Origin of the sequence: Rhodoblastus acidophilus, from assembly GCF_025961575.1 — a bacterium.
Classification (GTDB): Bacteria; Pseudomonadota; Alphaproteobacteria; order Rhizobiales; family Beijerinckiaceae; genus Rhodoblastus; species Rhodoblastus acidophilus_C.
This window is the reverse complement of the sequence record NZ_JAOQNX010000016.1, coordinates 1-56,706: the sequence shown is the minus strand read 5'-3', so window position 1 is coordinate 56,706 and position 56,706 is coordinate 1. Positions and strand designations below refer to the sequence as shown.

The window sequence follows — 56,706 nt, the reverse complement described above, 5'->3', positions numbered from 1 at the left end:
GCTGGCCGAACGCAAAACCTTGTGCATATTCGCAGCCGATCTGCGAGAGTTCGATCACGTCGGATTCGTTCTCGGCGCCCTCCGCGATCACCTCCATGCCGAAATCATGGGCGAGCGACACGATCGAGCGCAGCATGGCGGCGCGGTCGCCGTTCCCCTCCTGGCGCACGAAGGCGCGGTCGATCTTGATGGAATCGAAGGGGAAGCGCTGCAGATAGGCGAGCGAGGAATAGCCGGAGCCGAAATCGTCCAGCGACAGGCCCGCGCCGACGTCCTTCAGCCGTCCCAGAAGCTGCGAGGTGAACTCAGGATTTTCCATCGCCAGGGTTTCGCTCATTTCCAGGCGGAACGAGCCTGGGGCGAGATGCGCGCGGGTCAGCACATTTTTCACGTCGGTGACGAGATCGTTGCGCAGCAGCTGGCGTGACGAAACATTGACGGTGACGAAGATCGGCGGGTCGACCACCAAAGCCTTCTGCCAGGCGGCGAGTTCGCGGGCCGCGCGCTGCAGCACGAACAGGCTGAGGTCGATGCTGAGCCCGGTGTCGTCGGCGAGCGGCAAAAAGTCGCCCTGCTCGATCTTGCCGATGCGCGGGTGCTGCCAGCGCAAAAGGGTTTCGAACCCGGCGACGGTGCGGTCCTGCAGACGCACCACCGGCAGGAACAAAAGCTTGATTTCGTCGCGGTCGAGGGCGCGGCGCAATTCGCTCTCCAGCGCCTGCTGGTTCGACGTCTGCGAGCGCATCGAGGGGCGGAACACTTCGATGCGGCCGCCGCCGTCGCGCTTGGCGTAGCGCATGGCGATTTCGGCGTCCTTGAGCATGTCCTCGCGCTTGGGATGCCATTGCGGATCGTAAAGCGCGATGCCGATGGAGACGCTGAGGCCGATTTCCCTATTGGCGAAGGTGACGGGCGTCGAGAGCGTGCGGCGGATGCGGTCGGCGAGGGCGACGATGGCCTCGGTCTGGTCCTGCGACACCAGAATGATGGCGAACAGGTCGTTGGAGATGCGCGCCAGCGTGTCGCGCGGCTGCAGGATGCGGCCCAGGCGTCGCGCCACCGTCAGCAGAATCGAATCGCCGGCGGACACTCCGACCGAATCATTGATCCGCTTGAACCGGTCGATGTCGATGCAGATCACCGTGGGGCGGTGTGCCTCGTGCGTCTCGGCGAGCGTCAGCGACATGTCGAGACGGTCGAAAAAGATTTCGCGGTTGGGCAGGCCGGTCAGATTGTCGTGCACGGCGTCGTGCAGCAACCGCTCCAGCGCGTTCTTCTGGTCGGTGACATCGGCGAGCGTGCCCACCAGTCGCACCACCTGCCCATCCGGGCCGACCACGGGGCGGGCGCGCAGCCGGAACCAGAAATAATGGCCATCGGCGGCGTGGAGCCGGAAATCCTGGGCGATGCGGCCGCGGCGCTGCTCAATCACCGTGTCGAGGCAGGCGCGGTAGCGATCGCGCTCCTGGGGATGCAGGATGTTGATCCAGGAGGAGGCCGGTCCCTCCAGGGCGCCGCGCGAAAGCCCCAGATGCTCCTCGATCTCGGGGCTGACATAGATCTGGTCGGAAATCACGTCCCAGTCGAAGATGATCTCATTGGCGCCGGTCAGGGCGAGCGCTTTGCGCTCGACATCGGTGATCGCGCCATGGGCGACGCCCCCGGTGGCGAAGGCGCTCTGCATGATGGTGAACCCAATCAGCATCACCAGAAGCACCAGACCGCCAAGCAAAGCGGGGGAGGCGAGATCGTTGTTGATCGAGCCGTTGACGGTGAAGCCGGCCGCCGCCACCCAGACCATCAGCAGCAGCCAGGTGGGGATCAGCATCACCGCGCGCTCGATGCCATGGGTGGCGAGATAGACGATGAGGATGAAGCCGACGCCGGCGATGGTCGCCAGCGAAATGCGCGCGACGCCCGAGGCGACCGGCGCGTCATAGACGGCGAGCCCGGCCAGCGCCAGCAGGAAGACGATCCAGACCACGGCGAGCTGCGAGGCGCGGACGTGCCATCGGCTGAGATTGAGATAGGCGAACAGGAAGACCACCAGCGTCGCCGCGAGCACGGTTTCGGCGCCGGCGCGCCAGATGCGGTCGGCATTGGCTTCGGTGCCGAAGATTTTGGACCAGAAACCGAAGTCGATGCTGACATAGGCCAGCACCGCCCAGGCCAGCGCCGCCGCCGCCGGAAAAATCACCGCGCCCTTGACGACGAAGACGATGGTGAGGAACAAAGCGAGTAGCCCGGCGATGCCGATGACGATGCCCTTGTAGAGCGTGAGGCTGGTGGTCTTGTCCTTGTAGGCCTCGGGCTCCCACAGATAGAGCTGCGGCAGTTTCGGCGTCTTCAGCTCGGCGACATAAGTGACGGTGGCGCCGGGGTCGAGCGTCAGCTTGAACACGTCGGCGTCGGCGATGTCCTGCTTTTCCGGCGCTTCGCCCTGGGAGGCGGTGATTTCCGTGATGCGCTCGGAGCCGAGGTCGGGCCAGATCACGCCGGAATTCACCATGCGGAAATGCGGCGCGACGACCAGACGCTCCATCTGCTCGTCAGTGTCGTTGGTCAGCGCGAACACGATCCAGGAGGGATGCGCGCCCTGTTCGCGCGCATGGACCTCGATGCGGCGCACGATGCCGTCCGAGCCCGGCGCGGTCGAGACCTGGATGCGGTCGCCCTGGTTGGAATAGGTTTCGACCCAGCGGGTCAGGTCGATCGCCGAGGCGTCTGGCGGCACGCGGACGGATTCCACCGCTCCAGCCGGAAGCCCGATGGCCAGCCATGTGAAAATCGACAGGAGAAGCGGGAGAACAAGACGAAACGGGCGCACGTGACCTTGAGCAGAGAGTTTACCGCGGAGAGGTTTAGCCGTTGGGCGACAAGGCGGAACGCCTGCGCCTTGTTCGTGTCGAATGTGTGTCTGCCTAGCCATAGAAGCGGCGAGGCCCCGCGTCCAGAGGCGCGGCGCATCTGCATGAGGTTTCAATGCATTTTTAGTGGATTTCAGGAGTCGGCGGCGCCGAGAAACTCGCTTTCGAGCAGCCCGAACAGCAGATGGTCCTGCCAGGCGCCGTCGATCAGCAGATAGGCGCGGGCGAACCCTTCATGCTGGAAGCCGAGTCGCTCCAGCAGGCGGCGGGAGCGCTCGTTGTGCGGGGCGCAGGCGGCCTCCACCCTGTGCAGCCGCAGATCGACGAAGGCGTGGCGCAGGGCCGCCCGGACCCCCTTGGACATATAGCCCTGGCCGGCGAAGGGCTCGCCCATCCAATAGCCGAGCGTGCCGCACTGAGCGACGCCGCGCCGCACATTGCCGAGCGTCAGGCCGCCCAGCAGCGCATTGTCGTGTTCGCGAAACAGCAGGAAGGCGTAGGCCTGGTCGTCCTGGCGGTCGCGGTCCTGACGCAGCAGGCGGCGCCGATAGCCGGCGCGGCTGAGATCGTCTGCGGGCCAGCGGGGCTCCCAGGGTTTCAGGAACGCCCGGCTGTCCGCCCGCAGCGCGCGCCATTGTTCGAAATCTCGCTGCAGCGCGGGGCGCAAATAAACGCCCTCGCCGGCGATGATCTGCTCGGCGGGTCTTTTGCGGGTGAGCGAGAAGAAACTCATGGCGGGCGGCGACAAAGGTTTTTCGCTGGGGCGCGAACCGTAGGAGTTTACACCCCCGCGAGCCGCGCGGCTATGTCGGCCGCGGATACGGCTTTCTTGACGGCGCCCAAAATGGCGACCGTCGGCGGCGTGCGCAACAGGGCGGCGCCGGCTTTGCGCACATCTTCGAGGGTCAGCGCGTCGATTTTCGCGATGACCTCGCCCTGTCCGAGGACGCGGTCGAAAATCATCGTCTGCCGCGCGATCTGTTCCGCGCGGGATGACGAACTTTCCAGCGCGGTCAAAAGCGCCACCTTGGTCTGCGCCTTGGCGCGGGCCATGTCGGTTTCGTCGAGATTTTGCGAGGCCTGGGCCAGCACGTCGACGCCGACCGCAATCAGTTCGCGCACGTCGCTCGCCTGGGCGCCCGCCTCGAAGCCGAACAGGCCGGCGTCGAGGAAGGACCAGTGGAAGGCGGAGACGCCATAGGCGAGGCCGCGCTTTTCCCGCACCTCCTGGAACAGCGGCGAGGCCATGCCGCCGCCGACCGCATTGGCGAAAATATGCGCCGCATAATTGCCAGGGTCGGAATAGGACAGGCCGGCGAAACCGATGACGATTTGCGTCTGTTCCAAGCGTTTGGAAACCAGCGTTTCGCCGCCGAGATAGCGCGCCGGCGCGAGCGCGGCGGGGTCGTGACCCGGCAGGTCCTTGAACAGGGTTTCGGCCTGCGCGCAGATCGCGGCGTGATCGACCGCCCCTGCGGCGGCGATCACGCAATTCTGCGCGGTATAGTGCCGGTCGAGATAAGTCTTGATCGCGCCGCGCGAAAACCCTTTGACGCCCTGCGACGTTCCCAGGATCGGGCGGCCGACCGGCTGGTCCGGAAAGGCGGCGGCGTTGAACAGGTCGAACACCAGATCTTCCGGCGAGTCCTGCAAGGCCGCGATTTCCTGCAGGATCACCTGCTTTTCCCGCTCCAGCTCCTGCGGGTCGAACAGGCTCTGCGTGAGGATGTCGGCCAGCACCTCCATCGCCAGACCGCAGTCCTCGCGCAACACCTTTGCGTAATAGGCGGTGTTTTCGACCGAGGTGGCGGCGTTCAGGTCGCCGCCGACATTTTCGATGGCCTCGGCGATGGCGCGGGCGTCGCGGCGCGCCGAGCCCTTGAACGCCATATGCTCGAGCAGATGCGACAGGCCATGCTCCGCCGCGCTCTCGTGACGGGAGCCGGCGGCGAAATAGACGCCGAGCGACGCGGTCTCGAGGCCCGGCATGGCGTCGGTGACGACGCGCAGGCCGCTGGAAAGTCTGGTCGACTCAACCGCCATGTTTGAGCGTCACGGCGCGGGCGCGGGATTTGATAAACGCGGCGATGGCGGCGGCGTCGTTCGGCAGGACGTCGAATTTTTCCTTGCGATCGAACAGGTCGGCGAGATGCGCCGGCAGCGGCGCCGAAACGTCGATGGCCGCCTTGACCGCGTCGGGGAATTTGGCGGGGTGGGCGGTGCCGAGCGCCACCATCGGGGTTTTGGGGTCTCTCGAAAGATGTTTGCGGGCGACATTGACCGCGACCGCCGTGTGGGGGTCGAGGATATATTCGCATTCCCGGTAGGTGCGGGCGATTTCCGCCGCCGTGTCGGCTTCGTTCGCGGAGCCCGCGGCGAATTTTTCGCGGATGGCCGCCAGCGCCGGGGCGGGAATGTCAAACGCGCCGGATTGCTCCAGACTCGCCATCAAGCCGCGAATCACCGCGGCGTCGCGGCCGACGGCGTCGAACAGCAGCCGCTCGAAATTGGAGGACACCTGGATGTCCATGGACGGCGACGAGGTGGCGTGGACGCCGCGCACCTCGTAGCGTCCGGTTTCCAGCGCGCGGGCCAAAATGTCGTTGGAATTGGTGGCGACCACGAGCTTTTCGATCGGCAGCCCCATTTGCTGGGCCATGTAGCCGGCGAGGATGTCGCCGAAATTGCCCGTCGGCACCGTGAACGAAATTTTTCGAGACGGCCCGCCCAGCACGGTGGCGGCGGTGAAATAATAGACCATCTGCGCGACGACGCGGGCGAAATTGATGGAGTTGACGCCGGAAAGGCCCAGCTCCTCACGCAGCGGCGCGTTGCGGAAAAACGCCTTCAGGATCGCCTGGGCGTCATCAAACGTGCCTTCCAAAGCGATGGCGTGGATGTTCGAATCCGCCACCGTGGTCATCTGCTTGCGCTGCACGTCGGAGACGCGGCCATGCGGATAGAGGATGAACACGTCGACCTGGTCGAGGCCCCGGAACGCCTCGATGGCGGCCGCGCCGGTGTCGCCGGACGTGGCGCCGACGATGGTGGCGCGACGCCCCTGCGCCTTCAAGGCCTTGTCCATCAGGCGGCCGAGCAGCTGCATGGCGACGTCCTTGAACGCCAGCGTCGGGCCGTGGAACAGCTCCAGCACGAACAGATTGTCGTCGATCTGCGCCAGCGGCGTCACCGCCTTGTGGCGAAACGTTTTGTAGGCGCCTTCCAGCATGGCGCGGAATTCCGCCGGGGACAGCACGCCGTCGAGGAAGGGCGAAATCACCGCGTGCGCCACATCCACATAAGATGCGCCGGCGAAACCGCGCAGCGCGTCGGTCGACAGGCTGGGCATTTTTTCGGGGACATAGAGGCCGCCATCGGGGGCGAGGCCGGCGAGCAGGGCTTCGGTAAAGGTTTTGTGGGGCGCCTGTCCGCGCGTGGAGAGATAGGTCAAGGGTCGGTTCCGCTGGGTTTTGGGCCTTTTAGCCCCTTGCAGGGCCGCTGTCATGCCCGCCCGGACGCCGCCCAACGGAAATTCTGGGCCGCTCACCGCGAAAGTTTCCTAAAACCCGCCCGTTCAGCGCGTCGCGGCGGCGAACCCCGGCGGCGCGTGCAGCCAGGAATAGCCCTTGACCGCCTTGTCGTGGCCGTAGCTGAACAGCGCCCGCATGTAAGCGGTGTCGAACTCTTCCTTGTGCTCCGCATGGAAGTCGGCGCCGATATAGGCGAGATTGAAGCTGGCGTTGCTGCGGCGCGTCTCCATGTAAATGCGATAGAAATCGCTGATGCCGCTGAAATTGATCAGGGTGGAGACCGCCTTGCCGCCGACCGACAGGGTCTGTCGCTCCACATCGCTCCACTCGGTGCTCAGTTTCGAATTGCGGATGACATAGGCGGCGATCTGGCGGGGGCGGTGGCCGGCCTGGGCCTGCGCGATGCGCGGGTCGAGCGAGGGCGGCACCAGGAAGGCCTGGCTCGAGGCGCCGCCGTCGACATGCATTTCCTGCCAGGCCTCGCCGCCCGCCTCGACGTTGAACATCACCGGCGGGAAGGCTGCGGGGATCGAAGCGGAAGCCAGCATGATGCGGCGGATCAGGTTCAGGGCTTCCGGCCGGCCGGAGGCGGCGATGGCGCCGATGTTCCAGACCACGGGATAGCCCGCGTCGAGATCGGTGGTCTGGATCAGCAGGATACGGCCCTTGCCATATTCCTCGGCGATCCGCGCCATCATGCTCTCGTTCACATATTTGGAGATGGTCGCAAACAGCGGCGCAGTGTCGGACAAGGCGTCCTCGGTGAGCGCCGCGGTGACGATGAACCGCCGGGTGAAAATCTGCTCCGGCCCGGTGTTGGTGTAGACGTCGGTGAGCTGCGCGTCATAGTCGGAGCCGAGGAAGGCGAAGGGCGCGATCAGGGCGCCGGTGCTCACGCCGGTGACGAGCTTGAATTGCGGACGGTCGCCATGCGCCGTCCAGCCGACCATCACGCCCGCGCCAAAGGCGCCGCCGTCGCCGCCGCCGGACAGCGACAGCAGATAGGCTTTGGGCAGCTCGCCGCCGGGGGCGACGCCGAGCGCTCGGCTCTCGCGGATCAGCGCGCGTCGCTGTTCTTCGATCATCGGCCCCGGCTGGTCCGGGAAGAAGCGGGCGTTGTCGATGCCGTAGACGCTCGTGTGGCGACGGAGATCGGGCGGAACCGCCGCCTTGCGCTCGAGCGAGGCGCAGCCCGCCAGCGCCAGGGCGAACAGCACGAGCAAAGGCTTAGAAGGCCACGATCTCTTCATCCTGAACAGCCTTTGCGCTCCTCGCCGCCGATCTGCGGCCGAACTTCTTGCCGCCGCAGCCTTGCGTCAGGGCGCCGCGACCAGAGTGACGGTGGTGATGCCGGCGGCGACATTGACGCCGATCTGTCCTTCGAGCGAAATCGGTTGAAGCGAGAAGGCCCGGCCGGTTCCGCCAACCAGGACATTCGCGCCGAGGCCGATTCCGGCGGTCGCTTCGGCGCCGACGCCGCCATAGGTTCCTGCGAGCGCGCCGTGCGGCAAGCCTTTGTTCGGCGCCAGCACGGCCCAGATCAGATGTCCCGCGGCGACGCCGCCGAGCGCCACGCCATATTCGTCGATGCGTCCGGTATAGACCTCGCCGGGGCCGCCGTTCGCGGGCTTGAACACGCAGCGCAGCGTCTGTTTTTGCGTGAGGATGATGCCGACGCCGGCCGAGACGTCGCAGGACAGGGCGCCGACGACCGTGGTCGGCTGCTGCGCCGCCGCCGGAAGCGCGCCGCAGATGCAGGCGAGCGCCACGGACGAAACAAAAAGCTTCTTCGCCATCATCTTGGTCTCCAAGCGGATTTATAGCTCATCGAAGTTAAAAAATAGAAGCGACGGGAGGCTTGCAGGCCCATTCCGCCCATTCACCGTGAGTACACCAAAAGAGTAAGGTCCGGCAAGGGCGAGGGCGTTGCTGAAACAATGTTCGCAACCGCTGTCGCAGCTTAGTAAAGTCGGCCGTCGATGCGCCGAGATGGGGGCGAACTGCGCTCTGCGGCCCTGACTCCGTCCCATCCGGCCCGAGGGTCCGGCGAAAGCTGAAAACTTGACAGGTTTTGTCCGTTTGATAGGCCTGTCCGGCCTGAAGGCGGCTCCCTTCGCTGCGCCGCCCTAAAACTCAGGAGTTTTGTTTTCATGGCGCGCGAATCGATACTCCGGGCGGCTCTCATCGCCTTCGCCCTTGCTCTGGGCTTTGTCGGCCCCGCCGCCGCGCAAGGCGTCGCCAAGGGAAAATTCGGCGATTGGGAATTGCGCTGCGAAACACCGCCCGGCGCCGCCAAGGAACAATGCGCGCTGATGCAGAGCGTCGCCGCCGACGACAAGCCCAATGTCAATCTGGTGGTCATCGTGCTCAAGACGGCGGACGGCAAGAGCCGGCTGCTGCGCGTGATCGCGCCGCTCGGCGTGCTGCTGCCGTCCGGACTGGGCCTGAAAGTCGACCAGACCGACATCGGCCGCGCCGGTTTCGTCCGCTGCCTCCCCTCCGGTTGCGTCGCCGAAGTGGTGATGGACGACAAGCTCCTGGACCAGTTGCGCGGCGGAACCACCGGCACCTTCATCATCTTCCAGACGCCGGAAGAGGGCATTGGCATTCCGCTCACCCTCACGGGGTTCAAGGACGGTTTTGAAAAGCTGCCTTGACTTTCGCCTGTATCGCAGGCCTTGTGGCTGACGTCAGAAACACCTCCGCGGAAGAGTCCGGTGAAAACCGGCGCCGAAGGCGCAACCGCCCCGGAAACGCTCAGGCCCAAAGGACCGCGGGAGGGATGACGCTCTGGAAAGAGGCGGCTTCGGCCGCCCACCGAAGAGGGTAACCCGGCAATAGCTGGGGAAATCTTTCAGGTTGCGAGACAGAGGGGGCGACACGCGGATTTTTTTCGCGCGCTGCTCTAGGATGTCCGCATGACCGATTTGTCCATACCGACCCCCCTCCACGCCCTGCACCTTGGTCTCGGCGGCCGCATGGTTCCTTTCGCCGGCTACGAGCTGCCGGTGAACTATCCCGCCGGCATCATCGCCGAACACAATTGGACCCGCGAGAACGCCGGCCTGTTCGACGTTTCGCACATGGGCCAGGCTTTTCTCATCGGCCCCGGCGCCGCCGCGGCGCTCGAAACGCTTTTGCCCGGCGACATCCAGGGCCTTGGCGCCCGTCGCATCCGCTACAGCCAGTTCACCAATTCCGACGGCGGCATTCTCGACGATCTCATGGTGACCAAGCTGAGCGACGCGGGCGACCGGTTGTTCCTGATCGTCAACGCCGCCTGCAAGGCGCAGGATTTCGCCCATATCCAGAAAAGCCTGCCCGACCTCGATCTCGACATCGCCACGCACCGCGCCTTGCTCGCGCTTCAAGGCCCCAAGGCCGCCGCTGCGCTCGATCGCCACATCCATGGCGTCGCCGCGCTCAAATTCATGGAGCAGCGGGATTTTGTCTGGCGCGGCGAAATCCTGTTCATCAGCCGCTCCGGCTATACCGGCGAGGACGGTTTTGAGATTTCGGTTCCTGCCGATTACGCCCACGACCTCGCCGAAACGCTTTTGGCGGAAGAGGAGGTCAAGGCGGTCGGCCTGGGCGCCCGCGATTCGCTGCGGCTCGAAGCCGGGCTGTGCCTCTATGGCCACGACATCGACACCACCACCAGCCCGATCGAAGCGGGGCTGAACTGGTCGATCTCGAAACGCCGCCGCGCCGAAGGCGGCTTTCCCGGCGCCGACCGCATCCGCTGGGAACTGAGCGATGGGCTGAAGCGTCTTCGCGTTGGCCTGATCCTGGACGGAAAAGCCCCCGCGCGCGAAGGCGCCGAAATCGCCGACGACACCGGCGAGGTGGTGGGACGCGTAACCTCAGGCGGCTTTTCGCCTTCGCTTGGAAAACCCATCGCCATGGGCTATGTGCCGCCGCGCTTCGCCGCCCCGGGAACGCCGCTGTCGCTGATCGTGCGCGGCAAGCCGCTGAGCGCCAAGGTCGTGGCTTTCCCCTTCGTTCCCAACCGCTATCACCGCTGAGGCTTTGATGACCAAGATTCTCTTCACCAAAGACCATGAGTATATTGTCGTCGACGGCGACATTGGCGCGGTCGGCATCACCGATTACGCCCAAGGCCAGCTCGGCGACGTCGTCTTCGTCGAACTCCCCGCTGTGGGCAAGCAGACCAAGACCGGCGAACAGGCGGGCGTGGTCGAGAGCGTCAAGGCCGCCAGCGACGTGTTTGCGCCGATCTCCGGCGAGGTGGTCGAGGTCAACACCGCGCTGGAGGACAATCCGGCGCTGGTCAACGAGGACGCCCAGGGCAAGGGGTGGTTTTACAAGGTGAAAATCGCCGATCCCGCTGAACTGGACAAGCTGCTGGACGAGGCCGCCTACAAGGCGCTGCTGGATTCCCAGGCGTGACCGACGAGGCCCCTGCCTGCCCGCATTGCGGAAAGCCCGAATTCTTGTGCGTTTGCGCGCAGGTCGAGCCGCTGAAGACCCGGACCGGCCTGCTGATCCTGCAACATCCCCAGGAGCAGGACCGGTTGCTTGGCACCGCCGGGCTCACGCGCCGGGCGCTGGAGAATTCGGTGCTGAAAGTGGGGCTGTCCTGGCCGAGCCTCGCCAAGGCTCTGGGCCGGGACGCCGACCCCAGCCAATGGGCGATCCTGCATCTGGGCTCGTCGCGCGCCGCCGATCTGCCGCGCGATCGCGAACTTGTGGCGCTGGACAAGAAGGGGGGCGCGCTGCCGGATCAGGACAAGGCGCTCGCCGGCCTGAGGGGCGTCGTCGTGTTCGACGGCTCCTGGAGCCAGGCCAAAACCCTGTGGTGGCGCAATCCCTGGGTGCTCAAGGCCAAGCGCCTCGCGCTGAACCCGCGGAAGAAATCGCTTTACGGCAATTTGCGGCGGGAGCCGCGTCGCGAAGCGCTTTCCACTCTTGAAGCCGCCGCGCTGGCGGTGAGCCGGCTCGAGGGCAAGCCGGAGATCGAGACGGCCTTGCTGCAAAAGTTCGCGCTGATGCTCGATGCGTTTCGCGCGGCGCAGGCGCAGGGGCTGGTTTCACCCGATGGCAAAGTGTCAGCGCCGCCGGCCGCCTGATTTCCTTTTCGCGGCGGGGGCGCCAAAGGCGCCTCCAAAAAGCCGGTCCAGCCCATAGGCGCCGGCGAGACCCGCGCCATAGGCCAGGAAATTCCAGGGCGAAAACACTTTTCCGAGCATCCAGACGCCCGCCGTGGTCAGCCGGAACACGTCGAGCGCTGGCGTGTGCACGAGTTTTATGAATTCGATCAGCGAACAGACGAGCACGGCGATATACAAAACCTGTTCGCGCGGGCGGGCGCGAAACAGCAGCGCGAAGAAGAAGAAATACATCGCCGCCCACAGCGCGGATCCGCCATATTTCACCCAAAAGGCTGGAATGCCGTATCTGGCGCCATAGGCGCGCAGAACAAAACCGCCGGCGATGATAAGGGCGAGCGCGAGCGTGCGTTTGATCGGAAGCGAGAGCGTCATGCTCCGTTCCTGAGCCAGGACGCTGAGTCGCGCAAGCCACGATCTTTTCGCGTCCCGACACGAGTTCTCCGCGCGCGCTCCACAGAAAATCCAAGCTCTCCAGACATTTGGGTTTCTGACCGGAGAGTTTTATGCGCGCCCTCGTCCTTGCGACTGTTTCGTTTCTGCTGGCGCTGCCGGCTTTGGGCGCGTCGACGGCGCCGCACGTGCAGAAATATTCGGCGACCACGCAGACGCTGGCCTGGATGTTTCATTACGCGCAGCATCCGGAGCCGTCGCAAACCCCATACGCCTATTTGACCCTGAGCAAGCAGGGGTCGTTGCGCGATCCCGAACAGGCCGGCGTGTATCTCGGGTTTCTGGCGGGGGTGCTCAATCGCGCCGGCCCGCGCGCGGACCGGTTGCTGGTGCAGCTCACGGCCCTGCCGCACGAGGACCAGTGGATCATCGTGCGGGCGCTCGCCTATTCCGGCCTCGCCGACTGGAAGGACCTCGCGAAGCGCCTGGAGAAGCATATTCCTGGACGCTCTGGCATGATCCAGGCCTATCTCGACGGCTCCCTGCCGGTGCTCAACGATATCGCGCTCGACGAGAACAAGCCGGGGAACTGGCAGAAATTCAAGGACGCCGTGACCTTCAGCACGCCGGAAAAGGCGCCGCACAAGCCGAGCTTCGAAACCAATTCCGATCTGCTCGACACGCTCTGGGGGTTTTATTTCGCCACCGGCGATGTCATCCCGATCGCGCGCCTGGTGGCGCTGCTGCCCTGGTCGAAGGACCGGGAGAGCGTGCAAAAACTCACCATCGGCAATATGGCCGCCTATACGCTGGCGGAAAACGCCTCGCGCTCGGCGGCGCTGCTGGCCATGCTCAAGGCCATGGAGAAGAAGCAGCCGGCGGCGGTCGCGCCGGTGTTGAAAGAGGTGGTGCGGGCGGCGGAGACGGTGGACACCGGCTATTTGCGCAAGCAGGCGGTGGCTTCGATTGAAGAGCTGAAGACGCGGGGGCCGAATTCCTCGCGCAATATGGCGATGTGGGGGCAGATCGGCGAAGGCGCGCTGTCGCTGGGCTGCCTCGGCGCGGCGCTCACCGGCGCGGGCGCCGTGGTCGGCGTGCCCTGTGTGGTCGGCGGCGCCTTGACCTCGGCGGGGTTGAAGGCGGTGGCCCAGCCGTGAGTGGTTTTCCCGCGCGGGGTTTCGTGGTAGAAGCGCGAAAATCTTCCTCGAAATGAAGGATTCCGCATGACGCGGACCGCCGAGGCCATGCCGCAGGGCTTGGCCGCCCTCGACGTTACAACAAAACCTTCGCTGGCCGGGCTGACCCGCGCCGGCCTTGCCGAGGCCTTGCGCGCCATCGGCACGCCGGATCGCGAAATCCGCATGCGCGTGTCGCAGCTCTGGCACTGGATGTATTTCCATGGCGTGCGCGACTTCGACGCCATGCTCAATGTGTCCAAGGTGATGCGCGCCAAGCTCGCCGAGCATTTTTCGCTGACGCGGCCGGAAGTTGTGGAAGAGCAAGTGTCTTCCGACGGCACGCGCAAATGGCTGATCCGCATGCCGCCGGTCGACAAGCTCGAAGCTTCTCGTTCCTTGGGCGCGGAAGTGGAATGCGTCTACATTCCCGAAAGCGACCGCGGCACTTTGTGCGTCTCCAGTCAGGTCGGCTGCACGCTCAACTGCACCTTTTGCCATACCGGCACGCAAAAACTGGTGCGCAATCTCACCACCCAGGAAATCGTCTCGCAACTGATCGTGGCGCGCGAACGTTTGGGCGATTTCCCCGGCCTCACCCCGCCTGACAATGGCCTGATCCCCTCCGGAGAGGGCGTGCGCGCCGTGTCGAACATCGTGTTCATGGGCATGGGCGAGCCGCTGTACAATTTTGAAAACGTCCGCGACGCCGTCGAAATCTTGTCGGACGGCGACGGGCTGTCGCTGTCGAAGCGGCGCATCACCGTCTCGACCTCAGGCGTTGTGCCGGAAATCGGCCGGCTCGGCGAAGAGGCCGGCGCGGCGCTGGCGATTTCGCTCCATGCGGTGCGCGACGAGTTGCGCGACAAGCTCGTGCCGCTGAACAAGAAATATCCGATCAAGGAGCTGTTGCAGGCTTGCCGCGACTATCCCGGCGCCTCCAACGCGCGGCGCATCACGTTTGAGTACGTGATGCTCAAGGGGATCAACGACACGCCGGCGGAAGCGCGCGAACTGGTGCGGCTGCTCAAGGGCATTCCGGCGAAGATCAACCTGATCCCGTTCAATCCCTGGCCCGGCGCGCCCTATGAGTGCTCGGATTGGGAGACGATCGAAAAGTTTTCCGACATTGTTTTCAATGCAGGTTACGCCAGCCCGGTCCGCACGCCCCGGGGTCGCGACATTTTGGCGGCCTGCGGGCAGCTGAAAAGCGAAACCGAAAAACTGCGGGCCCGGGCGAGGCTGGCGGCGGAAACGGATTAGGCGGGAGCGCGCCAGCCGCGGTTCGTCGCTCGCAACCGGCGCCTCCTCATCCGTCTCGCGCCCTGATGGGCGCGAGCCACCTTTTCCCGCAAGGGGAGAAGGAGCGCCTTCATCGGCTACGCGCCGACCACCTCCAGTTCGAACGGAATGTTGCCGCGCGTCGCGTGGCTGTAGGGGCAAACCTTTTCATGCGCTTCGTCGACGATCTGGCGCAACTGGTCGGTCGGCACGCTCTGCGATTCCACTTTCATCTTGACCGCAATGCCAAAACCGCCGCCGTCGCGCGGGCCGACATCGACCTGGCACGTCACCTTGGCGTCGGGAATTTTGACCTTGTGTTGCGAGGCGACGAAATCCACCGCGCCGCCGAAACAGGCGGCATAGCCGGCGGCAAACAAATGTTCGGGCGTGGTCGTGCCTTCTTTGCCCGGCCCACCCATGCCCTTTCGCACGCTGAGATCGACCGAGACCGACTTGTCCTCGGTTTCGGAATGGCCGTTGCGGCCGCCGGTGTTGACCGCGGTCGCGGATTCCAGCGTTTTTATGTTTGAAGCGGTCATGGGTTCCTCCGGCTTGGACTGCGCAGACAACGCTAAACCGCGCCTCCGGTTTCCTCAATGTCCTGGCCTTTGCAACCGCGCCGACGTTCTATAAAAGTTCCGCGCGCGGGGGATCGAATGGCCTGGTCGGGGCAGCAGGAAAAAGCGTTGAAGGCGGTGGCGGACTGGGTCGAAGACCCGAAGGCCCCGCAGGTCTATCGTCTGTTCGGCTATGCCGGCACGGGAAAAACCACGCTCGCGCGCCATCTCGCCGAACATGTCGACGGCGAAGTGCTGTTCGGCGCCTTCACCGGCAAGGCGGCGCTGGTGCTGCGCTCCAAAGGATGCGGTGAGGCGCGCACCATCCATTCCATGATCTATCGTCCCAAGGACCTCGACACGGAGGAGCCAAGTTTTGTGCTCAACGAGGATTCGCCCGCGGCCCGGGCGAATCTGATCGTCATCGACGAATGCTCCATGGTGGACGAGGAATTGGGCCGCGACCTGCTGTCATTCCGCAAGAAAGTGCTGGTGCTCGGCGATCCCGCGCAATTGCCGCCGGTCAAGGGCGGCGGGTTTTTCACCGAACAAACCCCTGACATGATGCTGACAGAGGTTCACCGGCAGGCGGCGGACAACCCCATCGTGCGCCTATCCATGCAGGTGCGCGCCGGCGAGCGCCTCGATTTCGGCGACCACGGCGCCCTCAAAGTGGTGTCGCGAAAAAACATCGACGCCGATCTGGTGAAAAAGGCCGATCAGGTGTTGGTGGGCCTCAACAAGACCCGGCGCGCCTATAACAAGCGGCTGCGCGAATTGTTTGGCCACACTGGCGCCTTTCCCGAAGTCGGCGAAAAGCTGGTTTGCCTGCGCAACGACAAGACCAAGGGCCTGCTCAACGGCGCCGTGTTCCGCGTGAAGCAATCCAAGGGCCTCAGCCGCAAGCGGCTGCGCATGTTGCTGACGCCCGAGGAGACTCCGGGCGCCAAGGCGATCCGGGTCGGCGTGCTGCCGGAATTTTTCGAGGGGACCGAGGAAAGTCTGCCTTACGCCCAGCGCCGCGAATCCGACGAGTTCGACTATGGCTATGCGCTCACCGTGCACAAGGCGCAGGGCTCGCAATGGGATGATGTCGTGCTCTTCGACGAAAGCTACGCTTTTCGGGAGAATCGCGAGCGCTGGCTTTACACCGGCGTCACGCGCGCCGCCAAAAGTCTGACCGTGGTGATCTGAAGATAAAAACCGCCGGCCAGGGGCCGGCGGTTCGCTGTTCGAAATGACCCTTGCTTTGAAACGCCAACCAACATGCTCTTACTCTAGGCGTGTTCTGCGACAGTTGGATGGCGATGCTGTTGCGGTTTCGATCACGCCGCCTTCATGCGGCGCAATTTTTCCAGCACCGCCTCGTTGATCGCGCCGGGCGACAGGGCGACGCCGGCCTGATTGTCGTGAACCCATCTGACGGTGATGTTGACCTCGTGTCCGTCGGCGAAGCGCAGCACGGCCGAGTCGCCCGCCTGCAGTCCCTCGCTGGGCGAGAGCTTGGCGCCGGAGCGGCTGACGTCGAACACGGTGGTTGGGAATTCGCCGCGCGCCGTGACGATCCGGGCGCCCACGCCGAGTTCGTGGCGTTCGGTCTCGCGCCGATCCAGCGGGCCCCGCCGCAGGCTGACGAGGAACTCCTTGACCGTCGTGTTGAGGCGCCCGCTTTCCTGCCCGATCGCGCCCGCGGCGCCGGTGACGTTTTGCGCCTGCCCCAATCCCTCGGTCGCCGTGGCCTGAATACCGGACAGGGCCTCCAGAACCTGCCGGGTGCGCAACAGGGTGGTTTGCAGATGGTCGGCGATTTCACCGGCGCCGACGACCTGGCTCTCGATCTGGGGGAGCGCCGCGCCGGTCACCTCGTCGATGTCGGCGATGCGGGCTCCGATCTCGCCGGTCGAGGCGACGGCGGCTTGCGTCGCTTGCTCGACTTCGGCGATCAGGCCGGCGATTTCGTCGGTGGCCTTGGTGGTCTGCTCCGCCAAGGATTTCACTTCGCCCGCGACCACCGCAAAACCGCGCCCGGCCTCGCCGGCGCGCGAGGCCTCGATCGTCGCGTTGAGCGCGAGCAGGTTGGTCTGGACCGCGATCTTGTTGATGATGCCGACAATGGCGCCGATGCGCGCGACTGCGCCGTTCAGGCTTTCCACGGCTTGTCCGGTGTTTTGCGCCGCCGCCACCGCGTCATGGGCGATGTCCACGGTGCGCCGCATCGAGGCGCCCACCTCCTGTGCGGAGGAGGCCAGCCGGTCCGCCGCGGTTTTCACCGCCTCGACGCTGTCGGAGGCTTCGCCCGCCGCCGCGCCCAGATCCTTCGCCCGCGCGCCGGTCGCGCCGCTGCCTTGCGCGAAGGCATGGGCGAGCGCGCCAATGCCGCCGGAGGAGATGGAGAGCTGGTCGACGATCCGGTTGATCTGCGCGGAAAACTCTTCGGTGGAGGAGTCGAAGGTGGAGACCCGCGCCTCCACCGCGTCGGCGGCTTCGTTGATCGTCGTCGCCGAAATCAGCATCGCGCCTTTCAGGCCGTCCGGCAGAATGCGGCGGTAATAGCAATTGCGGCGCATGGCTTCGAGCGAAGCCGTTGCTTCCCGGACATAGGCGTCGACCAGATCGGCCATATCGTTCATTTCATGAAGAAAATCGCCAATTTCGCCGCGCTCGCGGATCAGGAGCAGACGCGTCTCGAAATCGCCTTTCGCGACGGCCGCGCACAGCCGCCGCGCGTCGGCGAGCGCGCGCGACAGGCGCGACAGGGCCCAGAAGCCCGCGAGCGCCGCGACGCAGCCGAGCCCGGCGAGCGCGCTGGCGAGCGCAGGCGCCCCCCAAAGGCCCGCGACCGCGCCGGCGCAACCGGCGGCGGCGCCGAGGACCAAAGCCGCGCGCGTTTTAGAGAGAGAAGACCAGTTCATCATAGCTGCGCGCCTTGCTCTGCACGGTCTCGGTGAATTGCCGGTAGGAGGCTGCGAGCGCCTGCTTGGCGTTGGGCGTCTCGCTCTCGGTCTTCAGCAATGCGGCGTAGAGGGGAATGATGGTTTCGCTGAGCACGCGGCGGTCGGCCGCGCGTCGGTTGGAATGGAAGCCGAGAAAATTGCCCGCGGGGTCGCAGGAGGGGGTGACATGGGCGAACACCCAGTAAAAATCCCCACTTTTCGTCATGTTCTTGACATAGGCGAAGACTTCATGGCCCTCGAGCACGCGGTCCCAGAGGAACTTGAACACCGCCCTGGGCATGTCGGGGTGACGGATGATCGAGTGCGGCGCGCCGATCAGCTCCTGCTCGGTGAAGCCTGCGATCTTGCAAAAAGCGCGGTTTACATAGGTAATTCGACCCTTGAGGTCGGTCTTGGAGACAATGAAATGGTCGCGGTCGAAAAAGATTTCGCGATCGGTCGGTATTGTCGCAGTCTTCATGGGGCGGCCCAGCCTTGCTTGCACAAGCGTTAGGCTGCACAGCTTGCGTCTGGCTGGCGGCGACGATTGTCAAATCATTGTTTCTCAGATCGTGTTAAGGTCGGGGTGAGAAATCGGGAATAGGTTTTCGCAATGATCGATCAAAATCGCGCCTCCCCGGCGAAACGCTCGAACACCACCTGGGCCCAGCTCAAGGTCGGCGACACCGCCTCCATCGAGCGCGTCTGCGCCCAGCGCGACCTTCTGCTGTTCGCCCATATGTCCGGCAATCGCAATCCGCTGATGCTGCCCTCCGAGGAGGACAAGGCGGCGGGAAGCGAGCCGATCGCCCCCTCCATGTGGGTGGGATCGCTGATTTCGACCGTGCTCGGCAATTTCCTGCCCGGACCCGGCACGCTCTATCGGTCGCAGACCTTCGAATTCGCCAAGCGCGTCCATATCGGCGACCGGCTGCGCGTGACCGTCACCTGCCGCGAGAAGCGGGAGGCGCCGGAGGCGCTGTTCGAAACCATCATCACCGACGCCCGGGGCGAACTCGTCTGCAAGGGCATGGCCCTGGTCGACGCGCCGCTCGCGCGCGTCGAGATCGAGCCGCGCGACTTGCCGACGCTGATTCTCGAAGAGAATGAGCAGTTTCCCCATCTCGTCGCGCTCGCCGCCCAATTGCCGCGGCTGAAAACCGTGGTGGTCTGCCCGGAAAACCACGCCTCGCTCAATGGTCCGCTGCTCGCCTTCGAAAAAGGCCTGATCGAGCCGATTTTCATCGGCGATCGCGAAAAGATCGCCGCCGCCGCGAAGGCTTTGGGCGCGGATTTGTCGCCCTTCAAAGTGGTCGAGGAAGGCAACCATCGGCTCGCCGCCGACAAGGCTGTCGCCATGGTGCGTTCGGGCGAAGCCGGCGCGGTGATGAAGGGCGATCTGCATTCCGACGACCTGCTCGCCGCCGTGGTGAAGAAGGAGGGCGGCTTGCGCACCGGGCGGCGCATCAGCCATGTCTTCGTCATTGACACGCCGACCATGGACAATCTGCTGTTCGTCTCGGACGCGGCCATCAATATCGCCCCCGACCTGATGACCAAGGTGGACATCGTCCAGAACGCCATCGATCTCGCCCTGGCTTGCGGCGAAGAGGCGCGCGTCGGCGTGCTTTCGGCGGTCGAGGTCATCAATCCCGCCATCGTCTCGACCATGGACGCGGCCATCCTCGCCAAAATGGCGGATCGCGGCCAGATCAAGGGCGGCGTGGTCGACGGACCGCTCGCCATGGACAACGCCATCGACATGAACGCCGCGCGCACCAAGGGGATCGCCTCGCTGGTCGCCGGCCACGCCAATGTGCTGATCGCGCCCAATCTGGAATCCGGCAATATGCTGGCCAAGGAGCTGACGTTCGTCGGCCACGCCGAGGCCGCGGGCCTGGTGGTCGGCGCGGCGGCCCCGGTGATGCTGACCAGCCGGGCCGACAACGATAAGGCGCGCCTCGTCTCCTGCGCTTTGGCGCAGCTCTACAAATATTGGCGCGACAACGGCAAGCCGTTCACCGGCGCGGATGGCGAAAAGCTCGCGGCGGAGTGACAATGACCGACCTCATCGTCACCATCAACGCGGGCTCATCGTCGATCAAGTTCTCGGTCTACCGGATCGCGCAGGGCCAGTTGACCCAGCTCGCGCTCGGCCAGATCGACGGCATCGGCGGCAAGGCGCATTTCGCCGTCAAGAAAACCGGCGGCGAAAAGACCGGCTACGATTTCGATCAGAGCCAGGGCGCCGTCGACCATCGCGTGGCGCTCGCCGCCGTGCTCGACTGGCTGGAATCGGAAGGGGACGGCGCCAATGTGGTCGGCGTCGGCCATCGCGTCGTGCATGGCGGTCCGATCTATTCCGAGCCCGTGCGGCTCGACGATGCCGTGCTGGCCAAGCTGAAATCATTCGAGCCTTTGGCGCCGCTGCACCAGCCCTTCAATCTCGCCGGCGTCGAAGCGGCGCGCGCGGCCTTTCCCGGCGCCCCGCAGGTCGCCTGTTTCGACACCGCCTTCCACCGGCGGCACACGTTCATCGCCGACACCTATGCGCTGCCGCGCGCCTATTATGACGAGGGCGTGCGCCGCTATGGGTTCCACGGCCTGTCCTACGAATTCATCCACCGCATCCTGCGCCACGAGGAACCCGTGCTCGCGCGCGGAAAAGTGATTGTGGCGCATCTCGGCAATGGCGCCTCGCTTTGCGCCATCAACGCCGGCAAATCCGTGGGCTCGACCATGGGTTTTACCGCGCTAGACGGTCTGCCGATGGGCACGCGCTGCGGGCAACTCGATCCCGGTGTCGTGCTCTATCTCATGGAAGAGAAGAACATGAGCGCCGCGCAGATCACCGATCTGCTCTACAAGAATTCCGGGCTGAAGGGCATGTCCGGCATTTCCAACGACGTGCGCGAACTCGAAGCCTCGGACGCGCCCTCGGCGCGGGAGGCGCTCGATTATTTCGTCTCGCGCGTGCGCCGCAACATCGGCGGGCTCAGCGCCGAACTCGGCGGGCTCGACTGTTTGGTGCTGACCGGCGGTATTGGCGAGAACGCCGTCAATGTCCGGCGAAAAATCCTCGAAAACATGGAATGGTTCGGCATCCAGATCGATTTCGACGCCAACGCCCGCAACGAGCGGATCATTTCCGAAAAGGGCTCGCCGACCGTCGTCCTAATCCTCAAGACCGACGAAGAGCGGATGATCGCCGCGCATACCGCGGAATTGCTCGATCTCAAGAAACCGCTGGTGCCCCCGCTCGAGTGAAGTGGTGGCGCTCCGCGCTTCATTTGTCACAAAGCCGGCGTAAGCTCTGCGTTAGAGAGCCGGCGGATCAATCTGGCGCATGGTCGCGCGCCCTTCCGCCCTTCATGTCAGGAGGCGCACATGCCCTCAAGCTACGATCCCGAACAGTTTTTGCCGCGTTTTTCCCAGGACGGCGCCGTCGCCGCCCGGCAGGCGAAGAATCTCTCTGAACTCTTCTCCATCCATTCGCAGAAGATCGCCCGCACGCATGGCGCGCGCGCGCAAAAAGCTTTTTCGGAGGCGGGCCCGATCCTGCAGGCTTTCGCCGATCTGGCGCGCGAAGCGAAACTCGACAAGGCGGCCGATGATTATGTTCGCGACGCCGCCCAGCGTTATTGGCTGACGCTCGACGTGCTGCGCCAGCGCGGCGACAATGACATCGCCCATGAGGCCGCCGGCACGCCGCCGGTGCTGATCTATGCTCATGAAGTGGCGATGGACGGCAAGACCCTGCCGCGGCCCTGCAATTACGTGCTGCTGAAGATCATCCCGCCGCAAGGCGTCGAGATCCATGACTGGAAGCGGCCCTATATGATCATCGATCCCCGCGCCGGTCATGGCGCGGGCATCGGCGGTTTCAAGCCGGACAGCCAGGTCGGCGTCGCCTTGCACGACGGCCATCCCGTCTATTTCTGCGTGTTCCGCCCGCAGCCCGAACCCGGCCAGACGCTCGCCGATGTGATGCGCGCCGAAGCCGAATTCTTGCGCGAAATCCGCCGGCGCCATCCCGACGCGCCCAAACCCATTGTCGTCGGCAATTGCCAGGGCGGTTGGGCCACGCTGATCCTCGCCGCCGCCAATCCCGACATTTCCGGTCCGCTGGTGATCAATGGCGCGCCGGTCGCGGCCTGGTCCGGCCGCATGGGCGAAAACCCGATGCGCTACAATGGCGGGCTGTTCGGCGGCGCCCTTCCGGCTTTGCTGTTCTCCGACCTCGGCGCCGGCGTGTTCGACGGGGCGCATCTCGTCAACAATTTCGAGATGCTCAACCCCGGCCGCAATTATTTCGGCAAATATTACGACCTGTTCGCCGCGCCCGAGAAGACCCGCGCCAGTTTCCTCGAATTCGAGCGCTGGTGGGGCGGCTTCCATTACATGAACGAAGCCGAGATCGCCTGGATCGTGCGCACCATTTTCGTCGGCAACAAGCTGTCGCGCGGCGAGGCCCATATCGAACGCGGGCGCCGGATCGATCTGAAGGCGATCCGCTCGCCGATCATCGTCTTCGCCAGCAAGGGCGACAACATCACCCCGCCGCAGCAGGCGCTGAACTGGATCCCGGACACGTTCACCGACGAGCACGAGATCCGCCTGCGCGGCCATCGGATCATCTATATGATCCACGAAAAGGTCGGCCATCTCGGCATTTTCGTCTCCTCCTCGATCGCGAAGAAGGAGCACACCGAGGTCACCTCGACGCTGAAGACCATCGAGGCTTTGGCGCCCGGCCTCTACGAGATGACCATCGACGAACAGATCGGCGAAGGCGTGGACGCGCATTTCCGCGTGTCCTTCACCGAACGCAAGATGAGCGAACTCGCCGGAATCGACGACGCGCGCGAGGACGAGGCGCAATTCGGCGCGGTGTCGCGCCTGTCCGATCTCGCCTGCGAGTTCTACGATATTTTCGCGCGGCCTTTCGTCCAGGCCGGCGTGTCGCGCCAGGCTGCGGAGTTTCTCCGCAAGGCCCATCCGGCGCGCGCCAGTCGCCGGATGTTTTCGCACGAGAACCCGCTCATGGGTTTTGCGCGCGCGGAGGCGCAGAAGGCCGAGCAGGCGCGCGCGCCCGCCGATCCCGCCAATCCCTTCCTCGCGCTCGAAAAACTTTGGGCGGCCGGAACCATCCAGACGCTCGATTTCTGGCGCGACCTGCGCGACGCCGCCTATGAGATGACCTTCTTCTCCCTCTATGGCGCGCCCGCCATGTTGCGCTTCGGCGCCAGCCACGCCTGGGCGCGCACCACCGTGGACGCCAAGGAGCTCGCGAATCTGCCGGAGGTGAAGGCCGTCCTGCTCGGCGCCGACCGCGGCGGCTTCGCCGTCGCCGTGATCCGCATGCTCATCCTGATCGCCCAGGCGCGCCATCAGGTGCGCCGCGACCGGCTGGAGCGCTCCGCGAAAGTGTTGAGCCAGGACGAACCCTTCTCCTCGCTCGGCGCGGAGACGCGCGGGGAGCTGATTCGCGAGCAGACCATCATCGTGGAATTCGCGCCCGACCGGGCGGTGGAGACGCTGCCGCTGCTGTTGACGACCGCCGCCGAGCGCAAGCGCGCCATTGGCGTGGTGGACTTTATCGCCGGCCCGATCGACGAAATGGAGCCGCATACGGTGGAGATGCTGGGCCGGATTCGCGCGGTGCTCAGGCTGCCCGCGATGAGCGCGCCGCCTCTCCTCGATCCCCTCGACGCGCAGACCGCCGCGCAATAGGCGCCTGCGCGACCGCTCGCGGATTAGTCCAAGACAAGCTTCGCCTTTTGCATTATGAAATGACCGATTGGTCAATTTCGAGGGCGCGACTTGAGTGAGCCTGTCTTGAAAACGCCTGAAGCCGAGGGCGCGCCCGCGCCTGCGGAGCCTCGGCCCGTCGTCGACGCGGAGGTCGCCGCCCCCGCCGACGGCAAGGGAAACGGCGTGGGCAAAAAAATCGGCATCGGGCTGGCCGCTCTGGTCGCCGTCGCCGCGGCGTGGTTTTTCCTGTCCGGCGCCGATTCGGAAAGCACCGACGACGCTTTTGTCGACGGACGCTCGTTCATCGTTTCGCCGCAGGTGCCGGGTCAGGTGGTCTCGCTCGACGTCACCGACAACCAGTTCGTCACCAAGGGCCAGCAATTGCTGCGCATCGATCCGCGGCAATATGAGAATGACCGGGCGCTCGCCGCCGCCGTGCTCGAATCGGCGAAAGCCCAGCTCGCCGCCCAGGGTTTTGGGCTCGAAGTGGCGAAGAAGAATTTTCCCGCCTTGCTCGCGCAGGCGCAGGCGCAGCTCGCCGCCGCCGAGGCGGTCGCCGCCAAGGCGCAGGCCGATTACAGCCGCCAGGCCTCGTTGAGCCGGCAGGCGACCTCGCAGCAGGAGGTCGACGCCGCGCGGGCCGCGCTGAAACAGGCCGAGGCGCAGGTCGCCGCGGCCAAGGCGCAGGTGGCGCAGGCGACGCCGGTTCCCGAGCGCATCGGTGAAACCGAAAAGGTGGTGGGACAATTGCAGGGCGCCGTGAACCAGGCGCAGGCGCGGCTGAACCAGGCGGAGCTGAACCTGTCCTGGACCGTTTTGCGCGCGCCGGCGGACGGCTGGATCACGCGGCGCAATGTCGAACTCGGCAATTATGTCGCGCCGGGCCAGCAGCTTTTCGCGCTGGTCGGGACCGAGCGCTGGATCGTCGCCAATTTCAAGGAAGGCCAGCTCCGCCGGATGAAGCCGGGGCAAAAGGTCAAGATCGAGGTGGACGCCCATCCCGACCTCAAGCTCGAAGGCCATGTGGACAGCATCCAGCAGGGCACGGGCTCGAAATTCACCGCCTTCCCGCCCGAAAACGCCACCGGCAATTTCGTCAAGGTGGTGCAGCGCGTTCCCGTGAAAATCGTCATCGACAGCGGGCTGGACCCCAATCTGCCGCTGCCGCTCGGTCTGTCCGTCGTCCCAAAAGTGTCGCTGAAATGAGCGAAGGCGGCGCGGAGCAAAAACCATGGAAGCCGAAGGCCAATCCCTGGCTGATCGCGGTCGCCGTCACCATCGCGACCTTCATGGAGGTGCTCGACACCACCATCGTCAATGTGGCGCTGCCCCATATCGCGGGCTCGCTGTCGGCCAGCAATGACGAGGCCACCTGGGCGCTGACCTCCTATCTCGTCGCCAATGGCATCGTGCTGACCATTTCCGGCTGGCTCGGCGACATATTGGGGCGCAAGCGCTATTTCGTCATCTGCATCGTCATGTTCACCGTCTGCTCCTTCATGTGCGGCGCGGCGACCAGTCTCGGCCAGCTCATCCTGTTCCGGCTGTTGCAGGGGTTTTTCGGCGGCGGCATGCAGCCCAACCAGCAGTCGATCATCCTCGACACCTTTCCCATCGCCAAGCGCGGCGCGGCCTTCGGCGTCGCCGCCATGGCGACCATTGTCGCGCCGGTGCTCGGGCCGACGCTCGGCGGCTACATCACCGACACGTTCGACTGGCGCTGGATTTTCTACATCAACGTGCCGATCGGCATTGTCGCCGCGATCCTGGTGTCCGTCCTGGTCGAGGACCCGCCGTGGGTGAAGGCGCGGCGCAACCGCGGCATCGATTTCATCGGCCTCGGCCTGATCGCGCTTGGCCTCGGCTGCCTGGAAATTTTTCTGGACCGCGGCGTGGACGACGACTGGTTCGAGTCCGACTTCATCCGGTTGATGGCCGCGCTCGCCGCGCTCGGCATTCTGGGCGCCATCGCCTGGCTGTCGGTGGCGAAAAAACCCATCGTGCATCTGGATGTGTTCAAGGACCGCAATTTCTCGGTCGCCTGCGTCATGATCGCGGCGACCGGCGGGCTGCTCTACGCCAGCGTGGTGATGATCCCGCAGATGGTGCAGCAATATCTCGGCTATAACGCCACCTGGTCCGGGCTGATCCTGTCGCCCGGCGGCATATTGATGATCTTCCTCATCCCCATCGTCGGGCGCGTGATGAAGAAGGTGGCGGCGCGCTATCTGGTGGCGCTCGGCTTCACCATCATGGGCTTCGCCTTCCTCTATTCCAGCCATCTCGCGCAAAACATCGATTTCCAGACGCTGGTCGGCATGCGTCTGTTCCAGACCTCGGCGCTCGCCTTCCTGTTCGTGCCGATCAGCACGGTCGCCTACATGACCCTGCCGCGCGAGCGCAATGGCGACGGCGTCGCGCTGTTTTCCATGTTCCGCAACGTGTTCGGCTCCGTGGGGATCGCATTGTCCACGGCCAGCGTCACCGAAAGCGCCCAGGCCCACCAGAATTTTCTCGGTCAATACGCTTCGCCCTTCCATCAGCCGTTCAACACTCTGGTCGAAACCTACGAGAAGGCGCTGGTTGCGGCGGGGCAGACGGCCCAGGCGGCCCATGAGATGGCGCTGGGGCAGGTGCTACGCACCATTCGCGCGCAGGCGGCGATCCTGTCCTATTCGGACACGTTCGTGTATTGCGCCATCGTGGCTTTCGCCGTCGTGCCGCTCACCTTTCTCATGACGTCGAAGAAGAGCGTCGGCGGACCCGGGGGGGCGCATTGATGCGCAAGACCATTCTGTTTCTTCTCGCCCTGTCCGGCTGCAACGCGGTCGGTCCCGATTTTTCGCCGCCCGAAACCGGGCTGCCCGACCGCGCCTTTGTCGCGGGCGCGCGCACGGGCGCGCCCGATCCGATGTGGTGGGCGGGTTTCCGCGATCCGACCCTGACCGCGCTGGTTGGCGAGGCCGCGAACACCAACCTCGACGTGCGCACCGCGACCCTGCGCGTCGCCGAAAGCCGGTTCCAGCGCGGCGTGACGGCCTCGGCGCAAATGCCGTCGCTCAATGGCGATGCCAAGGTCACCCGCGAGCAATATTCGCAGAACGGCATTCTCAGCCTGATGAACGGCCTCGTGCCCGGCGGCATCGACGTGCCGCCGATCACCGACAATTACGTCGGTTTCGACGCCGCCTGGGAGATCGACATCTGGGGGCGGGTGCGCCGCTCCGTGGAGGCCGCCGACGCCCAGGTGCAAGTCTCCGAGGACCAGCGCCGCGACGCGCTTTTGTCGGTGATGGCGGAAACCGCGCGCGACTACATTCAGTTGCGCGGCGTGCAGGTGCAGATCGGCGTGCTCAACGACAATATCCGCATCGCACAGGAGATTTTGAAACTTGCCGACGAGCGGCAGGCCAAGGGGCTCGCCAGCGCGCTCGACGCCGAGAACGCCCGTTCGCAGCTCGAGGGCTATCGCGCCCAGCTCCCGCCGCTGGAGCAGCAGGAGTCGGAGCTGGTCAACGCGCTGAGTTTCCTCGTCGACCAGCCTCCCGGCGCGCTCAAGACGCGGCTCGGACAGGCGCGGAAATCGCCGCTCGCGCTCGGCGCCGTTCCCACCGGCGTCGCCTCCGACCTCGCCCGACGCCGGCCGGACATCCGCGCGGCGGAGGCGCAGTTGCACGCCGCCACCGCCCAGACCGGCGTCGCCGTCGCCAATTTCTATCCGACCATCACACTCACCGGGCAGGCGGGGCTGGATTCGCTCAATCCCGACACGCTGTTTCGCGGCTCCTCGTTCCAGTGGAGTTTTGGGCCGAGCGTGACGCTGCCGATCTTCAACGGCGGCCGGCTGACGAACACGCTGGAACTGCGCGAGACCCAGCAGCAGCAGGCCGCGCTCGCCTATCGCAAGGCGATCCTGCGCGCCTGGCATGATGTGGTCAACGCGCTGGTGGCGCTGCGTCTGGAGAAGGCGCGTCACGTCAGGCTGTCGGAGCAGGTGGTCCATGCGCGAAAAGCCGCCGAGATCGCCCGCGACCGCTATCGCGACGGCGTCACCGATTTCCTCAACGTGCTCTCCGCCGAACGGACCGCCCTGATCGCCGAACAGGAGCAGGCGCGCAGCGCGACCCTGCTCGGGGTTGACCAGGTGCAGCTTTACAAGGCGCTCGGCGGCGGCTGGGAAGGGTTTTTTCCCGCCGCGCCCGACAGCAGGAGCGCCGCTCTTAACCCGAATTAAGCGTTGATCTCAATCAACGGTTAGGGCTTGGATTGTACCATTTCCGACATGGTTTCGGAAAAAGGCAATGATCGATTCTGGCTTGGATCGATCCATGTGAAAATGACCTTGGTCATTCTCGGTTTTGTTGGAATTATTGCTTACGTTACGTCAATAAGTATTTTCGGTCTGGGCGCGCAAGACGCGAAAATGAGGTTCATCGAGCAGGTTGGACTGGTCGAGACCCATTTCTTTGGCGAGCTGGCTGACAAATTGTCTGAGTTGCGGCTGACGGAGACCTTGGTTCACCATGCCGAAACCGAGCCGGAGCGCTTGGAAAGCTTGCAATTGCTCGCGCTGCGCCGCGCGTCTGTCGGTCAGCTCATGATCCAGATGGACGCGATCATGCCGGGTCGTGTGGATGCGGCGCAACTCGATCGTTTTCGCAAAGCGTGGAGGCGCTATGCCGAACTCCATGATCGCCAATTCTCGCTCGTGAACGATGGGAGTTCCGAAGACGGCGTCCGCAGCGCGATTCACAAGGCCTATGGGGACGCGGAACAGGCGCTGGACATTCTGATCGAGGACAGCCAGGCGCGGATCAACAGCGAGGTGCAGGCGTCAAACGAGCTTTCAAGCGAGATCATGACCACAATGGCCGTCGCCGCGGCGATCGCCACCTGCGTGGCCCTGCTTCTCTACCGCGCCGCGCGAAGAAACATATTCGCGCCGCTGCGCGAGATCACCGAGGCGCTCACCGCCCTGGCGCAGGGCCGCACCGATGTCGAATTGCCGGAATGCGAGGCGAAGGACGAGATCGGAGATCTTGCCGCCGCCTGCCGGGTGTTCCGCGCCAATCTCGCAGATCTCGAAGAGGCTCATCGCGTCGCCAAGATCGCGCGCAAGGCCGCGGAGACCATGGCGCTCGCCGATCCGCTGACCAACCTGCCGAATCGCCGTGCGCTTGCGGCGAAATTGCGGCGCTATTTCGCAGCGGGCGAGGGAACGCCATCTTGCGCGCTGCTGATCGTCGATCTCGACCGCTTCAAGCCGGTGAACGATCTGCTCGGGCACATGGTCGGCGATCTCGTGCTCTGCGCGGTGGCGAAGCGCCTGCAAGAGGCCGCCGCGCGCGCCGGGATGGTGGCGCGGCTCGGCGGCGACGAATTCGCCGTGGTGATCCGGCTCGCCGACGGCGCCGACGCCGACGCCCGCCCCGCGCAGAAGATGGCGCGTCGCATCCGCGAGGCGCTGCGTGCGCCCATCCAGGTCGCCGACCACCGCATCGAGATCGACGCCAGCATCGGCATCGCCCTCTCCCGGCACGCGGCGGACGCGACGACGCTGCTGTCCTGCGCCGATATCGCCATGTATCGCGGCAAGAAGAGCCAGCACGATCCGATCTGCCTGTTCGAGCCGGAGATGCAAGGCGAGTTGCGACGCCGCGTCGATCTGGAAAAGGCGCTGCGGCGGGCGTTGCAGGCGGGCGAGGTCCGACCGCACTACCAGCCCATCATCGATCTCTCCACGCGTCGGCTCACCGGATTCGAAATCCTCGCCCGCTGGAGCGACCCGGAGATTGGACCGGTTTCGCCCGAAATTTTCATTCCGCTTGCGGAACAGCAGGGGCTGATCCTGGAGCTTTCCACGGCCATGCTGGCGCAGGCCTGCCGCGACGCCGCGCGCTGGCCGCTGGACATCACCCTCTCGATGAACGTTTCGCCGGTGCAATTGCGCGACCGGCGCTTTCCCGAACTGCTGCTGGAGAGCTTGCGGGCTCACGGCTTCCCGCCGCAGCGGCTGGAACTCGAGATCACCGAAACCGCTCTGATCGGCGATGTCGACGAGGTGCGCGACATCCTGGTGCGTCTGCGCGCCGCCGGCATAAAGGTGTCGCTCGACGATTTCGGCATGGGCTATTCCAGCCTGAACCATTTGCGCCAGTTCCGGATCGACAAGGTCAAAATCGACAAGTCGTTCACGTGCACCGTGTTCGAGGACCCCGAGAGCGCCCTGATCGTGCGCTCTGTCATCAGTCTGGCGCGCGGCTTGCGGCTCGCGGTGGTGGCGGAGGGGATCGAGGACGAGCGCACGGCGGAAATGATGGGTCTGATGGGCTGCGATCTCGGGCAGGGCTTTCATTTCGGCAAGGCTGTCGACGGCGACGGCGCCGCCGCGCTGGCGCGGCCGCAGGGCGCGCGCGAGGCCGCGGCTTGAGAATTCGCTTCCCTTTCATGTCGCCGCCGTTATGGTCCCGCGCCAAACTCTGGCCCAGGATTTGACATGGCTTTCCTCGCCGACGCGCTGTCTCGCGTCAAACCGTCCGCCACCATCGCCGTCACCCAGAAAGCGCGGGAATTGCGCGGGCGCGGGCGTGAAATCATCAGCCTGTCCGTGGGTGAGCCGGATTTCGACACGCCCGACAACATCAAGGCGGCGGCGATTGCGGCGATCCAGCGCGGGGAAACCAAATATGGCCCCGTCGCCGGCATCCTGCCGCTGCGCGAGGCCATTGCGAACAAATTCAAGCGCGAGAACGGGCTCGATTACAAGCCGACGCAATGCATTGTCGGCACGGGCGGCAAGCAGATTCTGTTCAATGCGCTGATGGCGAGCCTCAATCCCGGCGACGAGGTCATCATTTCCGCGCCCTATTGGGTGTCCTATCCGGAAATCGTCGCTTTGTGCGGCGGAACCGCGGTGATCGTCGAGACCAAGGCGGAGCAGGCCTACAAGCTCCAGCCCGAGGATTTGGAGCGCGCGATCACGCCGCGCACCAAATGGGTGATCCTGAATTCGCCGTCCAATCCCTCGGGCGCGGCCTATACGCGCGATGAGCTCAAGGCGCTGACAGAGGTCTTGCTGCGCCACGAACACGTCTGGGTGCTCACCGACGACATGTACGAGCATCTCGTCTACGGCGATTTTGTTTACACGACGCCGGCGCAGGTCGAGCCCGGCCTCTACCACCGCACCCTAACCATGAACGGGGTGTCGAAATCCTACGCCATGACCGGCTGGCGCATCGGCTATGCGGCGGGGCCGGAACAGCTGATCCGGGCGATGGACATGATCCAGGGGCAGCAAACCTCCGGCGCTTGCTCCATTGCGCAATGGGCGGCGGTCGAGGCGCTGAGCGGACCGCAGGATTTCATTGCGACAAGCCGGCGCGCCTTCGAAAGTCGCCGCGACCTCGTCGTCTCCATGCTCAACCACGCCGCGCATTTGCAGACGCACAAGCCCGAGGGCGCGTTTTACGTGTTCCCGTCCTGCGCCGACGCGATCGGAAAGGTTTCGGCGGGCGGGACCAGAATCCTGAGCGACGCGGATTTCGTCACCGCTTTGCTGGAGGAGGAGGGGGTCGCCGTGGTGCAGGGCTCGGCTTTCGGCATGGGGCCGAATTTCCGCGTGTCCTATGCGACCTCGAACGAAGCGTTGGAAAAGGCCTGTGCAAAGATTCAGGCGTTTTGCGCGGGGTTGAGGTGATCAGGCGAGGCTGAGCCACCTGACGACCTCCGCCCAGACATTCCGCAGATTTCGCGATCCCAAAAACAGGCTCAAATGGCCGCCTTCAGCCAGGCGAGTCGTGATCTGATCCGGCGGCGCGCCCACCAGATTCGCGCAGGCAAAGGTTTGCGCCGGCGCCGTGATCTCGTCCTGGTCCGCCGCCAGCATGAACAGCGGGCTCTTGATGTCGCGCAGATTAATCCGCTTTCCCAAGGCGACGAATTCGCCGCGCGCCAAGGCGTTGGCCCTGTAAAAATTCTCCACGACTTCGAGATAATAGACGCCGGGGAGGTCGAGCGTGCAGGCGGCCCAGCGGCGGAACGCCTCCGCGCTGGCGGCAAAAACCTCGGAGTCGCAGGGGGCGTCGCTTTGCAGCAGGCGATGGATGTCCTCGGGCGCCTGCGGCTGCGGCCAGACTCGATCCGCATGGGCGCCGAGCGCCAGTCCGCCGCCCAGCCGCACCAATTCGCGGAATGTTTCCAGCGACGTCGATTGCGCGAGGCGGGACAGTTTTGAATCGCCCGCTTCGATGTCGACGGGCGCGCCGGCCAGGACGATTTTTTGCAGCCGCCCCGGAAAGCGCGCGGCGAACATCAGACCGAGCCAGCCGCCCTGGCAGATGCCGACAAAATCGACCTCGCCCAGTTCGCCGACCAGCACGTTGAGGTCGCAGAGGTAATCGTCAATGCCGCGACCAGCCTCGTCAGGGCCGGCGGACAGCCATTCGATCAGATAGAGCGGCCGGCCGCAGGTCCGCAGCCGCTGCATCAGACTGTGGCCCGGGCAGAGGTCGGTGATCTGCGCGCCATGGAGGGCGAAGGGCGCGCAGACCAAAATCGGCCGTCCCGCGCCGTCGCCGAATCGGCGCAGGCGCGCCGCGCGAAGTTTGAGGACAATTTCGTTGGCGCTCGCCCAATCCGGCGCGGGCGTCGGCGGCGTCGCCACAAAACCCTCGGCCCATCGCCTCATGACTTGCGCGCCCGCCTCGGCCGCCGCCAAGCCCGGCAAAAACAGACCCGCCCAATCCTGGGCGAATGGATTTCCTCCCCGCATGGCGGTCTCCGCCTTGTTCGTTCAACGATAAACCAAACAAGCGAGGGCGCGCATTGTTCTAAAGCAGGGTCGGCGCCCGCCCGTTCGCCCGCTAAAAAGAGAGCAAACAAGAATGCAGCGGTTTTATTGCCGCAGGGAGACGCTTTGACGGGACAGATGACCCGATGGATTCGTGGGCTTTTCGGCCTGATCCTGCTCGTCGCGCCCGCTCGGGCCGAGCCGCCGGCGCCCGAAAGCGACGCTCCGGCGCAAAATATCGTGATCGGCTATCTGCGCCGCGCCGAAAACCGCACCGCGATCTCGCGCCTCGCGCTTCCCGCTGAAAACGACGGCCAGGCCGGCGCCGAATCCGGGCTCGACGACAACAATGTCGCCGGCGAGTTTCTGGGCCAGACATTTTCGCTTGTCGCCCACCGGCTCAAGCCCGGCGAAGATGCTGGGGCCGCCCTCGCTGATCTGGAGGGCCGGGGGGCGCGCTTCGTTCTCGCCGATCTCTCGGCGGAAAACCTGCTGAAGGCCGCCGACAGCGCCGCTGGCGCCAAAACCTTGTTGTTCAACATCGGCGCCGCCGACGAGGTTTTGCGCGAAGAGTTTTGTCGGGCGAACGTCATCCACGTCGCGCCCTCGCGCGCCATGCTGGCCGACGGGCTCACGCAATATTTGTTGTGGAAGCAATGGCGCAAGTTTTTGGTGGTCGTCGGCTCGCATGATGCGGACCGGCTTTGGGCCGAGGCGCTGAAACGCTCCGCGACCCGCTTCGGCGGTAAAATCGTGGAAGAGCGCATGTTCGCCGACGCCGGCGGCGCCCGCCGCGCCGACAGCGGCGTGGCGCTGGTGCAAAAGCAAATTCCCGCCTTCACCCAAAACGCCCCCGCTTATGACGTGATGCTGGCGGCCGACGAGAGCGCGGTTTTCGGCGAATATCTGCCCTATCGCACCTGGGATGCGCGTCCGGTCGCCGGGTCGGCCGGTCTCGTCCCCACCTCCTGGGACCCGTCTTATGAGCAGGCGGGCGCCACGCAATTGCAGCAGCGCTTCGAGCGGAAATTTTCCCGCCGCATGAGCGCGCTCGACATGAACGGCTGGACGGCGGCGCGCATGATCGGCGAGGCGGCGGCCCATGACGCCGCGGGCGACATCGGCGCGGCGCGGGCCTATTTTCTGTCGAAGGATTTTGCCCTCGCGGCGTTCAAGGGCCAGAAACTCACCCTGCGCGACTGGAACCTGCAATTGCGCCAGCCGATCCTGCTCTCGGACGGCCGCAATGTCGTGTCGGTCTCGCCGCAGGAAGGTTTCATGCATCAATTTTCCGAGCTCGATACGCTGGGCCTCGACCGACCGGAGACGAAATGCCGTTTGAAATGAGCCGCGCCGCTTTCGTTGTCGCGCTGCTGGCGGCGAGCCCCGCCTTCGCCACCGACGCCTTCGTCAGCAATGAGAAGGGCAACACCATTTCGGTGATCGACGTGGAGTCGATGATGCTGAAGACGACGATCCCGGTGGGCCAGCGCCCGCGCGGGCTCGCCGTCAGCTCCGATGGCAAAACCGTCTATGTGGCTCTGGGCGACGCCGACCAGATCGCCGCCATTGATACGAAGAGCTTGAGCGTGTCCGACACGTTCGATGCGGGACGCGATCCCGAGCGCATCGAAACCTCGCCGGACGGCAAGACGCTCTACGTCACCAATGAAGACAGCAACACGCTCACCTTCTTCAATCTGGAGACCAAGGAGCGGCTTGGCGGGGCGCGGCTTGGCGTCGAGCCCGAGGGGCTGGCGGTGAGCCCCGACGGAAAAACCGTCGTCGCCACGACCGAAACCACCAATATGGCGCATTTCGTCGATGCGGAGCGGCGAAAGATTTTGGCCAATGTGCTGGTCGATGCGCGCCCGCGCATGGCGGCGTTCACGCCCGACGGCAAGGAGGTCTGGGTGTCCGCGGAAATCGGCGGCTCGATCAGCATCATCGACGCGCAGACGCGGAAAATCGTCGAGCGCATCCGGTTTGAGGTGCCCGGTCTGCGCGCGGAAAACGTCCAACCGGTCGGCATCAACATTTCTCATGACGGGACTTTGGCTTTCGTTTCGCTCGGCCCGGCCAACCGCATGGCGGTTGTCGATGTGAAGTCACGAAAAGTCTTGAAATATCTGCTGGTCGGCCAAAGGGTCTGGCACGCCGCCTTCACGCCTGACGACAAGTTTCTGCTGACCGCCAACGGGATTTCCAACGATGTGTCGGTGATCGACGTCGGCGCGTTGAAGGTGGTGAAATCGATCCAGGTGGGAGAATCGCCGTGGGAGCTGGTGATTCCGGGACCGGCAAAACCATGACCACGCCGGCGCTGGAGGCGCGCAACGTTTCGCACAGCTATGGCGCGCGAAAAGCGCTGAACGATGTAAGTTTTGAGGTCGCCCGCGGCGCGTTCTGCGTGTTGCTCGGCCTCAACGGGGCGGGCAAGAGCACTTTGTTTTCGCTGGTGACGCGGCTGTTCGCGTTGCGCAGCGGATCGCTCGCCGTGATGGGCTGCGATCTCCAGCGCGAGCCGCGCAAAGCGCTGGCGCAATTGGGCGTGGTGTTCCAGTCGCGCACGCTCGACCTCGACCTCACCGTCGCCCAGAATTTTTATTACCACGCCGCGCTGCACGGCATCGGCAAGGCCCAGGCGAATGCGCGAACACGCGAGCTGCTTGCCGCTGTGCAACTCGGCGACCGTCTGGACGACAAGGTGCGCAATCTCTCGGGCGGGCAGATGCGCCGCGTCGAAATCGCCCGCGCGCTGCTGCACCAGCCGCGCCTCCTGGTGCTCGACGAGCCGACCGTCGGCCTCGACATTGGCGCGCGCGCCGACATTTTGAAACTGGTGCGCGGGCTGATCGCCAGCGAGGGCATGAGCGTGCTCTGGGCCACCCATCTCACCGACGAGGTTTTTGCGACCGACGAGGTGATCGTGCTGCACAAGGGGTTTGTGCGCGCGACCGGGTCGGCGCGGGCGCTGCTGGAGCAGACGGGCGCGATGGACATCAAGGACGCTTTCGTGACGCTGATCGGGGAGGGGGCGCCATGACGCTCGCGGCTTACGCCATCTGTCTGAAAGGGATCATCTGGCGCGAGGGGCTGCGCTTCCTGCACCAGCGCGAGCGTTTTGTATCGGCCCTGGTGCGTCCGCTGGTCTGGCTGTTCATCTTCGCCGCCGGGTTCCGTCAGGTGCTGGGCATTTCCATCATCCCGCCCTACGAAACCTACATTCTCTACGAGGTCTACATCACCCCCGGCCTGCTGGCGATGATCCAGCTGTTCAACGGCATGCAATCGTCGCTGTCGATGGTTTACGATCGCGAGATGGGCAATATGCGGGTGCTGCTGCTGTCGCCGTTTCCGCGCTGGTTCCTGCTGTTTGGCAAGCTGATCGCGGGCACGCTGGTCTCGGTGTCGCAATGCTACGCCTATCTGCTGATCGCCTGGCTGTGGGACATCGAGGCGCCGCCGCTCGGCTATCTCACGGTGCTGCCGGCCTTCTTCCTCGTCGGGCTGATGCTGGGCGCGCTGGGCATGCTGCTGTCGTCGCTGATCAAACAGCTCGAAAATTTCGCCGGCGTGATGAATTTCGTCATCTTCCCGATGTTTTTCGCTTCCTCCGCGCTCTATCCGCTCTGGCGGGTGAAGGAGGGCAGCCCCTGGGTCTATTATATTTGCCAGATCAATCCGTTCACCCATGCGGTGGAGCTGATTCGCTTCGCGCTCTACACCCAGTTCAATCCGCTCGCCTTCGCCGTCGTGTTCGGCTGCACTTTGGTCTTTATGCTCGGCGCGATCGTCGCCTATGATCCCTCGCGTGGGCTGATGACGTTGCGGGGCGCTCCAGGCGCTGCTGCGTAAGGAGGAGAGCGCCGCGGCTTAGGCGAAGCGCCGCGGCTTAGGAGGAGCGCCGCGGCTTGAAAAGGGTGCGTGCGAGCGGGACAAATCTACTATTCTACTAGACTTCTGTGCCGCTTCCCGGCAATAAATGCCCATGCGCGACTGGGACTCAACGCTCTATCTGAAATTCGAACGCGAACGGGCGCAGGCCGCGCGCGACCTTTTGTCGCGCGTGCCGCCCCTGGCCCCGCGTAAAATCGTCGATCTCGGCTGCGGTCCCGGCAACAGCGCCGCCATTCTGTCGCTTTATTACCGCTGCGGCGACATTTTGGGCGTCGACCGTTCGCCCGGCATGATCAAGGCGGCGCGCGAGCGTTTGCCCGGGGCGCGCTTCATCGAGGCCGATCTGGCGGATTGGCGTCCCGACGCCAAGGTCGACCTGATTTTCGCCAATGCCGCCCTGCATTTCGCGGCGGAGCACGACCGCCTGCTGCCAAAGCTCCTGTCCTTCCTCAATCCGGGCGGGGTGCTGGCGGTGCAGATGCCCAACGTGCTGCAGGACCCCGCCCACGCGCTGATGCGCATGGTGGCGGTCGACGGTCCCTGGATGGAAAAGCTCGCGCCCGTCGCCAAAAGCCGCGCGGCGATCGGCCATATCGACGATTATTACGCCTGGCTGTCGCCGCATGTGCGCGCCATCGATCTCTGGCAAACCACTTATGTGCATCCGCTCGACGGCTATGACGCGGTGATCGACTGGTTCGCCGGTTCGGCGCTGCTGCCGTTCCTCGATCGGCTTGACGACGCAGAAAGCACAGCCTTTCTCGCGCATTACCGGCGCGAATTGGAAATGGCCTATCTGGCGCAGGACGACGGCAAGGTTTTGCTGCACTATCCCAGGTTGTTTTTCGTCGCGCAGGTGTGAGCTCTTTCCTGCTCTGCGAGGGCAGATATCGTGTCTATGAACTAATTGGTTGCTAAATAGCCCATCCTTCAGGCCAGGATTGTCGCGATGTCTGACTACGATTTCGAAAACTGGGTTTCTCATGAGCTAACGTTAATTCAAAATGGAACAAATATTCGACGTCCGGGCTATTATCAGTCCTTATTTAAATACGTCAGTCTTGATTCGGAAATTTCGTGGAACTATCTTGAAAGTACCTTACATAAATTGGAGCTTTATGGATCGGCGGCTTCGCATCTAAACGATCCGTTTGAAGTATCTCCGGTATTGTTTGACGATCTTCAGCCAGGCGCTATCGCAGCTGCTGTGAAATATAATAGGTTTTCGCCGAATTTCGATAATGAAAATAATAGGTCGTTAGAGGAAATTTTCTCGGATTCTCGCCCATCTCGGATGAGAGCGCAATCTTTTATCGAAGATACGATAAAGAGATATCGTATAATTTCGTTCTGTGAAAGAGCAGATTCCGGCTTGCTTTGGTCCCATTATGCCAATGGCTACCAGGGAATTTGCCTTCATTTTCTTGCGAATGGGTTTAGATGGAAGCCAAGCTATACAATTGGTTATGTTAGTTATTCAAAATATCGACCAACTTATCCGTTAAGTCTTGCTCTTTGCTTGTCTGTTAACCATGAGGGGCTTCCAGTTCCGGTAAATGCCACTCCGCTAAAGCGAGCTGAAAGTGAAAAGATACTATTTTTCACGAAATCTGAGGAGTGGGCATATGAAGCCGAGGTTAGGATTGTCTATGATTATAACCTTGCAAAAAATATGAGATTTGAAAGGAGTGATTTGCTTTCAATTATTGCGGGTCCAAAATTGAGCGACGAAAATCATCATAGAATTATTGCTATGATTAAGGGGTCTCCTTGTGCGACAGTTCCTATAAGGAGAGCTAAGCTTTCCAAGACCACCTTTTCGGTCGAAATCGAGAGTTGATCTGCCAACCGAACCCGTAGGCAGCATACTGGCTCACCGGCCGTGACCTTCGCTTCTTGTCTTCGCCACAATTTCGCGGCAGACAATGCGCATGGCTCAAGCTCTGACCCGCGCCCTCGCCCTGTTCGCCCTTGCAAGCCCCGCCTTTGCGGCTGGTCTGCCCGACCATCCGCCAGCGCCGCCGCCTCGACCGGCCTTTCCCAGCGATGCGCCCGAGCTCGCGCCGGGCGCTGATCAGTCGTCCGCCGAGCAGCCCTCGGTGGTCGAACTCCGGCCGAGCGTCGATCCGGCCGCGCCTGCGGATGTCGCGCCGCCGGCGCAGGCCCGGATCGAACCGCCTCCGCCTCCGCCCGCCCCGCCGCCTGCGCCGTTCAAGCCGCGTCCCGACACAGCCGCCGCTCTGGACCCCGACGGGTTTACCGCCGCCGAAAAGGCCGGTCTCGCCGATCTCACCCGCAAATATGCCGCGCGCCATGGCGTGCCGCTCGAGCTTCTCCACCGCGTCATCATGCGCGAGAGCAAATATCATCCGGGGATCGTCCACCACCGCTATTACGGACTGATGCAGATCACCCACGCCACCGCGCGCGGCATGGGCTACAAGGGCGGCGCCAAGGGCCTGCTCGACGCGGAAACCAATCTGGCCTACGCCACGCCCTATCTCGCCAACGCCTGGGCGCTCGCCGGCGGCGACATGAACCGGGCGGTGCGGCTCTACGCCGCCGGCTATTACAACACCGCCAAATCCAAGGGCATGCTTCGCGAGATGCGCGACGCCCATTCGCCGCCGGTCAAGCCCGAGGCGCCGCAGGAGACGCCGACCCTGGCCTCGCCGCCGCAGCAGCAGACCGGATTTTTCGACAGCCTGTTCGACCGCTGATTCTTGCATCGACGCCGCGCGCGCCCTATCTCCCCTGACGGAAGCTTGGGGGAGGCTATGACTGGCGAATTGCGTCTGATGGCCATGGACGAGGACGATCTCGCCGTGATCTCGGCCCACACGCAGGACGCCGTCCTGCATGTCGGCGATATGCTCTATCAGCCCAAGGAGCGGCGCTTCATCCTCGCCCTGCACCGTTTCGATTGGGTGCGCGCCGGCGCGCATCTTCGGGTGCAGGCGGGGCTGCATTTCGAACATGTGCGCAAGGCGGCGCTGCACGGGTTTTGCCAGGACCGGGCGGAAGACATTTTGAACCTGCTGTCGATCGTCTTCGTCCCCGGCGACGCTCCCTCGGGCGAGCTCATCCTCACCTTCTCAGGCGGTTGCGCCGTCAAGCTGGACGTCGAATGCATCGAAGCGCGGCTCGCCGATCTCGGTCCGCGCTGGCCGTGCAAGCATACGCCGGAGCATGAGCGGCCGGCGCCCTGAGGGGATCAGCCGCCCTTGCCGAGATAGGGGATGGTTCCCGCCGCGTCGGTGTCGTCAATGGCGAAAAACGTGCTGTGGGTTCCGTCCTGCCGCGCCTTGGCGAAGGACGCGTAATCGGGATCGTGAACAAAACCCTTGAGGTCGTCGAGCGTCGGAAACTGGATCAGGGCGACCAGCGACAGGTCGGGCTGCGGGCCTTCGATGGGGGTGATCCTGCCGCTGCGCGAAAGATATTTGCCGCCATGTTTGGCGGCGATGTCGTGGACTTTTTCGGCGTAGGCCGGAATCCAGGCGTCGTCGGTGACTTTGACTTGCGCAATGAGATAAACGGTCATGATTTCCTCCGTAAGCGCAGGCGATCTTTTTCGCGCCTGCTTGAGTGCTCGATGAGCGCCGTCGGGAGTTTGCGCCAGCGCCGCGCGAATGGAAACTTATGCCTTCCTTAGGTCAGATGGCGAGGGGGGCCGAGCGAAGCCTGGGGCCGCGAAGCTTGACAAAATTTCCCCGCGCGCCCAATTCGGCTCTTTGATCTGCCGGAGCTCCAAAATGCCGTTCAGGCTTGACGCCGCCGCCGAAACTTTCCCGAGAGACTTCGAAGCGCTGCTGCACATGAAGCGCGAGACCTCGGAGGATGTCGATCATACGGTGCGCGACATCATCGCCGACGTTTGCGCGCGAGGCGATGCGGCGCTGATCGACTATTCGAAAAAATTCGACCGGATCGAGCTGACGCCCGAAACCCTGCGCTTCACCCGCGAGGAGATCGAGGCCGCCGTCGCCGCCTGTCCCCAGGACCAGATCGACGCGCTAAAACTGGCGCGCGACCGCATCGCTTTGTTCCATGAAAAACAAAAGCCGTCGGACTTGCGCTTCACCGACGAGGCCGGCGTCGAGCTCGGCTGGCGCTGGAGCGCGGTGGAATCGGCTGGCCTCTATGTTCCCGGCGGCACCGCCTCCTATCCGTCCTCCGTCCTGATGAACGCGCTGCCGGCGAAAGTGGCGGGCGTCGAGCGTCTGGTCATGGTCGCGCCGGCCCCCGACGGCAAGATTTCGCCGCTGGTTCTGGCCGCCGCGCATCTCGCCGGCGTCGACGAGATCTATCGCGTCGGCGGCGCCCAGGCCGTGGCCGCGCTGGCCTATGGGACAAAAACCATCGCGCCGGTCTCCAAGATCGTTGGGCCGGGCAACGCTTATGTCGCCGCCGCCAAGCGCCGCGTGTTCGGGCAATGCGGCATCGACATGATCGCCGGGCCCTCCGAAGTTTTGGTCCTCGCCGACAAGACGGCGAACCCCGAATGGATCGCCATCGATCTGCTGGCGCAGGCCGAGCACGACACGGCGGCGCAGAGCATTTTGATCACCGACCATCCCGCGCTTGCCGACGCGGTTGAAGCCGCCGTCGAAGCGCGGCTGCAAACCCTGCCGCGCAAAAATATCGCGGAAAAGAGCTGGCGCGAGTTGGGCGCTGTGATCGTGGTGAAGGCGCTGGCCGATTCGATTCCGCTCGCCGACCGCATCGCCGCCGAACATTTGGAGATTATGGCGGACAATGCCGAGGAGCTGGCGTCGCGGGTGCGCAATGCCGGGGCGCTGTTCATCGGCGCGCACACGCCGGAGGCCATCGGCGATTATGTCGGCGGCAGCAATCACGTGCTGCCGACCGCCCGTTCCGCGCGGTTTTCGTCCGGCCTCAACGTGCTGGATTTCATGAAACGCACGTCCATCCTCAAATGTTCGGCGGAATCGCTGCAGAAGATCGGCCCCGCCGCCGTTACGCTGGGCAAGGCGGAAAAGCTCGACGCCCACGCGCTGTCGGTGGCGCTGCGGCTGGAGGCGCGATGACGGTTGGCGCGCGCCGCAACCGTCTGATCGCCGTCACGCTCGACGAGGCGTCGATCGGACGGGGCACGGCCGATCAGGAGCACGAGCGCGCCATCGCGATCTACGACCTGATCGAGGACAATTCCTTCGCTCTGCCGGGCCAGGATCGCGGCCCCTATCAGTTGCGCATCGGGCTGATCGACGCAAAGCTCGCGCTCAACATTTCGGACCAGGCGGGCGAGCGGGTGATCGCGCACATCCTCTCGCTCACCCCGTTCCGCCGCATCCTCAAGGATTATTTCCTGATCTGCGAAAGCTATTTCGCCGCGATTCGCACGGCGAGCCCGGCGCAGATCGAGGCGATCGACATGGGCCGCCGCGGCTTGCACAATGAGGGCGCGCAATTGCTGGCGGAGCGGCTGCGCGGCAAAGTGGAGTGCGATTTCGACACGGCGCGGCGCCTGTTCACGCTGGTCACCGCCCTGCACTGGAAGGGCGACGCGTGACCCCCCGCCCCAACGCCGTGCTGTTCACCTGCACGCTGAATGCGGTGCGCTCGCCAATGGCCGAGGCGCTCGCCAAAAAATATTACGGCGGGGAGATGCGGATCGAATCGGCGGGCGTGCGCGCCGGCGAAACCGACGGTTTCGCCATGGTGGCGATGCAGGAGATCGGCCTCGACATCATCCGCCATTGGCCGCGCACCTTTGAAGAGCTGGAATTTGTCGATTTCGATCTGGTGATCGCGCTGTCGACCTCGGCGCATCGCAAGGCGGAGGAGTTTTTCCATGGACGCGCCCAGGTCGAATATTGGCCGACCGAGGACGCCACCGCGCTCGAAGGCGCCCGAGACCAGAAACTGGAAGCGTTTCGCGAGGTGCGCGACGGTCTGCTGACGCGCATCAAGCAGCGGTTCGGCTGAGGCGCCGACGCGGCTCGGGCTTTTCGACGGCGCGCCGGAGAGCCGGCGGCCTGCGCCGCCCTGATGCTTTAGAATCGTGCGCTGCGCGCTGGACACCGCTGCATCGGGCTGCTGAACTGCGCCTTTGCTATGCAATGGGATTGCGACGATGATTGATTGGACTGCCGTTGAAGCGGTGCGGGCGACTGTTTTTGATGTCGTTCGCACCGCGTTTCTCGTGGTTGCCGGCGTGGTCGCCTACGTTCAGCTCCGGGAAATGTATCGTCTGCGCCGCTTGCAGACCTTGTCGTCCTTCAACGAACGCCTGGCGCGCTGCACAAAAGCCAATACCTGGATCGACAAGCCGGACTTGAATTGGGAGGAACTGGATAGCGGAACGAAATATGACTATCAGAACTATATTTCGGTCTTCGAGGACATCGGCGCGGCGCGCAACATCGGCATCCTGTCTCACGACGACTTCATCGCCAGTTACGGCGGAAGGTTCCTGAAATTGCACAATTCAGGAACCCTCCATCAGTTCATCGATGCGGCCGGATGGAGCGCGCATATGTTCGACAATCTGCGCATCTTGCTCAGAGACATCGACCAAGACGACCGAGCCTATATCGACCGGGCCCCGACGCTCTCCTCCGATCAGGTCAGCGCCGCCAGCGCCTGAGCGTCGGCCGCAAAAACCCCTTTTTCCGTGATGATGCCGGTCACCAGCCGCGCCGGGGTCACGTCAAAACCGGGGTTTTTGGCGGGCGTCGTTTTTGGCGCGATGCGCACCGTCACCAGGTCGCCGCTGTCGGCCTCGCCCGACATATGGGTGACCTCCTCCTGCGCGCGCTCCTCGATCGGGATCAGGCTGCCGGATTCCAGCTTGAAGTCAAAAGTCGAGACGGGGGCCGCCACATAGAAGGGGACGTTGTTGTCCTTTGCCGCCAGCGCCTTCAGATAAGTGCCGATCTTGTTGCAGGCGTCGCCATTGGCGGCGATGCGGTCGGCGCCGACGATGCACACGTCGACCTCGCCATGCTGCATCAAGTGGCCGCCGGCATTGTCGACGATCAGCTCGTGCGACACGCCCTGCTGGCCCAGTTCGAAAGCGGTGAGGAAGGCGCCCTGGTTGCGCGGGCGGGTCTCGTCGACGAAGACATGCAGGGGAATGCCGGCCTGCTGCGCTTTATAAATCGGCGCGGTCGCGGTGCCCCAGTCGACCGTCGCCAGCCAGCCGGCGTTGCAATGGGTGAGGATGCGCAGCGGTTTTCCCGCCCGCTTTTCGGCGAGAGTGCGAAGAATCGCGAGGCCGTTGTCGCCGATGGCGGAATTGCAGGCGATGTCCTTTTCCGCGAGATGTTTTGCGAACGTCATGGCGGCGTCGCGGCGCAGCTCTTCCGGCATTTGCGCCAAAAACTGCCCGATCTGCTCCAACGCCCAGGCGAGATTGACGGCGGTCGGGCGGGTTTTTCGTAAGGTCTCGCGGGCTTGCGCCAAGCCGGCGTCGGAGGCGTCGGCGCGCATGGCCAGCGCCACGCCATAGGCCGCGGTCACGCCGATCAGCGGCGCGCCGCGCACCAGCATGTCCTTGATCGCCCGCGCGGCGTCTTCAAGGGTGCGCAGCAGGACGGTTTCGATGCGGTGCGGCAGGCGGGTCTGGTCGAGAATCACCACACCGTTTCCGTCGGCGTCGGGCCAGATGGTGGTGCGTTTTTCTCCGGCGATCAGCATTTCAGAACTCCCTTGGCCGCATCCTGCGGCTTGGCTTCGATGGAATGGGCGATCCGGCCCTCGCGCAGCGCCAGCAGCGTGCCGGGCTCGAGAACGGTCCAGTTTTCATCCGAGGTCAGCGGGCCCGTGGCGAGCACGGTGACGCAATCGTCGGGGCCGGTCTCCTCGGCGAAATTCACGGAACGGTCCTCGTCGATCAGCGTCGCCTTGCCGAACGGGGCGTGGCGGGTGAGGCAGGACAGTTTTTTTCCGCAATAGGCGTAGAGCGTGCGGCCGTCCGACAGCAGCATGTTGAACACGCCCATGGGCGCCAGTTGCGCGCTGAGCCGATGCACCTCGCGGTCGAGCCGCGCCGGCGGCGGCAGCGCGTCGAATTTCTTGCGCAACTGGTCGAGCATCCAGCAGAAGGCGTGCTCGCTGTCGGTGGTCCCCACCGGCGCATAAAAATCGAGCGGCAGTTTCTTCACGCCGGGCAACTGGCCGTTATGAGCGTAGGTCCACACCCGGCCAAAAAGTTCGCGGGAAAACGGATGGGTGTTGGCCAGCGACACCTTGCCGCTGTTGGCCTGGCGGATATGGGCGATGACGGTCAGGCTCTTGATCGGATGCGCGCCGAGGAATCGGGCGATCTCCGAGTGCGCCGCCGGCTCGGGATCATGAAAGAATCGCGCGGCCCGCCCGTCGTAAAAGGCGATTCCAAAACCGTCGCGATGCGGACCGGCGCCGCCGCCGCGTCGCGCCAGGCCGGCGAAGGAAAAGCGAATGTCGGTGGGGACATTCGCGCTCATGCCCAACAATTCACACATAGGGGGCCGCAAGGATAAGGAGGCGCAACGCAATAAAGGAGCTTTGCGCACGCGCCAAGCTAAAACAGCGGGTGCGACCAAAAGTCTGGACTTTGGAGATGGTACCGCCACCCCGGCTCGAACGGGGGACCTCTAGATCCACAATCTAGCGCTCTAACCAACTGAGCTATGGCGGCAACGCGGCGGAACCTATAAGCAGTGGCGCGCGAATGCAAGTGCCTTCGCGCGCCATTTTTGCAGTTTTGCGTCAGTTCAGCTCGAGGATTTAAAACCCTTGCCAAACTGGTCCTTGAGCGGGCCGGCGGCGTCGGCCGCGACCTGCTGGGCCAAGGTGGTGAGCTCCTTGGCCTGAGTGGAGAGCGCCTCATATTGCTTGCGCATATGTTCGCTCTGCAGGGCGATCGCCTCCGACACGGAATGCACGCCGGCCAGCGCCTTCATATATTCCATCGAAGCGGCGGCGTTGGCCTGATAGGCTTCCATCGCCTTGGCGGAAAACGCCTGGAGGCTCTTGCTCGCGGCGGCGAAGGAGCCTTCCAGCGCATGGGCGGTTTCGGCGGCCTTGGACTTCGCGGCTTTCGGCTTCTCCGCCTTGGCGGCGGCAGCCGGTTGTTCGGCCTTTTCGGCCGGCGCATGCTCTTCAGCCTTCGCCGCCGGAGCGGGCTCGTGCTTCGGCGCAGGAGCGGGCGCCTCGGTTTCGAGCACGGCGAGGGTGGGTTCGGCCTCGTGCGCCGGGGCGGGGGCCTCCGCGACCGGCGCGGGGGCCTCCACCGGCGCGGCTTCCGGCGCCGCGTCGGCGAACAGAGCCGCCTCGGCGATCACGGGAGCCGGCCCGGGCTTGGGCCTGGCGGGCTTGCGCGGAGGAGCCATTATTTATGGTCCGGGGTGATGGCGGACTTGATCGTCTCGCCCATGGCCTTGGCCTGCTCCTGAACCGCGGCGATCTGCGACTTCAGATATTCGGTCTGGATCGCCATGATTTCCTTGGGATCCTTGGCCTTGACCAGGTTTTCGGCGAGGTCGAACGCCGCCTTCACATTGGCTTCCGCGTAGGAGATCGCCTTGGCGCTCATGTCCTTGACGCCCGCGGCCGCGTTCTCGGCGGCGGCTTCGGTCTGCGCAGCCGCCTTCTGCGCGGCGGCGACATAGCCGTCGAAGGCCTTGCGGGCCTGGTCGACGGTCTTCTCGGCGAATTCACGGACTTCCGGGGGGATTTCGAGGTTCAGATGATTGGTCATGGGGGACATCCTGTATGATTGCGCCCGGGCATTCCAGCGCTCCCACACTCCCGGGCCAATGAAGGTCACGCTTGGACAACTAACACGGAAAATGCTGCGCTGCAATTGGATTTTGTGCAGTGCAACATGGACCGCAGGATCCCTTCGTCGACCGCTGGAATTAACGAATTGTTCACCATAGCACGTTGCGGAAGCAAATGTCCTGGATCAAAACTGGATTCCGGGCGGCGGACGTGTTTAATCTTTCATTAAATAATTCTGGGCGGGACGATGGACGGAAGAGCGACAGAGGGATTGCGGGCGGAGATTGCCGCCGCCCTGGCCGACACGGGCGTCGCCTCGCTGGATCGCGCCGGCGCCCCCGTGCTGGTGGCCGAGGGGGAGGGGCTTCGGCTCGTCCACGCCAATCCGGCGGCGCTTGCGCTGTTTGGCGCGGAGAGCCTCGCCGATTTCGCCGGACGTGTGTTCGCGCCGGCCGCGTCGGCGCTTGCGCCGCGGCTCCTCGGGTTTGCGCCGGGCGCGGGCCGAATCGAACGGGTCGGCTTTGGCCCGGGCGCGCCGACGCTCACCTTCCTGTGCCGCCGCGCCGAGACCGGCGCGCTTTTCGTGCTCGCCGGGCTCGGTCCGCGGCTGCGCGGCGCGGTTGCGCCGAAGCTCGCCATCGCCGCCCGCCCCGTCGCGGCTGCCGAGGGCTGCGCCGAGCTGAAGCGCGACTTCGAGCGCCGCTACCCCGGCTTGAAGCCGGCGCGCTTCCTGTGGCGCACGGATGCGCGCAATGTCGTGACCGAAGTGACGCCGCCCCTGGCCGAGATTTTCGGTGGCGTCGCGACCAATCTGGTCGGGCGCGAACTGGCCGAGGTCGCGCGCGGCCTGGGCATGGACCCCGACGGCCGCCTCGCGACCGCGCTCACGGGACGCGCCACGTTCAGCGGCGTCGAGCTGATCTGGCCAATCGACGGCGCCGCCGCCGCCGCGCCGGTGTCGCTCGGCGCCCTGCCGGCCTTCGACCGCGAAACGGGCTTTGACGGCTGGCGCGGCTTCGGAGTCATTCAACTCGACCGCCTGCGCGAACGCGCCCTGCCGCCCGTGTTGCCCGAGGTCGCCGCGCCCGAGGCGCCGGCGCCGGAAGCGCCCGACACGTCCGGGGTGGTGCTGCCCTTCCCGCCGGCGCGGGGCGGCGCACCCGTGGAAAGCCGCGACGAGCCCGCGGCCCTGGTGACGCTGGCGCCGCACGAACGCCAGGCTTTTCGTGAGATCGCCCGCACGCTCGGGGCGCACGGCGAGCCGGCTGAAGCCGCGACGAGCGAGCCGGACGACCGCGCCGTCGCCGCCGACGCGCCCGCCGACATTCCGGCGGAGGCCGCGCTGTTCGATGAATGGCCGGTCGGATTGGCGATCCGCCAGGCCGGCGCCTGGGTGCGCGCCAACCGCGCCCTGCTCGACTGGCTGGGCTGCGCCGACGAGGCCGAATTTCGCCGGACGGGGTCGCTGCGCCGCGATCTGTTCGCGCGCGGCGTCGCCGTCCATATCGACACTGCTCCGACCATCTGGCGCGGCGCCCCGGCCGAAGCCGTCGTCGTCAGCCGCATCGCCGGCGCCGATGCGCCCGCCCAGGCCGGACATCTCGCCGAAAAGGTCGCGGCGCTCCAGGCGAGCCTGCGCCAGCGCGAAACCGAAGCCGCCGATGTCGCCGCCATTCTCGCGGCTTCGGCGGATGGCGTGGTCCTGTTCAACGCCGATGGCGATCTGCTCGGGCTGAACGCCGCCGCCGAAACCTTTTTCGGGCGCGCGCGCGACGAAAGCCTCAACATCCGCGACCTCGTCGCGCCGGAGGGTCAGGCCGCGATCGCCGCCGCGCTTGGCCGCCTCGCCGCGGGCGAGGCCGCGCCGACCCTGCGGCTCTCCTGCGCGCCCCGCTCCGGCGCGGCGCTGACCTTGGCGACCAGCTTTGCGCGGATGAGCGGCGGCAAGAAATTCTGCGCCGTGTTCCGCGATCTCGCGCCGGCGGGCGAGGGCGGGCCGGCCCTGCGCGACGCCAAGGGGCGCGCGGAGGCGCGGGCGGAGGCTGCGGAAGCCGAAAGCCGCGCCAAGACCGAATATCTGGCGGCCGTCACCCATGAAATCCGCACGCCGCTCAACGCCATTCTCGGCTTCACCGAAGTGATCATGGACGAGCGGTTCGGTCCGGTCGGCAACGCCCGCTACAAGGAATATCTCAAGGACATCCACGCCTCCGGCGCCCATGTGATGAGCCTGGTCAACGACCTGCTCGACCTCTCCAAGATCGAGGCCGGCAAGCTCGACCTGACGTTCGCCGCGGTTGACGCGAACCAGGTGGTGGCGGAATGCGTTTCGCTGATCCAGCCGCAGGCCAATCGCGAGCGGGTCATCACCCGTCTGGCGCTGGCGAGCGGCTTGCCGGCGGCGCTGGCGGACGAACGTTCGCTGCGCCAGATCGTGCTCAATCTGCTCGCCAACGCCGTGCGCTACAACGAGCCGGGCGGGCAGGTGATCGTGTCGACCTCGCTGGTTTCGACCGGCGCGGGCGGGCGGGTGCTGCTGCGGGTGAAGGACACCGGCATCGGCATGAGCGAATCGGAGCTGGAGACGGCGCTGGAGCCGTTCCGCCAGGTGTCATCCAAGGCGGGAGGCAGCGGCCTCGGCCTGCCCCTCACCAAGGCGCTGGCGGAAGCCAACCATGCAGAATTCGCCATCCGCAGCCGCAAGAACGAGGGCACGCTGGTCGAAGTGAGTTTCGCGCTCGCGCCCGCCGTCGCCGACGGACTGCGGTCCGTGGAGCAGGCGTCGCGTTGACGGTTGGGAGGCGGTCATGGATGCTTTCGCGCGCGAGCGCTTGCGGCGGGCGGGCCTGACGCCGCAGGATTTCGCCTGGTTCGACGGGTTCGGCTGGGACGATGCGCGCGTGCCGGCGCCGGAGCCTGGAGAGATCGCTGAGTTTCGCCGGCGTGAAGCGGCGCTCAATGCGGCGGCGCCCGTCGGCTTCACCGAACATGGCGCCTCGCTGGAAGGTCGGCTCGCCGCCGCCATCGGCGCGCGCTGCGCCGACGCGCAGGATCGCGCGTCGGGCGACGACGATTAGTTAGAGATCGGGCGTCCAGCGCAGGCCGGCGCGGACCTGTTGCGCGTCGATGGTCTTGCGCACGGTGTTCTGGCTGGAGTCGACAACGCTGATCGAGCCCATGTTGATGTAGCGATAGCCGATGTCGAGCTTGAGATGCGGCGCGATGTCGAAGGATGCGCCCGCCATCAGGGCCCAGGTGAAATTGGTGTAGACCTGCGTTTGCGCCTTGGGGCCGGCATAGCCGACGATATAGCAGGTCGAGCCCGATCCAGATCCGCTGGGGCACCAGGTGTTGTTCGTGCCGCTATAGCTGTAAGCCGATCCGTTGCTGAAGAAGAATTTCTCGGTGCTGCTGGCGCGCAGGCTGGTAAAGCCGAGACCGCCGCCGAGATAGGGCGTCACGCCGAACCAGGTTCCGAGATCGCCGTAGACGTTGGCCAGCATCGACCAGTTCTGCAGGCTGGTGGTGTCGGTCTTGTAGCAGGAGGTCAGCGTCGTGGTGTTGAACGGACATCCGCCGACCTGGTAGTTGCCGATGTAATAGGGCGTGAAGGTCTGGCTATAGGTCCCCGAATAGGTCTGATTCCATTCGTAGGTCACATCGGTGCGGAACCAGCGGTTGAAAACGTAGCCGACGCCGAGCGTGGAGTTCATGAGTCCGACATTGCGTCCCGCATTCGTCAACAGGTTGCCCGGGGGGGTGCTGACGAGGTCGATGGGATCGGTCGAGCTGTAGGCGTAGCCGGGGATGGACTGGGTGGAATAGCCGACGTCGCCGCGCAGGTACCAGCCAGAGCCGAATTCGACCAGGGCGTCCGGGTCGGACTGATAGACGGGGGCCAGCATGTCGGCGGCCTGGGCCCGCACGGCGCCGCCAGCCAGCAAAACCATTGCGGCGGCCGCCGCCTTCGTGACTTTCCGCATAACGAACCTCTTTGTCCCCGGGCGTCTTTTTCAGTTAAAGGCATGTTGAACGAAGAGGGTTAATGTCGGCTTAACCTTAATGCTTTGCTGCGGGTAGTTTTCGTGGCTTTCTTTCGTTGCGGAATGCTGTGAAGCCGCGCCGGCAAAGAAAAAGGCGGAAGCTTTCGCCTCCGCCTTGCATGTCTTCTGGCAAGCGCGCTCAGAACTTGGCGCGCACCGGGACGTCGTAGACCACCGGCGCCGCAGCCAGCCAGCGCAGACCGACGCGAACGTCGTTGGAGGCCATGTTGAAATGCTGGGTTTCCCCATGGCAATAGGCGAGGGCGTCGCAGGCGATCGCGCCGGTCTGGAAACTGCCCATATTGACGTAACGATAGTTGGCGTCGATCAGCAGGTTCGGGGTAATATGGTAGGAGACGCCGGCCGTGAGCGCCCAGGCGAAGTTCACGCCGGTATAAGCGGGAGCGTTGCCCCAGGCGTTGTTGCCGGCGAGCGGGAACTGGGTGGTGTCGGTGACGCCGGAGGTCTGGTAGGCGGCGAAGCCGAAGCCTCCGCCGACATAGGGCGTGAACCCGGCCCAGGTGCCCATGTCGAAATAGCCGTTTACCAGGACCAGCCCGGTCTTGACCTGACCCTTGTACTGGTCGCCGCAATAGGCGTTGGCGTCATTGCCGATCGAGCAGCCGGTCAGACCGCCGTTCCATTGCGCGTTGATATAGGAGGAATAATTGGCGGCGTTTCTGTACTCGCCGGTGATATCCGCGCGGAACCAGTTGTTGAACTGATAGCCGAAGCCGAGGCCCAGAATGCTGGAATCGCCGACGGCGACGCCGGTGGCGCCGACCACCGCCCCCTGGGTGACGAGCGTGCTGCCATCGGCAAAGGTCGACCGCAGGCCGCTCGCATTGTTGTTGGCGAGGCCACCGTCCACGCGAACGTAGAATCCGCCGGTCTCCTCGACCACGGCGCCGCGCAGCGGCGCTTCGATCGGCGGCGGCGGGGGCAAAAGATCGGCGGCTTGGGCCGCTTGCGCCGCGCCGAGCGCCAGCACACTCGCGTAAGTAAGGGCTTTGAAGCGGCCCATGTTGAAAATCCTTCTCCGGAGCACAGCTGACGGCAGCCATGCGGTTAACACAACGAAATCCCGATCCGCCGAGCCGAGCGGCGCCCGCGCCCGGACGCCAGCATGCCTTGACGAACGCAAGTGTTGGCAGGAATTACTTAAACAGGGCTTAACCCTAACCTTTAACCGTGAATTTTCATCATGAATGCGGCAAGTTGTTTCGTTTCGAAACATCGTCCACAACGCCGCGAACAGAAATGCTTTACGAATGCGCTTCGATCCGCTACGGCTGAACAGTGAAAAAGCCTAGGGCGCATCGGGTGTTTCGCCCCGCCGAGGCTGTCCTTCCGGCGCTTTTCCTCCCACGCGCTTCGTCCTGGGAAGAAGCCCAGAGTTGAAAGCGGCGCGGCGTCCCGCGCCGTGAGATATGGAAGTTGGGTTCAATGGCGAATGTGGTGGTGGTCGGCGCCCAGTGGGGCGACGAGGGCAAGGGCAAGATCGTTGACTGGCTTTCGCTGGAAGCCGATGTGGTCGTGCGGTACCAGGGCGGGCACAACGCCGGCCATACGCTGGTGATCGACGGCGTCACCTACAAACTGTCGCTGTTGCCCTCGGGCATCGTCCGCCCCGGAAAGCTGTCCGTCATCGGCAATGGCGTGGTGGTCGATCCCCGCCATCTCGTAAAGGAAATCGCCGGCCTGCGCGAAAAGGGCATCGCCATTTCGCGCGACAATCTGCGCATCGCCGAAAATGCGCCGCTGATCCTGTCGCTGCATGGCGAACTCGACGCCCTGCGTGAAAACGCCGCGGCGCCCGAGGCCAAGATCGGCACCACCAAGCGCGGCATCGGTCCCGCTTACGAGGACAAGGTCGGCCGCCGCGCCATCCGCGTCATGGATCTCGCCGATCTCTCCACCCTCGACGGCAAGATCGCCCGGCTGCTCAGCCACCATAACGCGCTGCGCCGGGGCCTGGGCCTCGACGAAATCAAGGCGGAGACGATTCGCGCCGAGCTGGAGGACGTGGCGCCGCACATCCTGCCGTTCATGGACCGCACCTGGTCGCTGCTCGACGATCTGCGCCGCGCCGGAAAGCGCATCCTGTTCGAGGGCGCGCAGGGCGCGCTGCTCGACATCGACCACGGCACTTACCCCTTCGTCACCTCGTCCAACACGGTCGCCTCCAACGCCTCCACCGGCGCCGGGCTCGGGCCCAAGGCGGTCGGCTATGTGCTGGGCATCGCCAAGGCCTATACGACCCGCGTCGGCGAAGGTCCGTTCCCGACCGAGCTGACCGACGAGACCGGCCGGACCATCGGCGAGCGCGGCCGCGAATTCGGCACGGTCACCGGCCGCGCCCGCCGCTGCGGCTGGTTCGACGCCGTGCTGGTGCGCCAGACCGTGAAAACCTCGGGGATCGACGGCATCGCGCTGACCAAGCTGGACATTCTCGACGGGTTCGAATCCGTGAACGTCTGCGTCGGCTATCGGCTGGACGGCGAGACCATCGACTATCTGCCGGCCTCGCAGGCGGCGCAGGCCCGCGTCGAGCCGATCTACGAGACCATCGAGGGCTGGCGCGAGCCGACCGGCGGCGCCCGCTCCTGGGCGCAGCTGCCGGCGCAGGCGATCAAATATGTGCGCCGGGTCGAGGAGTTGATCCAGGCGCCGGTGGCGCTGCTCTCCACCAGCCCCGAACGTGACGACACCATTCTGATGCATAATCCTTTTCAGGATTGAGTGATGGCCGACTACTATCCTCTGCTGGCGAAGGCGGTCGCCGCGCTGCCGAAGTCCACGCCGCAGACCCGCGGCGCCATTTACGAGCGGGCGAAAAAGGCTCTGCTCGGGCAGCTCAACGCCATGCAGCCGCCGCCGCCCCAGGACGCGATCGAACGCGAGGCGCAGGCGCTCGACGAGGCGGTCGCGCGGCTGGAGCGGGAATTCGCCGCCGCCGACGCGTTGGCGGCCGAGGCTCTGCTCAAGCCGGAGCCCGAGCCGGCGCCTGCGCCCGCGGTCGTCGAGGAAACGCCGTCGCCGCGCGAGGACGATCGCCGCGCCTCTGGCTCGCGCGATTCCGGCCCGCGCGACAAGGCGCGGCCCGCCGCGCCCCGGCCGATCAAGGAGGAGGGCGGCGGTCTGCGCCGCCTCGCCATCATTCTGGGCGCGCTCGTCCTGGTGGTCGGGCTCGTCGGCTTTGTCGCGTGGAAATTGCGCGATCGTCCCGAGGATCTCGCCAAATTGTCGCCGCCCGCCGAGAGCGCCAGTGAGGACACTGGCGGGAAGATCGGCGAGCGCATCGGCGGCGAGCCCGTCGCGCAGCCGCGCCCAACCGCCGATTCCGTGGTGCCCGTCGGCTATCGCGCCGCGTTGCTCACCCGCGACGCCTCGGAGCCCGGCGGCATCAAGACCTATGTCGGCAATGTCGTGTGGAAGCGCGAATCCACCAATCGCGGTCCGAACCAGCAATTGGTCAGCGCCATCCGCGCCGATGTCGATCTTGCCGACGCCAAGCTCAAGGCGGTGGTGCTGATCGAGAAGAATTTCGATCCGTCGCTGTCCTTCTCCCACACGATCAACGTGCGGTTCTTCCCCGCCGAAGGCTCACCCGCCAATGTCGCCGCCATCGGCATGCCGGAAATGCGCGCCGATGACGCGCCCAAGGGCGTGGCCTTGCAGGGCCTGCCGGTGCAGATCGCCGCCAACGCCTTTCTGGCCGGGCTCAACCAGGCGAGCGTCGAGCAGAACAAGACGTTGCTCACCACGCCGAACTGGATGGACATCCAGCTGAGCCTCGCCAATGGCTCGATCGCCAAGATCACCATGGAGAAGGGCGCGGGCGGCCGGAAAATCTTCTCCGAGGTGTTCGCCGAGTGGAACGAAAAATAGCCGCCGCGTTTTTTCGCGGCGGCCTTTGCCGTCTCTCAAGGCCCGTTCGTCGAACGGGCCTTAGTTTTTTGGTTTGATCCGCAGGGATGAGAGCGTCAGGCGCGCGCCGGCAGCGCCGCCAGAGTCGGACGCGGCGGCAGGGCCTCGACCCGCGCCACGCTTTCGCGCACCGCCTGCTGCACCTTCTCGAAGGCGCGCACCTCGATCTGGCGGACGCGCTCGCGGGAAATGCCGAATTCAGCCGAAAGGTCTTCCAGCGTCATCGGCTCGTCGCTCAGGCGGCGGGCCTCGAAAATCCGCCGCTCGCGCTCGTTGAGCACGTTCAGCGCTTGGGCCAAAGCGGTGCGGCGGTTGTCGCTTTCCTCCGATTCCGCCAGAATATTCTCCTGGCTTGCGGAATCGTCGACCAACCAGTCCTGCCACTCGCCGTCGCCATCCTCGCGCAGGGGCGAGTTGAGCGAGGCGTCGCCGCCGAGGCGACGGTTCATCTCCACCACCTCCTGGCGGGTGACGCCGAGCTTGGTGGCGATCGTGTCGACCTGGTGCGGCTTGAGGTCGCCCTCGTCCAACGCCGAAATCTGGCTCTTCGCCTTGCGCAGGTTGAAGAACAGCTTCTTCTGGTTGGCGGTGGTGCCCATTTTGACAAGGCTCCACGACCGCAAAATATATTCTTGAATTGACGCGCGAATCCACCACATAGCGTAGGTGGCCAGGCGGAAACCCTTTTCGGGCTCGAAGCGCTTCACGGCCTGCATCAGGCCGATATTGCCTTCGGAGATCACTTCGCCGATGGGCAGGCCATAGCCGCGATAGCCCATGGCGATCTTCGCCACGAGGCGCAGATGCGACGTGACCAGCCGATGGGCGGCGTCGCCATCAGAATGTTCGCGCCAGCGCTTGGCGAGAATATATTCCTCCTGCGGCTCCAGCATGGGGAACCGCCGGATTTCGTCCAGGTAGCGCGACAGGCCGGAATCACCGGCGAGAACAGGGAGCGCAGCAGCCATCCAATCCTCCAATTGCGGACGCCCGTTCGCGGCGCATCCGCTTCAGCCGCAAGAGCCGGCTGTTTCCAAGCTCGAGAGCCATCCGTTTCGTTCCGATCCGGAGGGCCCGCGGGCTTTCGAATGGAACATATAGGGACCGCCAACCATGGCCGAAAGAGGGCGCGGCCCTTTCCCGGCGATTACATTTTGGTAATTCAGATCCGCGCGAACGGTTCCGTTTTCCGTCTTTTTCCAATTTGAGTCTGGCGTTTTTCGCGCTTTGCGCTAACAAGCGACTAACGTCTAATACGAGATCTCCATGTCCCACTCCTTGTTTGCCCAGGTCGAGGAACTTCCTCGCGACCCCATCCTCGGCCTCACCGAAGCCTTTAACGCCGACAAGACGCCGCATCGCGTCAATCTCGGCGTCGGCGTCTACCAGGACGAGAACGGCAAGGTGCCGCTGCTCGCCTGCGTGAAGGCGGCCGAAGAGGCCATGCTGGCCAAGGCCGGTCCGCACACCTATGTGCCGATCGACGGTTACGCCCATTACAACGCCGCCGTCGCCAAAATGGTTTTCGCCGAGTCCTGCGATTTGGCGAATGTGGTCACGGTGCAAGCCCTGGGCGGCACGGGCGCGCTGAAGCTTGGCGCGGAAATGATCAAGGTGGTCACGCCCAAGGCCAAGGTCTGGATCAGCGACCCGAGCTGGGAAAACCATCGCGCGCTGTTCACCGCCGCCGGCTTTGCGGTCGAGACCTATCCCTATTATGGCGCGGACGGCGAACTGGATTTTTCGGGCCTGATCGCGACGCTGGAAAAAATCCCGGCGGGCGACGTGGTGCTGCTGCACGCGTGTTGCCACAACCCGACGGGCCTCGACCTGTCGCAGGACCAGTGGCGCCAGATCGCGAAAATCGTTCGCGCGCGCGGGCTGACGCCGTTCCTCGACACCGCCTATATGGGCTTCGCCGAGGGGCTGGAAACCGACGCCTTTTCCGTGCGCCTGTTCGCCTCCGACGGCGGGCCGCTGTTCGTGTCGTTCTCGTTCTCGAAATCGCTGTCGCTCTATGGCGAGCGCGTCGGCGCGCTGAGCGTGCTCACCGGCAGCCCCCAGGAGCGGTCGCGCGTGCTCAGCCAGATCAAGCGAATCGCCCGCATCACCTATTCCTCGCCCGCCGGCCATGGCGCGGCGGCGGCGGCGGCCGTGCTCGCCGATCCCGCGCTTCGCCAGCAATGGGACGAGGAACTGGGCGCCATGCGCGTGCGCATCAAGAAGATGCGTCAATTGCTTGCCGAAAAACTGTCGCAGACGGTTCCGGGGCGCGATTTTTCTTACATCGTCCGCCAGAACGGCATGTTCTCCTATTCGCGCCTGACCAAGCCACAGGCGGTTCTGCTGCGCGAGAAATATGCGGTCTATGCGCTGGATTCCGGCCGCATCTGCGTCGCCGCGCTCAATGAGAAGAACATCGATTACGTCGCCGAGAGCATCGCCAAGGTGATGAAAGAAGCGTGAGACAAGGGCGCCGGTTAACCCGGCGCCCGCGTTATGGCCATGGTTCGATGCTTCAACAGGCTCAGCAGGCCGCTTCGCGTCCTCCTCACCATGAGGGGCCTTTCTTATATCAGTAGCCCCATCTATCAGTAGCCCTCACCCTGAGAGTCTGTGACTTTTTCGATTGCTGACGCTCATGACAGCTGATTCATTGGCTTGTGAGGCCGGGAGCAGTTGTCATGA

At 64.6% G+C, this 56,706-nt stretch carries 50 protein-coding genes, 1 tRNA gene, 1 pseudogene and 1 riboswitch (1 of these 53 only partly in view); of the genes and pseudogenes, 32 read left to right on the top strand and 20 right to left on the bottom strand.

Annotation, left to right across the window (positions count from 1 at the left end):
- The 5 genes from M2320_RS12665 to M2320_RS12645 all read right to left on the bottom strand — a co-directional run.
- A protein-coding gene (locus tag M2320_RS12665) for an EAL domain-containing protein (RefSeq protein ID WP_425540682.1) crosses the window boundary here: on the bottom strand, nt 1-2,827 show its 5' portion. The gene continues 59 nt to the left of window position 1, outside the view; the window shows 2,827 of its 2,886 coding nt (coding positions 1-2,827); it begins with the start codon at nt 2,825-2,827; the stop codon falls past the left edge of the window.
- 173 nt (nt 2,828-3,000) lie between these two features.
- Nucleotides 3,001-3,615 carry a GNAT family N-acetyltransferase gene (locus tag M2320_RS12660; RefSeq protein ID WP_425540681.1) on the bottom strand — a complete coding sequence of 205 codons (615 nt, stop codon included), beginning with the start codon at nt 3,613-3,615 and terminating at the stop codon, nt 3,001-3,003.
- Between the two features lie 32 nt (nt 3,616-3,647).
- Entirely contained in the window at nt 3,648-4,910 is a 1,263-nt protein-coding gene (locus tag M2320_RS12655) for a M16 family metallopeptidase (protein ID WP_264597588.1), read from the bottom strand.
- Nucleotides 4,900-6,318, bottom strand: coding sequence for a threonine synthase (thrC, locus tag M2320_RS12650; protein WP_264597587.1), 1,419 nt, complete (start codon nt 6,316-6,318; stop codon nt 4,900-4,902). Before thrC ends, M2320_RS12655 begins: the two co-directional genes overlap by 11 nt.
- 123 nt (nt 6,319-6,441) lie before the next feature.
- The gene (locus tag M2320_RS12645) at nt 6,442-7,647 is read right to left on the bottom strand and encodes a patatin-like phospholipase family protein (RefSeq protein WP_184426982.1); all 1,206 of its coding nucleotides are present in this window, start codon (nt 7,645-7,647) and stop codon (nt 6,442-6,444) included.
- Here M2320_RS12645 and M2320_RS23385 point away from each other — a divergent pair.
- Complete coding sequence (locus M2320_RS23385) at nt 7,535-7,795, top strand: ribose-phosphate pyrophosphokinase-like domain-containing protein (RefSeq protein WP_425540680.1); 261 nt, start codon at nt 7,535-7,537, stop codon at nt 7,793-7,795. The two genes, M2320_RS12645 and M2320_RS23385, sit on opposite strands and share 113 nt — an antisense overlap.
- Here M2320_RS23385 and M2320_RS12640 read toward each other — a convergent pair.
- Nucleotides 7,714-8,193: a DUF992 domain-containing protein gene (locus M2320_RS12640; protein ID WP_184426983.1), complete on the bottom strand. Its 480-nt coding sequence runs from the start codon at nt 8,191-8,193 to the stop codon at nt 7,714-7,716. The two genes, M2320_RS23385 and M2320_RS12640, sit on opposite strands and share 82 nt — an antisense overlap.
- A gap of 354 nt (nt 8,194-8,547) precedes the next feature.
- Here M2320_RS12640 and M2320_RS12635 point away from each other — a divergent pair, with 354 nt between their 5' ends.
- The 4 genes from M2320_RS12635 (at nt 8,548) to M2320_RS12620 (ending at nt 11,487) form a co-directional block, all read left to right on the top strand.
- Nucleotides 8,548-9,054, top strand: coding sequence for an invasion associated locus B family protein (locus tag M2320_RS12635; protein ID WP_264597586.1), 507 nt, complete (start codon nt 8,548-8,550; stop codon nt 9,052-9,054).
- A 38-nt stretch (nt 9,055-9,092) separates the two neighbouring features.
- Nucleotides 9,093-9,181, top strand: a riboswitch (glycine riboswitch).
- A gap of 134 nt (nt 9,182-9,315) precedes the next feature.
- Nucleotides 9,316-10,422: a glycine cleavage system aminomethyltransferase GcvT gene (gcvT, locus tag M2320_RS12630; protein ID WP_264597585.1), complete on the top strand. Its 1,107-nt coding sequence runs from the start codon at nt 9,316-9,318 to the stop codon at nt 10,420-10,422.
- 7 nt (nt 10,423-10,429) lie between these two features.
- Nucleotides 10,430-10,807, top strand: a complete 378-nt coding sequence (gcvH, locus tag M2320_RS12625; RefSeq protein ID WP_264597584.1) for a glycine cleavage system protein GcvH — start codon at nt 10,430-10,432, stop codon at nt 10,805-10,807.
- On the top strand, nt 10,804-11,487 hold the full coding sequence (locus M2320_RS12620; protein ID WP_264597583.1) for a tRNA-uridine aminocarboxypropyltransferase: 684 nt from the start codon (nt 10,804-10,806) through the stop codon (nt 11,485-11,487). Before gcvH ends, M2320_RS12620 begins: the two co-directional genes overlap by 4 nt.
- Here M2320_RS12620 and M2320_RS12615 read toward each other — a convergent pair.
- Nucleotides 11,467-11,901, bottom strand: coding sequence for a DUF2809 domain-containing protein (locus M2320_RS12615; RefSeq protein WP_264597582.1), 435 nt, complete (start codon nt 11,899-11,901; stop codon nt 11,467-11,469). The two genes, M2320_RS12620 and M2320_RS12615, sit on opposite strands and share 21 nt — an antisense overlap.
- Before the next feature lie 131 nt (nt 11,902-12,032).
- On the opposite strand from M2320_RS12615, the gene M2320_RS12610 reads away from it, so the two are divergent.
- Together M2320_RS12610 and rlmN are read left to right on the top strand one after the other, a co-directional pair.
- Complete coding sequence (locus M2320_RS12610; RefSeq protein WP_264597581.1) at nt 12,033-13,076, top strand: hypothetical protein; 1,044 nt, start codon at nt 12,033-12,035, stop codon at nt 13,074-13,076.
- A 66-nt stretch (nt 13,077-13,142) separates the two neighbouring features.
- Entirely contained in the window at nt 13,143-14,357 is a 1,215-nt protein-coding gene (gene rlmN / locus M2320_RS12605; RefSeq protein WP_264597580.1) for a 23S rRNA (adenine(2503)-C(2))-methyltransferase RlmN, read from the top strand.
- A 116-nt stretch (nt 14,358-14,473) separates the two neighbouring features.
- On the opposite strand, the gene M2320_RS12600 is transcribed toward rlmN, so the two are convergent.
- Nucleotides 14,474-14,917, bottom strand: a complete 444-nt coding sequence (locus M2320_RS12600) for an organic hydroperoxide resistance protein (RefSeq protein ID WP_264597579.1) — start codon at nt 14,915-14,917, stop codon at nt 14,474-14,476.
- A 117-nt stretch (nt 14,918-15,034) separates the two neighbouring features.
- On the opposite strand from M2320_RS12600, the gene M2320_RS12595 reads away from it, so the two are divergent.
- The gene (locus M2320_RS12595) at nt 15,035-16,129 is read left to right on the top strand and encodes an ATP-dependent DNA helicase (RefSeq protein ID WP_264597578.1); all 1,095 of its coding nucleotides are present in this window, start codon (nt 15,035-15,037) and stop codon (nt 16,127-16,129) included.
- Between the two features lie 131 nt (nt 16,130-16,260).
- Here the strand turns inward: M2320_RS12595 and M2320_RS23255 are convergent, their stop codons facing one another.
- A complete protein-coding gene (locus M2320_RS23255) occupies nt 16,261-17,847 on the bottom strand; it encodes a methyl-accepting chemotaxis protein (protein ID WP_319801435.1) in 1,587 nt (528 codons plus the stop codon).
- Nucleotides 17,825-18,349 (bottom strand): PAS domain-containing protein, encoded by a 525-nt coding sequence (locus M2320_RS12585; RefSeq protein ID WP_264597577.1) that lies wholly within the window; start codon nt 18,347-18,349, stop codon nt 17,825-17,827. Before M2320_RS12585 ends, M2320_RS23255 begins: the two co-directional genes overlap by 23 nt.
- A gap of 132 nt (nt 18,350-18,481) precedes the next feature.
- Between M2320_RS12585 and M2320_RS12580 the strand changes: the two genes are divergently transcribed.
- The 8 genes from M2320_RS12580 to M2320_RS12545 all read left to right on the top strand — a co-directional run bounded on the left by M2320_RS12580 (nt 18,482) and on the right by M2320_RS12545 (nt 31,321).
- Entirely contained in the window at nt 18,482-19,924 is a 1,443-nt protein-coding gene (locus M2320_RS12580) for a bifunctional enoyl-CoA hydratase/phosphate acetyltransferase (RefSeq protein WP_264597576.1), read from the top strand.
- A 2-nt stretch (nt 19,925-19,926) separates the two neighbouring features.
- A complete protein-coding gene (locus M2320_RS12575; protein ID WP_264597575.1) occupies nt 19,927-21,135 on the top strand; it encodes an acetate/propionate family kinase in 1,209 nt (402 codons plus the stop codon).
- A gap of 120 nt (nt 21,136-21,255) precedes the next feature.
- Nucleotides 21,256-23,601, top strand: coding sequence for a DUF3141 domain-containing protein (locus tag M2320_RS12570; protein ID WP_264597574.1), 2,346 nt, complete (start codon nt 21,256-21,258; stop codon nt 23,599-23,601).
- A 105-nt stretch (nt 23,602-23,706) separates the two neighbouring features.
- Entirely contained in the window at nt 23,707-24,828 is a 1,122-nt protein-coding gene (locus M2320_RS12565; RefSeq protein ID WP_264597573.1) for an HlyD family secretion protein, read from the top strand.
- Nucleotides 24,825-26,402, top strand: coding sequence for an MDR family MFS transporter (locus M2320_RS12560; protein WP_264597572.1), 1,578 nt, complete (start codon nt 24,825-24,827; stop codon nt 26,400-26,402). The genes M2320_RS12565 and M2320_RS12560 overlap by 4 nt, the downstream gene beginning before the upstream one ends.
- On the top strand, nt 26,402-27,856 hold the full coding sequence (locus M2320_RS12555; RefSeq protein ID WP_264597571.1) for an efflux transporter outer membrane subunit: 1,455 nt from the start codon (nt 26,402-26,404) through the stop codon (nt 27,854-27,856). Before M2320_RS12560 ends, M2320_RS12555 begins: the two co-directional genes overlap by 1 nt.
- 48 nt (nt 27,857-27,904) lie before the next feature.
- Nucleotides 27,905-30,052, top strand: coding sequence for a putative bifunctional diguanylate cyclase/phosphodiesterase (locus M2320_RS12550; protein WP_319801438.1), 2,148 nt, complete (start codon nt 27,905-27,907; stop codon nt 30,050-30,052).
- 66 nt (nt 30,053-30,118) lie between these two features.
- A complete protein-coding gene (locus M2320_RS12545; RefSeq protein WP_264597570.1) occupies nt 30,119-31,321 on the top strand; it encodes a pyridoxal phosphate-dependent aminotransferase in 1,203 nt (400 codons plus the stop codon).
- Here the strand turns inward: M2320_RS12545 and M2320_RS12540 are convergent, their stop codons facing one another.
- Entirely contained in the window at nt 31,322-32,395 is a 1,074-nt protein-coding gene (locus tag M2320_RS12540; RefSeq protein ID WP_264597569.1) for an alpha/beta fold hydrolase, read from the bottom strand.
- Between the two features lie 156 nt (nt 32,396-32,551).
- Between M2320_RS12540 and M2320_RS12535 the strand changes: the two genes are divergently transcribed.
- The 8 genes from M2320_RS12535 (at nt 32,552) to M2320_RS12500 (ending at nt 39,522) form a co-directional block, all read left to right on the top strand.
- Nucleotides 32,552-33,760, top strand: a complete 1,209-nt coding sequence (locus tag M2320_RS12535; RefSeq protein WP_264597568.1) for an ABC transporter substrate-binding protein — start codon at nt 32,552-32,554, stop codon at nt 33,758-33,760.
- On the top strand, nt 33,745-34,725 hold the full coding sequence (locus M2320_RS12530; RefSeq protein WP_264597567.1) for a PQQ-dependent catabolism-associated beta-propeller protein: 981 nt from the start codon (nt 33,745-33,747) through the stop codon (nt 34,723-34,725). Before M2320_RS12535 ends, M2320_RS12530 begins: the two co-directional genes overlap by 16 nt.
- Nucleotides 34,689-35,459 (top strand): ABC transporter ATP-binding protein, encoded by a 771-nt coding sequence (locus M2320_RS12525; RefSeq protein ID WP_425540679.1) that lies wholly within the window; start codon nt 34,689-34,691, stop codon nt 35,457-35,459. The genes M2320_RS12530 and M2320_RS12525 overlap by 37 nt, the downstream gene beginning before the upstream one ends.
- The gene (locus M2320_RS12520) at nt 35,456-36,271 is read left to right on the top strand and encodes an ABC transporter permease (protein WP_184427006.1); all 816 of its coding nucleotides are present in this window, start codon (nt 35,456-35,458) and stop codon (nt 36,269-36,271) included. Before M2320_RS12525 ends, M2320_RS12520 begins: the two co-directional genes overlap by 4 nt.
- A gap of 133 nt (nt 36,272-36,404) precedes the next feature.
- Nucleotides 36,405-37,175: a trans-aconitate 2-methyltransferase gene (tam, locus tag M2320_RS12515; protein ID WP_184427007.1), complete on the top strand. Its 771-nt coding sequence runs from the start codon at nt 36,405-36,407 to the stop codon at nt 37,173-37,175.
- 87 nt (nt 37,176-37,262) lie between these two features.
- Nucleotides 37,263-38,153 (top strand): DUF2971 domain-containing protein, encoded by an 891-nt coding sequence (locus M2320_RS12510; RefSeq protein WP_264597566.1) that lies wholly within the window; start codon nt 37,263-37,265, stop codon nt 38,151-38,153.
- A gap of 91 nt (nt 38,154-38,244) precedes the next feature.
- Nucleotides 38,245-39,033, top strand: a complete 789-nt coding sequence (locus tag M2320_RS12505) for a lytic transglycosylase domain-containing protein (RefSeq protein WP_184427008.1) — start codon at nt 38,245-38,247, stop codon at nt 39,031-39,033.
- A 57-nt stretch (nt 39,034-39,090) separates the two neighbouring features.
- Nucleotides 39,091-39,522 (top strand): DUF2948 family protein, encoded by a 432-nt coding sequence (locus tag M2320_RS12500; RefSeq protein WP_264597565.1) that lies wholly within the window; start codon nt 39,091-39,093, stop codon nt 39,520-39,522.
- A 5-nt stretch (nt 39,523-39,527) separates the two neighbouring features.
- On the opposite strand, the gene M2320_RS12495 is transcribed toward M2320_RS12500, so the two are convergent.
- Complete coding sequence (locus M2320_RS12495; RefSeq protein ID WP_264597564.1) at nt 39,528-39,857, bottom strand: DUF1330 domain-containing protein; 330 nt, start codon at nt 39,855-39,857, stop codon at nt 39,528-39,530.
- Nucleotides 39,858-40,068: 211 nt separating this feature from the next.
- Between M2320_RS12495 and hisD the strand changes: the two genes are divergently transcribed.
- From hisD to M2320_RS12480, 3 genes are read left to right on the top strand one after another with little or no spacing between them, the layout of a single operon-like run.
- The gene (hisD, locus tag M2320_RS12490; RefSeq protein ID WP_184427011.1) at nt 40,069-41,364 is read left to right on the top strand and encodes a histidinol dehydrogenase; all 1,296 of its coding nucleotides are present in this window, start codon (nt 40,069-40,071) and stop codon (nt 41,362-41,364) included.
- Nucleotides 41,361-41,849 (top strand): UPF0262 family protein, encoded by a 489-nt coding sequence (locus M2320_RS12485; RefSeq protein WP_184427012.1) that lies wholly within the window; start codon nt 41,361-41,363, stop codon nt 41,847-41,849. The genes hisD and M2320_RS12485 overlap by 4 nt, the downstream gene beginning before the upstream one ends.
- Nucleotides 41,846-42,265 carry an arsenate reductase ArsC gene (locus M2320_RS12480; protein ID WP_264597563.1) on the top strand — a complete coding sequence of 140 codons (420 nt, stop codon included), beginning with the start codon at nt 41,846-41,848 and terminating at the stop codon, nt 42,263-42,265. Before M2320_RS12485 ends, M2320_RS12480 begins: the two co-directional genes overlap by 4 nt.
- 575 nt (nt 42,266-42,840) lie before the next feature.
- Here the strand turns inward: M2320_RS12480 and mtnA are convergent.
- The 5 genes and pseudogenes from mtnA to M2320_RS12450 all read right to left on the bottom strand — a co-directional run bounded on the left by mtnA (nt 42,841) and on the right by M2320_RS12450 (nt 46,022).
- Nucleotides 42,841-43,978, bottom strand: a pseudogene (gene mtnA, locus M2320_RS12470) (S-methyl-5-thioribose-1-phosphate isomerase).
- Nucleotides 43,972-44,784, bottom strand: a complete 813-nt coding sequence (locus tag M2320_RS12465; RefSeq protein ID WP_264597560.1) for a class II glutamine amidotransferase — start codon at nt 44,782-44,784, stop codon at nt 43,972-43,974. The pseudogene mtnA and the gene M2320_RS12465 overlap by 7 nt, the downstream one beginning before the upstream one ends.
- 99 nt (nt 44,785-44,883) lie before the next feature.
- Nucleotides 44,884-44,960, bottom strand: a tRNA-His gene (locus tag M2320_RS12460).
- 76 nt (nt 44,961-45,036) lie between these two features.
- Entirely contained in the window at nt 45,037-45,654 is a 618-nt protein-coding gene (locus M2320_RS12455) for a phasin family protein (RefSeq protein WP_264597559.1), read from the bottom strand.
- Nucleotides 45,654-46,022, bottom strand: a complete 369-nt coding sequence (locus M2320_RS12450) for a phasin (RefSeq protein WP_184427018.1) — start codon at nt 46,020-46,022, stop codon at nt 45,654-45,656. The genes M2320_RS12455 and M2320_RS12450 overlap by 1 nt, the downstream gene beginning before the upstream one ends.
- A gap of 270 nt (nt 46,023-46,292) precedes the next feature.
- Here M2320_RS12450 and M2320_RS12445 point away from each other — a divergent pair, with 270 nt between their 5' ends.
- Nucleotides 46,293-48,836: a sensor histidine kinase gene (locus tag M2320_RS12445; RefSeq protein ID WP_264597558.1), complete on the top strand. Its 2,544-nt coding sequence runs from the start codon at nt 46,293-46,295 to the stop codon at nt 48,834-48,836.
- Between the two features lie 16 nt (nt 48,837-48,852).
- A complete protein-coding gene (locus tag M2320_RS12440) occupies nt 48,853-49,122 on the top strand; it encodes a hypothetical protein (protein ID WP_264597557.1) in 270 nt (89 codons plus the stop codon).
- Here M2320_RS12440 and M2320_RS12435 read toward each other — a convergent pair whose 3' ends face one another.
- A complete protein-coding gene (locus tag M2320_RS12435) occupies nt 49,123-50,028 on the bottom strand; it encodes an outer membrane protein (protein ID WP_264597556.1) in 906 nt (301 codons plus the stop codon).
- A 199-nt stretch (nt 50,029-50,227) separates the two neighbouring features.
- Nucleotides 50,228-51,112 (bottom strand): outer membrane protein, encoded by an 885-nt coding sequence (locus tag M2320_RS12430; protein ID WP_264597555.1) that lies wholly within the window; start codon nt 51,110-51,112, stop codon nt 50,228-50,230.
- A 422-nt stretch (nt 51,113-51,534) separates the two neighbouring features.
- Between M2320_RS12430 and M2320_RS12425 the strand changes: the two genes are divergently transcribed.
- Entirely contained in the window at nt 51,535-52,830 is a 1,296-nt protein-coding gene (locus tag M2320_RS12425; RefSeq protein ID WP_184427023.1) for an adenylosuccinate synthase, read from the top strand.
- Between the two features lie 3 nt (nt 52,831-52,833).
- On the top strand, nt 52,834-53,979 hold the full coding sequence (locus M2320_RS12420; protein WP_264597554.1) for a hypothetical protein: 1,146 nt from the start codon (nt 52,834-52,836) through the stop codon (nt 53,977-53,979).
- Between the two features lie 95 nt (nt 53,980-54,074).
- Here M2320_RS12420 and rpoH read toward each other — a convergent pair whose 3' ends face one another.
- Nucleotides 54,075-54,986 (bottom strand): RNA polymerase sigma factor RpoH, encoded by a 912-nt coding sequence (rpoH, locus tag M2320_RS12415; RefSeq protein ID WP_184427025.1) that lies wholly within the window; start codon nt 54,984-54,986, stop codon nt 54,075-54,077.
- Nucleotides 54,987-55,284: 298 nt separating this feature from the next.
- Between rpoH and M2320_RS12410 the strand changes: the two genes are divergently transcribed.
- The gene (locus M2320_RS12410; RefSeq protein ID WP_264597553.1) at nt 55,285-56,484 is read left to right on the top strand and encodes an amino acid aminotransferase; all 1,200 of its coding nucleotides are present in this window, start codon (nt 55,285-55,287) and stop codon (nt 56,482-56,484) included.
- Nucleotides 56,485-56,706 lie beyond the last annotated feature (222 nt).

Bases quoted from the DNA above. Each gene is read 5' to 3' on its own strand.
- M2320_RS12655 (WP_264597588.1), bottom strand. From the start codon at position 4,910: ATGGCGGTTGAGTCGACCAGACTTTCCAGCGGCCTGCGCGTCGTCACC.
- M2320_RS12645 (WP_184426982.1), bottom strand. From the start codon at position 7,647: ATGAAGAGATCGTGGCCTTCTAAGCCTTTGCTCGTGCTGTTCGCCCTG.
- M2320_RS12640 (WP_184426983.1), bottom strand. From the start codon at position 8,193: ATGGCGAAGAAGCTTTTTGTTTCGTCCGTGGCGCTCGCCTGCATCTGC.
- M2320_RS12635 (WP_264597586.1), top strand. From the start codon at position 8,548: ATGGCGCGCGAATCGATACTCCGGGCGGCTCTCATCGCCTTCGCCCTT.
- gcvT (WP_264597585.1), top strand. From the start codon at position 9,316: ATGACCGATTTGTCCATACCGACCCCCCTCCACGCCCTGCACCTTGGT.
- gcvH (WP_264597584.1), top strand. From the start codon at position 10,430: ATGACCAAGATTCTCTTCACCAAAGACCATGAGTATATTGTCGTCGAC.
- M2320_RS12615 (WP_264597582.1), bottom strand. From the start codon at position 11,901: ATGACGCTCTCGCTTCCGATCAAACGCACGCTCGCGCTCGCCCTTATC.
- M2320_RS12610 (WP_264597581.1), top strand. From the start codon at position 12,033: ATGCGCGCCCTCGTCCTTGCGACTGTTTCGTTTCTGCTGGCGCTGCCG.
- rlmN (WP_264597580.1), top strand. From the start codon at position 13,143: ATGACGCGGACCGCCGAGGCCATGCCGCAGGGCTTGGCCGCCCTCGAC.
- M2320_RS12600 (WP_264597579.1), bottom strand. From the start codon at position 14,917: ATGACCGCTTCAAACATAAAAACGCTGGAATCCGCGACCGCGGTCAAC.
- M2320_RS12595 (WP_264597578.1), top strand. From the start codon at position 15,035: ATGGCCTGGTCGGGGCAGCAGGAAAAAGCGTTGAAGGCGGTGGCGGAC.
- M2320_RS23255 (WP_319801435.1), bottom strand. From the start codon at position 17,847: ATGAACTGGTCTTCTCTCTCTAAAACGCGCGCGGCTTTGGTCCTCGGC.
- M2320_RS12585 (WP_264597577.1), bottom strand. From the start codon at position 18,349: ATGAAGACTGCGACAATACCGACCGATCGCGAAATCTTTTTCGACCGC.
- M2320_RS12580 (WP_264597576.1), top strand. From the start codon at position 18,482: ATGATCGATCAAAATCGCGCCTCCCCGGCGAAACGCTCGAACACCACC.
- M2320_RS12575 (WP_264597575.1), top strand. From the start codon at position 19,927: ATGACCGACCTCATCGTCACCATCAACGCGGGCTCATCGTCGATCAAG.
- M2320_RS12570 (WP_264597574.1), top strand. From the start codon at position 21,256: ATGCCCTCAAGCTACGATCCCGAACAGTTTTTGCCGCGTTTTTCCCAG.
- M2320_RS12560 (WP_264597572.1), top strand. From the start codon at position 24,825: ATGAGCGAAGGCGGCGCGGAGCAAAAACCATGGAAGCCGAAGGCCAAT.
- M2320_RS12555 (WP_264597571.1), top strand. From the start codon at position 26,402: ATGCGCAAGACCATTCTGTTTCTTCTCGCCCTGTCCGGCTGCAACGCG.
- M2320_RS12550 (WP_319801438.1), top strand. From the start codon at position 27,905: ATGGTTTCGGAAAAAGGCAATGATCGATTCTGGCTTGGATCGATCCAT.
- M2320_RS12545 (WP_264597570.1), top strand. From the start codon at position 30,119: ATGGCTTTCCTCGCCGACGCGCTGTCTCGCGTCAAACCGTCCGCCACC.
- M2320_RS12540 (WP_264597569.1), bottom strand. From the start codon at position 32,395: ATGCGGGGAGGAAATCCATTCGCCCAGGATTGGGCGGGTCTGTTTTTG.
- M2320_RS12535 (WP_264597568.1), top strand. From the start codon at position 32,552: ATGACCCGATGGATTCGTGGGCTTTTCGGCCTGATCCTGCTCGTCGCG.
- M2320_RS12530 (WP_264597567.1), top strand. From the start codon at position 33,745: ATGCCGTTTGAAATGAGCCGCGCCGCTTTCGTTGTCGCGCTGCTGGCG.
- M2320_RS12520 (WP_184427006.1), top strand. From the start codon at position 35,456: ATGACGCTCGCGGCTTACGCCATCTGTCTGAAAGGGATCATCTGGCGC.
- tam (WP_184427007.1), top strand. From the start codon at position 36,405: ATGCGCGACTGGGACTCAACGCTCTATCTGAAATTCGAACGCGAACGG.
- M2320_RS12510 (WP_264597566.1), top strand. From the start codon at position 37,263: ATGTCTGACTACGATTTCGAAAACTGGGTTTCTCATGAGCTAACGTTA.
- M2320_RS12505 (WP_184427008.1), top strand. From the start codon at position 38,245: ATGGCTCAAGCTCTGACCCGCGCCCTCGCCCTGTTCGCCCTTGCAAGC.
- M2320_RS12500 (WP_264597565.1), top strand. From the start codon at position 39,091: ATGACTGGCGAATTGCGTCTGATGGCCATGGACGAGGACGATCTCGCC.
- M2320_RS12495 (WP_264597564.1), bottom strand. From the start codon at position 39,857: ATGACCGTTTATCTCATTGCGCAAGTCAAAGTCACCGACGACGCCTGG.
- hisD (WP_184427011.1), top strand. From the start codon at position 40,069: ATGCCGTTCAGGCTTGACGCCGCCGCCGAAACTTTCCCGAGAGACTTC.
- M2320_RS12485 (WP_184427012.1), top strand. From the start codon at position 41,361: ATGACGGTTGGCGCGCGCCGCAACCGTCTGATCGCCGTCACGCTCGAC.
- M2320_RS12465 (WP_264597560.1), bottom strand. From the start codon at position 44,784: ATGTGTGAATTGTTGGGCATGAGCGCGAATGTCCCCACCGACATTCGC.
- M2320_RS12455 (WP_264597559.1), bottom strand. From the start codon at position 45,654: ATGGCTCCTCCGCGCAAGCCCGCCAGGCCCAAGCCCGGGCCGGCTCCC.
- M2320_RS12450 (WP_184427018.1), bottom strand. From the start codon at position 46,022: ATGACCAATCATCTGAACCTCGAAATCCCCCCGGAAGTCCGTGAATTC.
- M2320_RS12445 (WP_264597558.1), top strand. From the start codon at position 46,293: ATGGACGGAAGAGCGACAGAGGGATTGCGGGCGGAGATTGCCGCCGCC.
- M2320_RS12440 (WP_264597557.1), top strand. From the start codon at position 48,853: ATGGATGCTTTCGCGCGCGAGCGCTTGCGGCGGGCGGGCCTGACGCCG.
- M2320_RS12435 (WP_264597556.1), bottom strand. From the start codon at position 50,028: ATGCGGAAAGTCACGAAGGCGGCGGCCGCCGCAATGGTTTTGCTGGCT.
- M2320_RS12430 (WP_264597555.1), bottom strand. From the start codon at position 51,112: ATGGGCCGCTTCAAAGCCCTTACTTACGCGAGTGTGCTGGCGCTCGGC.
- M2320_RS12425 (WP_184427023.1), top strand. From the start codon at position 51,535: ATGGCGAATGTGGTGGTGGTCGGCGCCCAGTGGGGCGACGAGGGCAAG.
- M2320_RS12420 (WP_264597554.1), top strand. From the start codon at position 52,834: ATGGCCGACTACTATCCTCTGCTGGCGAAGGCGGTCGCCGCGCTGCCG.
- rpoH (WP_184427025.1), bottom strand. From the start codon at position 54,986: ATGGCTGCTGCGCTCCCTGTTCTCGCCGGTGATTCCGGCCTGTCGCGC.
- M2320_RS12410 (WP_264597553.1), top strand. From the start codon at position 55,285: ATGTCCCACTCCTTGTTTGCCCAGGTCGAGGAACTTCCTCGCGACCCC.